The sequence below is a fragment of the Rhizobium sp. 05N49 genome (assembly GCF_056396805.1).
This window is the reverse complement of sequence record NZ_JBFTME010000031.1, coordinates 1-46002: the sequence shown is the minus strand read 5'-3', so window position 1 is coordinate 46002 and position 46002 is coordinate 1. Positions and strand designations below refer to the sequence as shown.

Annotated in this window: 40 protein-coding genes and 1 pseudogene; 16 read left to right on the top strand and 25 right to left on the bottom strand. The window is 60.7% G+C overall.

The window, feature by feature from the left end; genetic code table 11:
- Positions 1–220: 220 nt before the first annotated feature.
- Positions 221–595 (bottom strand): HIT family protein, encoded by a 375-nt coding sequence (locus tag AC1DF8_RS33765; protein ID WP_478157089.1) that lies wholly within the window; start codon positions 593–595, stop codon positions 221–223.
- Positions 596–888: 293 nt separating this feature from the next.
- Positions 889–1011, bottom strand: coding sequence for a hypothetical protein (locus AC1DF8_RS33760; RefSeq protein WP_478157087.1), 123 nt, complete (start codon positions 1009–1011; stop codon positions 889–891).
- Between AC1DF8_RS33760 and AC1DF8_RS33755 the strand changes: the two genes are divergently transcribed.
- The 4 genes and pseudogenes from AC1DF8_RS33755 (at position 1004) to AC1DF8_RS33740 (ending at position 4056) form a co-directional block, all read left to right on the top strand.
- A complete protein-coding gene (locus AC1DF8_RS33755; protein ID WP_478157085.1) occupies positions 1004–1252 on the top strand; it encodes a hypothetical protein in 249 nt (82 codons plus the stop codon). The two genes, AC1DF8_RS33760 and AC1DF8_RS33755, sit on opposite strands and share 8 nt — an antisense overlap.
- A gap of 7 nt (positions 1253–1259) precedes the next feature.
- Positions 1260–1483 (top strand): annotated as a pseudogene (locus AC1DF8_RS33750) (IS66 family transposase); the annotation flags it as partial.
- Between the two features lie 117 nt (positions 1484–1600).
- Entirely contained in the window at positions 1601–3436 is a 1836-nt protein-coding gene (locus AC1DF8_RS33745) for a PAS domain S-box protein (RefSeq protein WP_478157083.1), read from the top strand.
- 173 nt (positions 3437–3609) lie between these two features.
- The gene (locus tag AC1DF8_RS33740; protein ID WP_113116331.1) at positions 3610–4056 is read left to right on the top strand and encodes a DUF2721 domain-containing protein; all 447 of its coding nucleotides are present in this window, start codon (positions 3610–3612) and stop codon (positions 4054–4056) included.
- 434 nt (positions 4057–4490) lie between these two features.
- On the opposite strand, the gene AC1DF8_RS33735 is transcribed toward AC1DF8_RS33740, so the two are convergent.
- Together AC1DF8_RS33735 and AC1DF8_RS33730 are read right to left on the bottom strand one after the other, a co-directional pair.
- Entirely contained in the window at positions 4491–4964 is a 474-nt protein-coding gene (locus AC1DF8_RS33735) for an NUDIX domain-containing protein (RefSeq protein ID WP_478157081.1), read from the bottom strand.
- 94 nt (positions 4965–5058) lie between these two features.
- Positions 5059–5448, bottom strand: a complete 390-nt coding sequence (locus tag AC1DF8_RS33730; RefSeq protein WP_478157079.1) for a nuclear transport factor 2 family protein — start codon at positions 5446–5448, stop codon at positions 5059–5061.
- 612 nt (positions 5449–6060) lie between these two features.
- Between AC1DF8_RS33730 and AC1DF8_RS33725 the strand changes: the two genes are divergently transcribed.
- Positions 6061–7272, top strand: a complete 1212-nt coding sequence (locus tag AC1DF8_RS33725; protein ID WP_478157077.1) for a serine hydrolase domain-containing protein — start codon at positions 6061–6063, stop codon at positions 7270–7272.
- Positions 7273–7557: 285 nt separating this feature from the next.
- Here AC1DF8_RS33725 and AC1DF8_RS33720 read toward each other — a convergent pair whose 3' ends face one another.
- The 3 genes from AC1DF8_RS33720 to AC1DF8_RS33710 form a co-directional block, all read right to left on the bottom strand.
- A complete protein-coding gene (locus AC1DF8_RS33720; protein WP_478157075.1) occupies positions 7558–8052 on the bottom strand; it encodes a hypothetical protein in 495 nt (164 codons plus the stop codon).
- A gap of 153 nt (positions 8053–8205) precedes the next feature.
- On the bottom strand, positions 8206–8904 hold the full coding sequence (locus tag AC1DF8_RS33715) for an HAD family hydrolase (RefSeq protein WP_478157073.1): 699 nt from the start codon (positions 8902–8904) through the stop codon (positions 8206–8208).
- Positions 8905–9129: 225 nt separating this feature from the next.
- On the bottom strand, positions 9130–9828 hold the full coding sequence (locus AC1DF8_RS33710; RefSeq protein ID WP_478157071.1) for an SDR family NAD(P)-dependent oxidoreductase: 699 nt from the start codon (positions 9826–9828) through the stop codon (positions 9130–9132).
- Between the two features lie 140 nt (positions 9829–9968).
- Between AC1DF8_RS33710 and AC1DF8_RS33705 the strand changes: the two genes are divergently transcribed.
- Positions 9969–10865 (top strand): LysR family transcriptional regulator, encoded by an 897-nt coding sequence (locus AC1DF8_RS33705; protein WP_478157069.1) that lies wholly within the window; start codon positions 9969–9971, stop codon positions 10863–10865.
- Between the two features lie 321 nt (positions 10866–11186).
- Positions 11187–12296: a sulfite oxidase gene (locus tag AC1DF8_RS33700; protein WP_478157067.1), complete on the top strand. Its 1110-nt coding sequence runs from the start codon at positions 11187–11189 to the stop codon at positions 12294–12296.
- 332 nt (positions 12297–12628) lie between these two features.
- Here AC1DF8_RS33700 and AC1DF8_RS33695 read toward each other — a convergent pair whose 3' ends face one another.
- From AC1DF8_RS33695 to AC1DF8_RS33665, 7 genes are all read right to left on the bottom strand, one after another.
- Entirely contained in the window at positions 12629–14080 is a 1452-nt protein-coding gene (locus AC1DF8_RS33695) for an HlyD family type I secretion periplasmic adaptor subunit (RefSeq protein ID WP_478157065.1), read from the bottom strand.
- A complete protein-coding gene (locus tag AC1DF8_RS33690; RefSeq protein WP_018114924.1) occupies positions 14077–16221 on the bottom strand; it encodes a peptidase domain-containing ABC transporter in 2145 nt (714 codons plus the stop codon). The genes AC1DF8_RS33695 and AC1DF8_RS33690 overlap by 4 nt, the downstream gene beginning before the upstream one ends.
- A gap of 40 nt (positions 16222–16261) precedes the next feature.
- Positions 16262–16570 carry a hypothetical protein gene (locus AC1DF8_RS33685; protein ID WP_018114923.1) on the bottom strand — a complete coding sequence of 103 codons (309 nt, stop codon included), beginning with the start codon at positions 16568–16570 and terminating at the stop codon, positions 16262–16264.
- Between the two features lie 49 nt (positions 16571–16619).
- Positions 16620–17852 carry a CobW family GTP-binding protein gene (locus AC1DF8_RS33680; RefSeq protein WP_113117879.1) on the bottom strand — a complete coding sequence of 411 codons (1233 nt, stop codon included), beginning with the start codon at positions 17850–17852 and terminating at the stop codon, positions 16620–16622.
- A 120-nt stretch (positions 17853–17972) separates the two neighbouring features.
- Positions 17973–23282: a DUF4082 domain-containing protein gene (locus tag AC1DF8_RS33675; RefSeq protein ID WP_478157062.1), complete on the bottom strand. Its 5310-nt coding sequence runs from the start codon at positions 23280–23282 to the stop codon at positions 17973–17975.
- Positions 23283–23788: 506 nt separating this feature from the next.
- Positions 23789–24946, bottom strand: a complete 1158-nt coding sequence (locus AC1DF8_RS33670) for an acyltransferase family protein (RefSeq protein WP_478157060.1) — start codon at positions 24944–24946, stop codon at positions 23789–23791.
- A 204-nt stretch (positions 24947–25150) separates the two neighbouring features.
- The gene (locus AC1DF8_RS33665) at positions 25151–25681 is read right to left on the bottom strand and encodes a dihydrofolate reductase family protein (protein WP_478157058.1); all 531 of its coding nucleotides are present in this window, start codon (positions 25679–25681) and stop codon (positions 25151–25153) included.
- A 331-nt stretch (positions 25682–26012) separates the two neighbouring features.
- On the opposite strand from AC1DF8_RS33665, the gene AC1DF8_RS33660 reads away from it, so the two are divergent.
- Entirely contained in the window at positions 26013–27764 is a 1752-nt protein-coding gene (locus AC1DF8_RS33660) for a hypothetical protein (protein WP_478157057.1), read from the top strand.
- A gap of 53 nt (positions 27765–27817) precedes the next feature.
- On the opposite strand, the gene AC1DF8_RS33655 is transcribed toward AC1DF8_RS33660, so the two are convergent.
- From AC1DF8_RS33655 to AC1DF8_RS33640, 4 genes are all read right to left on the bottom strand, one after another.
- Positions 27818–28048, bottom strand: coding sequence for a hypothetical protein (locus tag AC1DF8_RS33655; protein WP_018114917.1), 231 nt, complete (start codon positions 28046–28048; stop codon positions 27818–27820).
- Positions 28049–28380: 332 nt separating this feature from the next.
- Complete coding sequence (locus tag AC1DF8_RS33650) at positions 28381–28899, bottom strand: hypothetical protein (protein WP_478157056.1); 519 nt, start codon at positions 28897–28899, stop codon at positions 28381–28383.
- Between the two features lie 82 nt (positions 28900–28981).
- Positions 28982–29617 carry a HEAT repeat domain-containing protein gene (locus AC1DF8_RS33645; protein WP_478157055.1) on the bottom strand — a complete coding sequence of 212 codons (636 nt, stop codon included), beginning with the start codon at positions 29615–29617 and terminating at the stop codon, positions 28982–28984.
- Positions 29618–29645: 28 nt separating this feature from the next.
- A complete protein-coding gene (locus tag AC1DF8_RS33640) occupies positions 29646–30239 on the bottom strand; it encodes a dienelactone hydrolase family protein (protein WP_113148486.1) in 594 nt (197 codons plus the stop codon).
- Positions 30240–30499: 260 nt separating this feature from the next.
- Here AC1DF8_RS33640 and AC1DF8_RS33635 point away from each other — a divergent pair, with 260 nt between their 5' ends.
- Entirely contained in the window at positions 30500–31093 is a 594-nt protein-coding gene (locus tag AC1DF8_RS33635; RefSeq protein ID WP_478157052.1) for a hypothetical protein, read from the top strand.
- A 26-nt stretch (positions 31094–31119) separates the two neighbouring features.
- On the opposite strand, the gene AC1DF8_RS33630 is transcribed toward AC1DF8_RS33635, so the two are convergent.
- The 3 genes from AC1DF8_RS33630 to AC1DF8_RS33620 all read right to left on the bottom strand — a co-directional run bounded on the left by AC1DF8_RS33630 (position 31120) and on the right by AC1DF8_RS33620 (position 36085).
- Positions 31120–34671, bottom strand: coding sequence for a type 2 periplasmic-binding domain-containing protein (locus AC1DF8_RS33630; protein WP_478157050.1), 3552 nt, complete (start codon positions 34669–34671; stop codon positions 31120–31122).
- Positions 34672–35414: 743 nt separating this feature from the next.
- On the bottom strand, positions 35415–35669 hold the full coding sequence (locus AC1DF8_RS33625) for a KTSC domain-containing protein (protein WP_018114907.1): 255 nt from the start codon (positions 35667–35669) through the stop codon (positions 35415–35417).
- Positions 35670–35827: 158 nt separating this feature from the next.
- Entirely contained in the window at positions 35828–36085 is a 258-nt protein-coding gene (locus AC1DF8_RS33620; RefSeq protein WP_018114906.1) for a KTSC domain-containing protein, read from the bottom strand.
- A gap of 318 nt (positions 36086–36403) precedes the next feature.
- On the opposite strand from AC1DF8_RS33620, the gene AC1DF8_RS33615 reads away from it, so the two are divergent.
- Positions 36404–36961: a terminase small subunit gene (locus tag AC1DF8_RS33615; protein WP_478157048.1), complete on the top strand. Its 558-nt coding sequence runs from the start codon at positions 36404–36406 to the stop codon at positions 36959–36961.
- On the top strand, positions 36958–38457 hold the full coding sequence (locus AC1DF8_RS33610) for a terminase (protein WP_478157046.1): 1500 nt from the start codon (positions 36958–36960) through the stop codon (positions 38455–38457). Before AC1DF8_RS33615 ends, AC1DF8_RS33610 begins: the two co-directional genes overlap by 4 nt.
- Positions 38458–38504: 47 nt before the next feature.
- Here the strand turns inward: AC1DF8_RS33610 and AC1DF8_RS33605 are convergent, their stop codons facing one another.
- Positions 38505–38918: a winged helix-turn-helix transcriptional regulator gene (locus AC1DF8_RS33605; RefSeq protein ID WP_113017281.1), complete on the bottom strand. Its 414-nt coding sequence runs from the start codon at positions 38916–38918 to the stop codon at positions 38505–38507.
- A gap of 89 nt (positions 38919–39007) precedes the next feature.
- Here AC1DF8_RS33605 and AC1DF8_RS33600 point away from each other — a divergent pair, with 89 nt between their 5' ends.
- Positions 39008–39883 (top strand): NmrA/HSCARG family protein, encoded by an 876-nt coding sequence (locus AC1DF8_RS33600; protein ID WP_478157044.1) that lies wholly within the window; start codon positions 39008–39010, stop codon positions 39881–39883.
- Positions 39884–39938: 55 nt separating this feature from the next.
- Here AC1DF8_RS33600 and AC1DF8_RS33595 read toward each other — a convergent pair whose 3' ends face one another.
- Positions 39939–40838: a LysR family transcriptional regulator gene (locus tag AC1DF8_RS33595; RefSeq protein ID WP_478157042.1), complete on the bottom strand. Its 900-nt coding sequence runs from the start codon at positions 40836–40838 to the stop codon at positions 39939–39941.
- Positions 40839–41010: 172 nt separating this feature from the next.
- On the opposite strand from AC1DF8_RS33595, the gene AC1DF8_RS33590 reads away from it, so the two are divergent.
- The 4 genes from AC1DF8_RS33590 (at position 41011) to AC1DF8_RS33575 (ending at position 43857) form a co-directional block, all read left to right on the top strand.
- Positions 41011–41664, top strand: coding sequence for a hydrolase (locus AC1DF8_RS33590; protein WP_478157040.1), 654 nt, complete (start codon positions 41011–41013; stop codon positions 41662–41664).
- A 335-nt stretch (positions 41665–41999) separates the two neighbouring features.
- Positions 42000–42437, top strand: a complete 438-nt coding sequence (locus AC1DF8_RS33585) for a DUF6678 family protein (protein WP_478157038.1) — start codon at positions 42000–42002, stop codon at positions 42435–42437.
- 277 nt (positions 42438–42714) lie between these two features.
- On the top strand, positions 42715–43431 hold the full coding sequence (locus AC1DF8_RS33580) for a helix-turn-helix transcriptional regulator (protein ID WP_478157036.1): 717 nt from the start codon (positions 42715–42717) through the stop codon (positions 43429–43431).
- Between the two features lie 54 nt (positions 43432–43485).
- Positions 43486–43857, top strand: coding sequence for a DUF1330 domain-containing protein (locus AC1DF8_RS33575; RefSeq protein ID WP_112971810.1), 372 nt, complete (start codon positions 43486–43488; stop codon positions 43855–43857).
- 936 nt (positions 43858–44793) lie between these two features.
- Here the strand turns inward: AC1DF8_RS33575 and AC1DF8_RS33570 are convergent.
- Together AC1DF8_RS33570 and AC1DF8_RS33565 are read right to left on the bottom strand one after the other, a co-directional pair.
- Positions 44794–45639, bottom strand: a complete 846-nt coding sequence (locus AC1DF8_RS33570; RefSeq protein WP_478157034.1) for a methyltransferase domain-containing protein — start codon at positions 45637–45639, stop codon at positions 44794–44796.
- A 152-nt stretch (positions 45640–45791) separates the two neighbouring features.
- Positions 45792–46002: hypothetical protein (locus AC1DF8_RS33565; RefSeq protein WP_478157032.1), on the bottom strand; the 211-nt coding region annotated here is incomplete at its 5' end.

Sequence of the window (46002 nt, the reverse complement as noted above, 5' to 3'; positions counted from 1 at the left end):
GTCCGCATGCCGGTCTCCTGCTCTTTCAATATGCCGATGATCTGCTCGTCTGTGAACCGTGAATGCTTCATTCCGTCCGTCTCCTTGATACGACGGACTCTACCAAAATCTGGAGGAAGTTCAGGGTCTCAGGTCAAAGCCTATCGAGCGCGCCGAACAAATCGGAAAACATTTCTCCGCTTGTGGCGCGAAGCGGACGAGGGCCATCCTCCAGATATGATCATGATGGCTTTAACGCTGCGTGCAGTCCTCTGCCGGCGCTTTCTTCATACCTGAAGCGCGCTATTACATGCATGTGAGCGTGGAAGACTTCTTGGCCTGCCGCCGAGCCGACATTCCAACCAATGGTATAGCCGTCAGGCGATGTAGAGGACAGATGTTCTTTTGCGTCATTCAGTATCCCACCAATCGATGACCACTCTTGCGTGGTCATTTCAAAGGGAGTTTCGACATGCCGCTCAGGCACGACTATCGCCTGTGCTGGTCTCGCGGGATCGATGCTGCCAAGGAGGTAGAAGCTTTCCGATATCGCCAAAGGCTTATCGATGAGGAGATTATTGGATCGGCAAAATCGGCAGTGTGGCGAAGAGGACATTTCGAAACGGTTCCCAGAGAAAATCGTGCATGTGCGCGTCGATTGTATAGCTTCTGCAACGGTTGCCTATCCGATGGGCGCTCCGCGCACCACAGAAACCAGCTGACAAATGTCCGCTTCTGGAATTCCCGCCTCCCCCAGCCAATCGAGGCTCTCTTCCCGCCCACTTTCCTCGTGTCGAGGAGATCGTCGATCCGGAACGCCTGATCTCAACGCTGCCTACTCAGACCCGAAGTCCCCTTCTGGCACCCTAAATCCCGGAAGCTGTCCGTCTCCTTTCGGCCCCGAAGCGGTCATTCCCGAACGCCAACGACACCGGCCAGGAAACTGCCACCTGCCATTACATAGCTGCCTTGCATCATCGGAAGTATCCGTTTGCCCAAGATGAGATCATAAGGCGCGTAGCTGATGTACATGAAAGTCTCCAAGATGGATTGGATCCCCGTAGTCTTCGTTATCTTCAAGGTTCTCGCGTTGGGAATGGCCATGTTCTTCGCCATCAAGTGGCATTACGACCGAGGAGAAAAGGGCGAGAGGCGAGCGGCACTGCGCACGGGCGGCACGATGGTCGCAATGTTTGCGCTGGCGCTGCTGGGCACGGGGCTCGTCGCCTTCGTCCTTGGCGGGATGCTTGGCCTGGACTTGAGCCTCCCCTGATCGCGTCAACAGTGTCGGGAGAACGACAAGACCGATAGCACTCGATCGGAAGAATGCTCTCTTCGCCGGGCACGATGCAAGAGCGGAGAACCGGGCGATCATCGCAGGCTCAACGCTGGCGATCCTTTCTCCTGCCTGTCCGCTACACTCACCGCTATCGTCAACGGCCACAGGCAGAGCCAGATCGACGTGCCGATGCCGTGGAATTATCCGCGGCGGACAAGCGGCTGAAACCTGCTTTCGCCCAGACCGGACGTCGGCTTTGAAATAGCCGATCTACCATCGAGTTGTGTGATAAGTTGTGGCCTATCGACTTCGTGAGCGATGTCCTGCGCGAGGAGCTTGGCTGTGGCTGATGCACGAGAACTGGAGCGCCTCCTCTCGGACGCCAGGGCCGAGATCGACGTCTTGCGGCAGAGCGAGGCGAAGTTTCGTGCGGCGTTTGAAACCATGATCGAAGCCTGCTGCGTCTTCGACATGATCTACGACAACTTCGGCAGGCCTATTGATTGGAGGATCATAGAGGCCAATGCCGGGTACGAACAGCAGAGCGGATTGAAGGATGTTGCAGGCAGGTTGGCCAGTGAATTCATGCCTGGAACGGAGCCATACTGGATTGAAATGTTTGKCAGGGTGGTTGAGACCGGAGTAGCCGAGCAGATTGAAAAGTGGCACCAGCCCACCGGACGATGGGTTCACAGCTCCACCGCACGCGTCGGCGGCTCTGGAAGCAGGCGCCTGGTCAGCGTCTTCTATGACATCACCGAACGCAAACGCGCCGAGATCGCCCTGCGTGAAAGCGAAAACAGGTTTCAGCAGTTTGCCAATGCGTCCTCATCCGGCCTTTGGATCAGAGACGCAGAAACCTTGAGAATGGAATTCGTCAGCCCCTCCATCGCGACGATCTATGGCACCGAACCGGACGCGCTCCTCGGCGACATCAAATACTGGGCCGCGATGGTCCTGCCCGAGGATCGGGAGACCGCAGGCCATCACATAGAGCAGGCCTGTCATGGTGACCCTGCTATTCACGAGTTCCGCATTCGGCGAGACGACGGTTCATTCCGCTGGATCAGGGACACGGATTTCCCCCTCTTTGACGAGAACGGCAATGTGCAGCGCGTTGGCGGCATCGCGGAAGATGTCACCGAAACAAAGATGGCCGTCGAGCACCAGGGCGTCCTGCTGCATGAACTGCAGCATAGGGTGCGCAACATCATGGCGGTGATCCGCTCCATGGCCGTCAGGTCTGCGGATGGCGCTGCGGATGTGGAAGACTACAAGACGTCCCTTGCTGGACGTCTTCTGGCCCTGGCTCGGGTCCAGACCCTCCTCACGCGCCAGGCCAATGCGGGCGGATGGATGCGTGACATCCTCGAAAGCGAAATCGGGGCACAAGCGCACTCCGAAAATCAGTATGAACTGACAGGCCCCGACATCATGCTATCCCCCAAGGCCGTGGAAGTTCTAACCCTGGCCTTCCATGAACTATCGACCAACGCCCTGAAATACGGCGCGCTCTCGGTCAGCAGGGGAAAGGTGACTGTCACCTGGACCCTTTTCGAAAAGCGGGAAAAAACCTGGATCGCAATCGACTGGGTCGAAGAAGGCGCGCCATCGCGTGCCCCGCCGACCCGCCGCGGCTTCGGCTCGGAGCTCATCGAGGCCAGGATTCCCTACGAACTCCGGGGCACTGGAAAGACCACGATCGAGCCCGAGGGCGCCAGATGTCATATCGAGTTTCCGCTTCGCGAAGCTGAGAGCATTCTGGAAACCGATGCGCCCGTACCGACGCGGCTATATGGAGGAACTGTCGATATGACCGGAGCACCTGATCTGAGCGGCAAGACGATCCTCGTCGTGGAAGACGACTATTATGTTGCGTCGGACACTGCCGCTGCTCTGCGCGGCGCGGGCGCGGTCGTTCTTGGACCCTCCCCCACAGCGGAGGACGCAGCACATCTGCTCGAACATGAGACCCCGACCTCGGTCGTTCTCGACCTGAATCTCGGCGGCGGGGGCCCGAAGTTCGAAATCGCGCATCGATTGCTGGAGCGCGGCATACCGTTCATCTTTCTCACGGGATACGATCCGGACGTGATCCCCGATGACCTCGCCAATATCAAGCGCCTGCAAAAACCGATTGCGCTGCGCGAAGTCGTGGAAGCGGTCAGCAGGCTCTGATGCCCCAAGGCGGATGACCGCAACCGGCGCAAGGCGGCCAACCCTGAATCTCGGCTGTCGGCCCAATGCCGACCTCAGGTGAGCCTTTCAGAGTTCGCTTTTTCGATTTGCCTTGGTGGAAGCACCCATCGTATGGATTTCCTGTTGCAGCATCGAATTGATACGGAATCCATATGGACACCCCGCCGATCATAGTCGACTACGCTCAGGTAATCCAAACCTCGCTTGCCCCGGTATTCCTGCTCGCTGGTACAGCGGCGTTTGTCGGAATCTACGTCACCCGTCTAGGGCGCGTGTCGGACAGGCTGAACGAGGCAACGGACACTCACCTCCCACGAGAGAACCGGTTGCATCAGCTCGTCTATCTGCGAAGCCGGACTTTGATCCTCGAGGCCGCGGTCATACTTGGCGTTGTCGCCGGCATTTGTACCTGTTGCGCAATCCTCAACCTTCTTTCGGGCGCGCTGGCAATCCGGCTCCGGCCAGAAAATCTCGTGTGGTTCTTTGGTGGCGCGATCGTTTCCCTGATGTCTTCGCTGGCAGCCTTTCTGTTCGAACTCATCGTGTCGGGCCACAGCATGCTGCGACAGATCAGGATGGATCGAGATCGGGGTAGCTGAGGCATTCCGCAAGGACGCGTGCTGAAGAAACGCTTGTTGATAGAGAGCTTCTGTATCGAAGATCAGCCCGTCCATGTCGAAGATCACGGCGGCGGGGATGTGAGGCAGCGTCATCGTTTGTCCATGCATGTATTTTCCTGCGTCGCAGTCATAAGCAAAAGCCGTGAAGGTTGGTTCATTCTTTTTCGATCTGGCGCTCGATCTTCGGCCGCGGCCAGGCGGCGCTCCAGCTCGTCATCGTGCTTGAGCTATCCATGATGAAACGGCTCCTCTGACTAACGGAGGATGTCTGCTTTCAGGAGAAAGCACAACTGCACGAAACGGCCGCAATGAGGTCGAGGGATGCCGACGCCTGATCTGCAACCGAATGACCGCTTCTGGCGCAAAGCGGCCGACTGTCGATGTCGGCTGTCGGCCCGAAGCGGTCATGAGGACTAGTCTGGCAGTTGAACAATATGGCGTTTAGTCATGTAGCTTCCGTCCGCCACAGCATCCCCCACGGCTACTGGCCTCACGTCTGCTTGTCCGAACTGAGACAACGGTATCCACACTTGCTTCAGGTGTGCTTCTCGGCTTTCGATGTCACGCCTATCCAGCTTTACGGAGTAATAGTGTTCCGCTTGCTGGATAAGGTTGCCCTTATATCGAAAGTAATTTTCGACGCAGAAAAGGTACTGCGCCTCAACCACGCTCGCATTTGTTTCCTCTTCGAATTCCGCTCGAAGACGTGTCTCAAAGGTGTCTCCGACCTCATACTCGCCGCCAATGAATGCGTAGCAAGAATGGGTGTCGTCTGCGGGTTGCTGGACGAGGACAGCATCGTCAGCAATAACGATACCAGCGATCCTAATCCTCGGAATATTGCGGGATGCAACCGCCTGAAGGAAGTGGTCTTGCTTGAACTCCATCGGGCCCTCTCCACGCGTTAAGACGTCAAAATACCGATATCACCTATGACCGCAAATGACGCTGAGCGGCAGACGGCTCTCGGGTCCAATCCGGTCATTCTTGCGGGATAGGCGTTCCCTGATGAAAAACCATCTGCCAACGGCCCGAACTCAGTTTCCAGATCGAGCTACGCAGCGTTTCGAAGCTTTTAGACGTTTCGTCTGCAACGCGAATACTTCGATAAGTCACCAAGACCACGTCGCTTGAGAGCGAGGTGACAGAGAAGTCGGCTACCTGCGGCACAATGGTTGTTCCCGACGAGCCTTCGCTCGCGAGTGCATCGACCGTGATCTGCTTGTTATAGACCCGCCCCGATTTCCCGAATTCAAAAAACTCATCGGCCAGAAGGTCCGAGACCTGTTGGGGCGACATCCTCGTATCGGGACGATGGAGGCTAGTTTCCAAGCGGTAGAAAAGATCAGCGTCGGGTTTTGTGAATGACATGAAAGCTCCGACCATGGGTGTCACAGCACGATGATACACAGATACATCGACGGTTCGATGTCCGCCAAGGGCGCAAAGCGGCCAACCCTAAATGTCGGCTGTCGGACCTAACCTAACGTTAGGGTCAATCCTCCCGGCGCCTCGTCATGACACCGACTTCGGTAAATGTAAAACGGACGTTGGCGCGATCAGCCGAGCCGCTTGTCGTTATGGTGATATGTCCCGTTCGTGAAGTCGACGGCATGAAAGTGTCGAATTCCACCCGTCGTGAATCATGTGAGACGTTCGAAATTGCGTATTGCTCGCCATCGAGATAGTCCTTCGCGCCCACCGATAGTTGGCCGTCTCGCATCTGTATTCGATATTCCGACCTCGCATCGTCTTCGTCGGAGCGCCAAACCCCGAGCAATGCGCCGGGCACGTCGCCACATTCAATTTGTCATTGCCTGCGGGAGGTCGAGAATTCCTCCCGATTGACCGCCCCTCGGTTGTCGTGTCTATTGGTCACCAGCATCCCGGCCCATAGCGTTTTGCCAGCTGGGCCAGTATTTTATTCCCGATCTGTCATGTTCATTTCAAGAATGGCTAACTTCCCGGAGGGGCGGCGCGATCATGGAACTGGCTAGATGTCGAGGACTCGCCGCAGCAATCGTCCTTTTTGCCACGGGCACGGCGTTTGCCGGCGAAACGCCCACGCAAACCCAGCGCGTACAGAAAGCGCTGGACGCCTGGCTCGCGGAACGCTCACCACTCGAGGGTGTCACCGGCATCGCCGCCTATGTCAGCCTTGGCGCATCAGGTCCGAACATCGAAGCCTTTGCAGGCAAGACCGGAAGAGCCGATGACGATCCGCCGGTAGACCAGAATACCCTCTTCGCCATGGGTAGCACGTCGAAGTCTTTCGCTGCCGCGGTGATCCTGAAACTGGAAGCCCAAGGGCTCCTCTCCATCGATGACACGGTCGGAAAGTGGTTGCCGCAATATCCCGCCTGGCGCAGCGTCAGCATCCGCCGCCTTCTCGATATGACCAGTGGTATCCCGAATTATTCTGAGACCGAATTCATTTCGCGCAGCTGGGTAGAGCAGCCGAAACGCGACTTGACCGCGGAAGAACTGATCGCCGCGGCATATCCCAACGGCAGCAACAACCTGCCGGTGACCGAAGGGTACCACTACTCCAACACCAACTACATTCTCGCCGGCCTGATCGCAGCCAAGGCGACGGGCAAACCCTATCAGGAGCTTGTCCGTGAACTGGTGATCCAGCAGCACGGCCTCCACTCCACCTTCTACTCTCCGGGGGCCTACCCACCGGACGTGATCGCCCGGCTGGCGCACGGCTATTTCGAAAACACCGCTTGCGCCGAATACCAGCCGCCCGACTGCAAGGAAAGTTGGAACAAGCCGATGATCGGTCGCGACGTGCGTGAAGACAGCACCTCCTGGGCTCAGGCCGCGGGCGGCGCTATCTCCAACGCGCGCGATGTTACCCGCTGGATGCGCGCCGTATTCGAAGGCCGTGTGGTGCCGCCGAAGCAACAGGCCGAATGGATGTCGATGGTTTCGACCAAGACAGGTGAACCGATCACGCAGGTCAGCGAGGAGCATCCTCAGGGCTTTGCCCTCGGCCTCGTGCAGGGCATGATACCGGGCGGCCCGGCCTGGTTCTATCAGGGCATGACCCTGGGCTATCGCACTCTGTATGTGTGGTACGAGAAGGATGGCATTCTGATCACCGTGCAGACCAACAGCCAGCCGAACGACGACGCAAACAAGCTTTCCGAGGCCGTCGAAGCAATTCATTCAGCGATCAAGACGCAATAGACAATTGGTCTCGATAAGGTTGGACGGCCGAATTGGCCCGAAGGCAATCGATGCTCGCTTGAGAACACAGATTCCGTCCCGGAGGCAATCGATCTTGCGACGCCGGGCGCGGCCACGCGCGCTCGCTGATCAGCCCCACGACATATGCGCACGCGCCTCGGCTGTTGTTCGTGCCGCCTTCGCGACCGCCCCGTTATGACCGCTTATGGCGCAAAGCGGCCAACCCTGAATGTCGGCTGTCGGCCAAAGCGGACGTTTCGCAGCAAAGGCGGTCAGTGACGGTGCCTAAAACGATCCGGCGGATCTCATGCGGGTGCAGAGTTCGACTGAGGGGAGTTTCACAATGGATGAAACGGTCTGCGCAAAACCGTACTTATCGTTCAGCTCGGCCAACTGTGCTTCGGTCGGCTTAGGTTCCAAGTAGACATCTGTGAATTTGGCTGAACCGTCTGGGCTGAAGGTGAGCACCATCGTCAGCGAGGATGAAGAAAGGGCTCGCACAACCAAAACGTCATTCGGGCGCGGAATGAGAGCGAGCTTGTCTAATATCTCTCGGACCGTTCCATTCTCATGGTAAAACAGTCCGCCATCTTCGAACCGCCAATGGGGTCCTCTGCAATTTTCGCCGTAGACATATAGATCCGCTGCCTCAAGTCGCTCCACATTCTCGCGGTCCAGGTCATCAGAGCATGATGTGAGAAGGCATGAAAGCAGGACCACCGATAGGAATGAGGAACGGCGACCGTTTTCGATGGTTTGCAACGGGAGTTCAGTCGGCAAGGTCAAGCATCCTCAACGTATGGTAGCTCACCATCGCATCGAGTTGTAAACGGTTGCTCCAGTTTGTTTGCTTAAGGGCAGATTAACGGCTGCTTCTGGCGCAAAGCGGCCAACCCTAAATGTCGGCTGTCGCCCAAAGCCGCCGCAATCCCTTCACGCCACAGTACGATCAGCCGAGGCCGCGAGGATGAGCTCGCAGACGGCGTTGAGGTCGCCGACAATACCGGTGCAGAGGGATTGGATTTCCGGCGTTGGGTGAAGGAGGTCGGGGACCATGAAGGTCATCATTCCGGCCGCCGAGGCAGAGCGAACGCCATTGTGGGAATCTTCCAGCGCGAGGCAAAGGGCGGGATTGACGCCCAGTCTCTTCGCGGCAGTCAGGAACGGATCGGGCATGGGTTTGCTTGCCGCATAGTCTCCGTATGCAATGACCGCATCGAAACGGCCTTCCAGACCATGAGCCGAAAGATGGCTCCGGACGGTAGAGTGGGACGACGACGTTGCGATACCTCGCGGCAGTTCGAGCTGATCGAGGACATCGAGGAGTTCGAGGACGCCGGGTTTCAGCCGGAGTTCGCTCGCCGCCAGCGCCGTGAAATGGGCCGTCACCGCTTCCCCATATTGATCAACCGGGAAATCCGGTCCCATCTGCTCCAGGATCAGAAGTCTGTTGCTGGCCCAGGGTACCCCTATCGTGCCCTGGATCAGCGTTATCGGCAGATTGAGCCCCTCGGCGCCTGACGCCGCGAGAAACGCTTGTTGATAGAGAGCTTCCGTATCGAAGATCAGCCCGTCCATGTCGAAGATCACGGCGGCGGGGATGTGAGGCAGCGTCATCGTTTGTCCATGCATGTATTTTCCTGCGTCGTAGTCATAAGCAAAAGCCGTGAAGGTTGGATCATTCTTTTTCGATCTGGCGGGAAATAATGCGTATAGCGCGGTACCCTGGGCACTTTGTCAAACGCCCAATCGGCGGTTCGCCTTCCGAACGACACGGTTGGGCCGCTGTCGGCCCTCAGTGGTCATCTCCAGATGGACGTGATTTCCAGCGGCCGGAACGGCCCCGTTTGGCCTCGCCTAGCGACCGGCGCTCTGGCCACCGTCGACATGCAGGATTTCACCGGTGACGAACTCGGCCGAATCCAGGAACACGACGGCGCTTGCGACCTCGCTTGCTTCACCCATGCGGCCCAGGGGGTGGAAAGTGCCCAGCATTTCGTGATGTTCTTCAGGATGCATCGGTGTCTTGGTAACACCCGGCGCGACGGCGTTCACACGGATGCCCTTCTTGGCATACTCGATCGCCAGCACGCGCGTGACAGCATTCAGGCCACCCTTGGTAAGCGCCGCCAGCGCCATGTGGCCGCCGCTGATACCGTTGTCGATGCTGCCGGTGATATTCAACACATGGCCGCTCGAATGCTTCTCCATTTCGGCGATGGCCAGCTTGGTGATGTGGAAGAAGCCAGCCATGTTCACATTCATGACGGCATTGTAGTCTTCGATGCTGTTTTCGGTGAATGGCTTGCCGATGAAGATCCCGGCGTTGTTCACCAGAGTGTCGACGCGGCCAAATCGTGCGACAGCCTCTGAAATGACGCGCTTGGCGGTTGCGGGATCACCGATATCTCCAGCGACAGTCACGATGTTTGGATCTTCCGACGGCTCGATCGTTCGCGAGGTTGCAACAATGCGGTAGTCGAGCTTCCGGAACGCCTTGACGATTTCAGCGCCAATGCCCTGCGAAGCGCCAGTGACGATAACAACTTTAGTCATGATCTTGTCTTTCCGTAAAATATCCTCGGTGCGGTTGCGCATGGCATGCGGTCGGACCGTGTTGAAGCCGACATATTGTTTGTTTCGCCGCCCGTGATAAGGAATCCCGATTCAAAAGCACCTTTCGGGAAACGCGAGAAATGGATACGATCGACGCGTTGCGCCTTTTCGTTGGCATTGCCGAGACGGGCAGCCTGTCCGCAGCGGCTCGTCACGCGTCAGTGGCTACCTCTACAGTCACGGTCGCGCTGCAGCAGCTCGAGGAACGGGCTGGCGTGAGCCTCGTCACCCGCTCCACAAGGCGCTTGTCCTTCACCCACGAGGGACGGCAATTCCTTGCGGACTCGCGACGCATCCTGGCCGACTGGGATGCAGCGATCGTAGGTGCGCGTGGCGGGCTATTGAGCGGACCGATCAAGATCACCGCCCCGCAGGAATTTAGCCAGCTCGGACTGGCGCTGATGGTCGATCGGTTCCTTCTCGAACATCCGGCTGTAAAGATCACACTGCATTTCGCGGACGACGTCGTCGAATTGGTCGGCAACGATATCGATGTCGCCCTGCGCTTCGGCCCTTTGAATGACTCGAGCCTGATGGCGCGTTTGCTGCTGCGAGGCAGCAGAGTCGTGTGCGCATCGCCGGCCTACTGGAATGAGCGAGGCGTTCCTCGCAAGCCGGATGATCTCACGGAGCACAACTGCCTTGTGCACGCACGCCCCGACGCTGCCTCCGCCGCCTGGCCTTTCCTGGTGGAAGGCAAGCCGATATCGGTCCGCGTTCAGGGAGATCGCGTTGCCAACGACAGCGGCGCCCTCCGCGATTGGGCACTCGCGGGACGCGGCGTAATCAGGAGGGGAGCCCTGGGTATCCGGAAGGAATTGAGTACCGGCCAGCTTGTAACCGCGCTTGATGTATTTTCAGTCGGGGACGCGAACCTGTATGCCGTCACGACAGGACAATTGCGCAACCAGCGCGTCATCGCATTCATCGATTTTCTCGAACAACAGCTTCTTGCTGCCTATCCGGCCGTACGCTGATGACTTGCGTGGATTGATTTCCGCGCGCTCACAGTTCGGCGGGGCGATACGCCTCCGAATACCGGCCGATTCCCGCTTTGACGGCGAACTTGTCACCAACGATCGAGAACCCGAATATATCCGCTTCTGGCGCAAGGCGGCCAAGACCGCCGCCGGCCCCTTTGCTGCCATTCGAAGTCGATCCGAGCAACGTGCGGCATGTGCTAGGATGCCGCACGAATCCGAAATACGACAGACGCGCTGCGAGGGGCAGTGTTATCGTAGCGGAATTCGCGCGACCGAGAGCCGACGTTGTGTTCTTCAAAGGGGAAGACGAGGAAGATGCCGACAGCACAGCAACCCAGTCTGATAGTTCGACAGAAATCACCTGAAAACATCGAGTTTCCGTTTGCGTCGCTCTCCGATTGGCTGATCCCGGCCGAACTGTTCTTCGTGCGGAACCATTTCCCGTCGCCGGACCTCGATGCGCGAGACTGGAGATTGCGCATTGACGGGGCGGTGGAGCGGCCGATCGAACTTGACCTCGAAAGCATCAAGGCGATGCGGAGCACGAGTTTGACCGCCGTCGTAGAATGCGCAGGCAACGGGCGCGTCTACTATGAGCCCCCGAGGGAGGGCTTGCAGTGGCAGAACGGAGCCGTCGGCAATGCCGCCTGGACAGGTGTTCTTCTGCGCGAGATCTTGGAGATGGCGGGCGTCAAGCAAACCGCATGTGAGGTTCTGCTCACAGGCGCCGACAGAGGCGTCGTCGACGCGAACAAGAAAACGGCTTCTCCCGGCCCCATCGCGTTTGCGCGCAGTCTGCCGCTTGAGAAGGCCATGGCCGACAGCACGATCCTTGCCTATTCGATGAACGAACGGCCGCTGACGCGCGATCACGGCTATCCGCTGCGCGCGGTCGTGGGCGGCTGGTTCGGCATGGCCTGGGTCAAGTGGATCACGCATATCACGGTTGTGGAGCGACCCTTCCTTGGCTACTGGCAGGCGCGAGACTATTTCCGTTGGGAGCGCGGCCTCGGGGAACCCACGCTGGTCCCGCTTGCGCAGATGGAGGTCAAATCGCAGATCGCGCGTCCCGTACAGGGGGCGCATCTCGTCGCCGGCCAACCGCACCGGATTTTCGGAGCCGCCTGGAGCGGAGAGGCTCCTATCCGGCAGGTGCAGGTCTGCACCGGAGATGGCAGGGGCTGGCGCGAGGCAAGGCTCCTCGAAACAGAACGTCCCTTTGCATGGCGCTTGTGGGAGTACATGTGGACCCCTGAAGACGTGGGGCAATATACACTGCGGTCTCGCGCGACCGATGCGGCGGGGTGCGTGCAGCCCGACGTCCAGCGTTCCGACTGCGAGAGCTACGTGGCCAATTGGATCATTCCGGTGAAGGTTACGGTCGTTCCCGAGCCGAAGACCTACGAAGAGGAATTCGTGATCTGATCGCCCGGCTTGGGGGAATGGCGGCTCTTGGCGCAACTGCGACCCGGTTGTCACTCGAGTTCGCTTTGGACGCCGACGCCCGCCTCAAATTCCCCTCATCCCTGTGCTCGTCACAGGGATGAGGGAGGGTGGGGCAACGCCTCGTCCCTCCTGCAACGTTGGAGATCCGGAAGGCGGTGCGGCAGATTTTGCCTTTTCCGCGGGGCCGAAGGACGGTCGATACCCGCCCCTTACCCCCAAAAACAGGTTTGGGGGCAGCGCCGTGAGCGGCGGCGCGCCCCCATCCCATGGCGTGTGCAGGAGGCCCCTCGCCTGCACCGCCGGCGGACCTCTCAGTTTGGTTCGCGGATCGCGTCATCCAGCCCGCGCAGGAGCGGGTAGAGGAAATAGGACATCACCGTCCGGTTCCCGACCTTGATTTCCGTCGAGACGGTCATGCCCGGCAGCAGCCGCACCGGCACGTCGGAGACGTTCAGCCTGGTATCGGCAAGCAGGATGCGCGCCTTGAAGAAGGGTGCGGCCGGCGGCTGGGCGGTGGTGGCGTTCGGGTCCTGCTGCTGGCCGGTCACGAACGTGTCCTGGCTGATCGTGCGCACTTCGCCCGAGGCCGTGCCGTATTTCTGGAAGGGATAGGCATCGAGCTTGATGCGGGCTTCCTTGCCGACGGCGATGCGGCCGATGTCGCGGGTGTTGATCGAGACTTCCGCTTCGAGCGGCACGTTGATCGGCACGAGTGTGACGACCGGCTCGGCCTCGCGCACGACGGAGCCGACCGAGCGTTGCGCCAGATCGAGCACCACGGCGTCTGCCGGCGCGGTCAGCGCCACCATGTTGCGGCGCAGCTCCATCTTCTTCTGTTCCTCGCCGGCCATGTCGCGCTGGCTGCGCAGGTCGACGAGCTGCTCCATTGCGGCGCGGCGGAAATCCTCGACGAAGGCCTGGCGGTCGGCGCGCAGTTTCGCATAGGCATGGGCCGCTTCGTCGGCCTTGCCGCGCACGGCGGTGATATCGGCCTCGACATCGAGGCGGGCGTCGCGCGAGCCGAGCATGGTGAGCAGCGAGCCGCTTTCCTTGTCATAGAGCTTCTTTCGCGTCGCCTCGATCTGCGCGAGGTTGTCGCGCCGGTCGTTCAGCACGGCCTCCTGATTGCGGTTTGCCGCAATCACTGACGATTGTCCGGCGATCTGCTGGTCGAAATTCTGCAGCTGCGCCATGTAGAAGGCCCGCCGCTGTCCGAAGAGCTGCACCTGCAGCTGCTCGTCCGGCGTATTGCCGGCGATGACAGAATAATCCTCGCTGGTCAGCTCCGCCTCCAGGCGCTTCACCTGGGCGTCGAGGGCGGAAAACTTCGCCTTCAGCTGCCCGACATCGGCCTGGCTGAAGGTGGCGTCGAGCGTTGCCAGCGTCTGGCCGGCATGCACCACCTCGCCGGCCTTCACGTCGATCGTGCGGATGATCGAGGTTTCGAGCGGCTGCACGACGATGGTCGGCTGCGTGGTGACGAGCTTGCCGGGTGCAATCACCACCTCGTCGATGGAGGAGACGGAAGCCCAGGTGATGGCTGCGGCAAGCAGTGCGGTGACGCAATAGAGCGTCATGCGGGCAACGCGCGGCGGCGCGCGTTCTTCCAGTTCGACGGCATCGGACTGGAACTCCGCAATGACAGGCGGCAGCGGCGGCCGGGCGACAAGCGCCCCGCCCTTGCCGGGCCGGCCCTGTTCCGGTGGTCCCTTCTCGGAAGGGACAGGCATGTTTTCGTCGGATTTTCTGACATGGGCGTTCATGCGACCTGCCTCATCTGCTGGGCCCAGAGATGGCGGTAGGTCATGCAGCGCGACACGAGCTGATCGTGCCGGCCGATATCGGCGACCTTGCCGCGATCGATGACGAGAATGGCGTCGGCATCGACAAGCGTCGAAAGCCGGTGCGAGACGATGATGACCGTGCGCCCGGCAGCGATGCGGCTGAGATTGTCACGGATGATCGCCTCGCTGTCCGGGTCGAGCGCGCTTGTCGCCTCATCGAAGATCAAGAGCTTCGGATCGGTGATCAGCGCCCGCGCGATTGCCAACCGCTGCTTCTGGCCACCGGAGAGGTTGGCGGCATTTTCCTCCAGCATCGTGTCGAAGCCGCGCGGCAGGCGCTCGATGAACTCTTCCGCACCGGCGATGCGGGCGACCTGCATGATCTCCTCGATACTGGCATCGGGCTTGGCGGCGGCGATATTGTCGCGCACCGAGCCGCGGAACAGGAAATTGTCCTGCAGCACGACGCCAATGCTGGTTCTCAGGTGTACGAGGTCGATCTCGCGGCTGTCGTAACCATCCATGCGCACCAGCCCCTCCTGGCTCTGGTAGAGCCCCTGGATGAGCCTGGTGATCGTGGTCTTGCCCGAACCGCTCTTGCCGACCACGCCGAAGACGCAGCCTGCCGGAATGGCGAAGGAGACATTGTCGAGCGCAGGTGCCGCATCCGGCGCATAGCGGAAGCTGACGCGGTCGAATTCGATGCGGCCATGCAGATGCGGCCTGACCCCGCGCCCGCGTCCCGCCTGCTCCGGCCTCTGGTTCATGATTTCGCCGAGCATGCGCACGGAAAGCGCCACTTCCTGATATTCATGCACCATGGTGACGATCTGCACGAGAGGCCCCGAAACGCGGCCGGCGAGCATGTTGAAGGCAACGAGCGCACCGATCGTCATCGTACCAGAGAAGACGTCGAGAGCGCCGAGACCGATGATTGCGACACTCATCAGCTTTTCGAGAAGCCCCGTCAGCGACTGGGCGATGGTGGAGATCTTCTCGACGCGGAAACGCACGGAGATCGACTGGGCCGAATAATCGTCCCACACCTTGCGCTGGCGCGGCTCYAGCGCCAGCGACTTGACGGTGCGCATCCCATGCACTGTTTCCACCAGCAATGCCTGCCGGTCGCCCTCGGCCTGATAGAGCGCCTTCAGGCGGCGCTGGAACGGGCCGACGAGCATCATCACCACGAGGCCGACAAGGGCTGCGAAACCGAGCACTACGAGTGTCAGCTTGACGCTGTAGAGAAGCAGGATCGGCACGAAGACGAAGAGCGACACACCGTCGAGAAGCGTCAGGAACAGGCGGCCGGTCAGGAATTCACGGATACGCCCCGTCTGCTGCATATGCTTGACGAGAACGCCGGCCGAAGCCTGCTCGAAAAGCGCGATCGGCAGGTTGAGCAGATGGCCGAAGGTGCGGGTGGCGACGCGGATGTCGATCCTGTTCGTGGCGTAGAGCAGCAGGTAGCGGCGCAGGAAGCTGAAGGTCGCGTCGAAGATCAGCGCGATCCCGATACCGACGGTCAGGACGGTCAGCGTCGCATAGCTCTGGTGCACCAGCACCTTGTCGATGACGAGCTGGAAGAACATCGGCGTCATCAGCCCGAGCCCGTAGAGCACGAAGGCTGCGAGCGCGACATCGCGGAAGAAGCTGCGCTGCTTGATGATTTCTGGCACGAACCAGCGGAAGCCGAAGGGCCGGTCCTCATCCGACATGCGATAGTTGCGCTTGAGCAGGATCACCGAACCGAGCCAGGCCTTGGCGAACTGCTCTTCGCTGAGCATCATCACCTCGGCGCGTGACGCCAGCGGGTCGAGAACCCGGATCCGCTCGTCCTCGCCCTCCCCGATAGCGCCGGCGATGACCACCCAGTTGCCGTTGGTCAGTTCCGCAAGCACGGGAAAAGCCTCGCCGAGCTGGAACAGGCCGCGCCAGGTGAGATCGAGATGCTTTGCCCTCAGGCCCGCATCCTTGGCCATGCGCAACAGCTGCCGCACGGCGACGGGATCGTTGCCGACGGCATAATCGTGCTGCAGCCGCTCGGGCGCAAGATCGACGCCGTGATGGCGCGCGACGAGCGCAAGACAATGCAGGTTGGTATGCAGAAATCCACTCATGGCCCACCCGAAACAAAAGAGACCGAGGCTCTACTCGCTGTCAGTTGAAGTTCGGCGAGGCGTTCGAAGCGCCGGCCTGCGTCGCCTGGATATCGGCCGCCGCAGCAGCGGACATGTCGCCGATGCGGCGAACCGCGCCCGCTTCGACGAGGCCGCCAAGCGCCTTCTGCATGAGATCGACCGCATTGGCGAAGGCGTCGACCGGCATGATGATGCGCTGGCGGAAGACCGGCTTCGGATTGTTGTTGGCATCGCGGTCGGTCGCCGACAGCGACATCAGGTCGATGCGCACGATCGTGCCGGTGATGGTGATTTCGCCGATGCCGTCTGCATAAAGTTCGTTGCTCATTGTTCTCTCTCCCTCTGGTTGACGTCAAAACTGTTGGCCGGAAGCGGCTTCACACCTTTCGGCCCGTTGCATGCATATCGTGCTGCCAGGCCGGAAACGGATCGCAAAGGCCGATGGCGCTCTCCGGGTCGAAACCCGTCTCCTCCCCGGTCAGGCAATCGTCGAGTGCCGCGCGGATCGCCGCCTCGTCGAAGCCGGAGCCGATGAAGACCAGCTCCTGGCGGCGGTCGCCCCAGACCTCGTCCCAATGCCTCTCGATCAGCTGGCGGAATTGCGGATGGCGCGGCCACTGCGCCTGCGGCACCGAGGCCCACCAGAAGCCTCTGGTCCCGATCCGGCATTGCGTGCCGGCAATCGACAAGAGGCCGATCTCGTCCGGCCGCGTCGCCAGCCAGAAATGCCCCTTCGCCCTGATGATGCCGGCAAGCGGCGCTTCGAGCACGCGGGCAAGCCGCGCCGGATCGAAGGGCCTGCGGCTGCGATAGACGAAGCTCGAAATGCCGTATTCCTCGGTCTCCGGCACATGGCTGCCCCAGCCGAAGAGCTCCTTGTGCCAGAGCGGATGGCGGGCAGCCTTGGCCTCGCTGAAAAGGCCGGTATCCATGATCGCGGAAAGCGGCAGCTGGCCGAAGACAGCCTCGATGACGCGCGCATCCGGATTGAGCGCCGCGATCACCCGGCGAACCTCTGCAAGCGAGGCGCAGGGCACGTCGCCTGCCTTGTTGATGACGACGACATCGGCAAATTCGATCTGCTCGACCAGGAGCTCGACGAGCTTGCGCTCGTCATCGCCGTCGCGCCGCTCGCCGCGATCGGCAAGGAACTCGGCGCTCTGGTAATCGGCGAGAAGATTGACCGCGTCGACGACGCAGACCATCGTGTCGAGCCGGGCCACGTCGCAAAGGGCCGCCCCGCTCTCGTCACGGAAGGAAAAGGTGGCTGCGACCGGCAGCGGCTCGGCAATGCCCGTGCCCTCGATCAGCAGGTAGTCGAAACGGCCGGCGCTCGCCAGCCGCCGCACCTCGCTCAGGAGATCGTCACGCAGAGTGCAACAGATGCACCCGTTGGTGAGCTCCACGAGCGTCTCGTCCGTGCGCGAAAGGTCTGCACCCCCTTCGCGCACGAGATCCGCATCGATGTTGACCTCGCTCATATCGTTGACGATGACAGCAACGCGACGACCCTCACGATTACTCAATACATGATTGAGGACAGTCGTCTTGCCGGCGCCGAGAAACCCGGCGAGGACGGTAACCGGCAATCTGTTGTCTGTACGCATCATCGATATTACTCGTTACACAGGCTTGGTCTGACATCCTCGCGACGTCTGGAGCGCGCACCGCGCTCCAATTGTATTCACGCAATTCCAGCAAAACCGCTGCGCGCTTTTGCTGGAATTGCTTTACGCCGCGAGTTGCGGTTTGAATCCCACATCCACATAGTAGTTCGTGCTGTTGTAGCTGTTCGTCGGGAACAGCCCGCCCGAACCATAGGCATAGACGCCGTTATTGCCCGATGGCGCCTTCAGGTCGCCGTTGGTCACGTCGCTGCCGAAGTAATTGCCGGTCGCCGAATAGTTGCCATTGGTCGAGTAGGAAACGACGTAGGTCGTGTCCGCCTGGATGGCGATCTGCTGCGTGAGCTGCGCGGTCTGCCAGCCGCTCGCCGTCTCGTTGTTGAAGGTGACGCTGCCGAGCAGAGTGCCGGACGCCGTCCACAGGTAGCCATTGTGCGAGCCCGTATTGTCCGCACCCTTGTAGAAGCGGATGGAGGTGATCCAGCCGGCGGTATCGGCCTGGAATTTCATGCCGAGATTGACCTGCTGGTTGTCGTTGACGGAGACGACCGCAGGCGTCGCATTGGCGGCAAAGAGGTTCTGTTCCGGTCCTGCGGCCGGGTTGTTGACATTGAGTGCGACCTGCGCCGAGGACGTGCCGCCCTTGCCGTCCGATATCGCGTAGTTGAAGCTTGCCGGCCCCGTGTAACCTGCCGTCGGCGTGAAGGTCACCGTCTGGGCCTGGGCATTCCAGCTGACCGAGCCGTTGACCGCACCGCTGACGCCGGTGATCGTGAGCGCATCGCCGTCGGCATCGCTGTCGTTTGCAAGCAGCGCCGAGGCCTGGATGGTGACGGGCGTGCCGGTGCTGGTGGTGAAGCCGCTGTCATTGGCGGCAACCGGCACCGTGTTCTGCGCACCCTGCTTGTAGAGCACGTCCACCCAGTAATTGGTGGCATTGTAGGACGAGGTCGGGAACAGGCTGCCGCTGCCATAGGCATAGACGCCGTTGCCGCCGCTGATCGAACTTGCCGGCGCCGTCAGTGCCCCGCTCGTATGATCCGTCGTGAAGTAGTTTGCGGTCGCCGAATAGAAGCCGTTGGAATGGTAGCTCGCCACATAGGTCGTGCCGGCCGTGACATTGATCGGCTGCGAGAAGGAAACCGTCTGCCAGCCGCTCGCCGTCTCGTTGATGAAGCTTGCCTGGGCGAGAAGCTGGCCGCTCGCCGTCCAGAGCGAGGCGACATGCGTGCCGGTATCCTGGGCGCTCTTGTAATAGGTGAGCCCTGTGATCTGGCCATTGGCCGAGGCGATGAACTTGACGCCGAGCTCGACCGAATTGGGATCGTTGGCGGCGGTTACACCCGACGTATCGGCGCCGGTAAACAGGCTCGTCGTCCCACTGTCGGGCTGCGAATTGACCGTGAGGTTGACAGTGGCGGAAGACGTGCCGCCATGCCCGTCCGAGATCGAATAGGTGAAGCTTGCGACGCCCGTATAGCCCGAGTTTGGCGTGAAGGTGACGCTGTTCGTCTGGCTGTTGAAGATGACCGTGCCGTTCACACCGCCGCTGGCGCCGGTGATCGAGAGCGGATCGCCATCGGCGTCGGTGTCGTTGGCAAGCAGGCTTGCCGCGGCGATCGACAGCGCGGTGTTGGAATAGGTCGTATAGCCATTGTCGTTGGCGGCGACCGGCGCCGAATTTGATGTCGACTGGTTGAAGACGACATCCACCCAGTAGTTCGAGGACTGGTAGCTCGATGTCGGGAATGTCGTGCCCGATCCGTAGGAATAGACGCCGTTGGCGCCCCCAAGGCCCGTCAGCGCGCCATTCGTATGGGCGGTGCTGAAATAGCCCGATGTCGCCACATAGCTGCCGGTCGTGTGGTAGGAGGCGACATAGGTCGTGCCTGCCGTGATCTGCAGCGGGTTGGAGAAGGTCGCGGTCTGCCAGCCGGAGGCCGATCCATCCCCAAAGGTCACCGTCGCAAGCAGCGTGCCGTTCGCCGACCAGATCGAGCCGGTATGCGGCCCGGTATCGCCGGATGCCTTGTAAAAGCGGATGCCCGTGATCGTGCCGCTTGCCGAGGCCGAGAACTTCATGCCGAGTTCCAGCGCCGAGTTTTCCTGGACGCTGCCGCCCGTCGGCCCCTCATTGGCGGTAAACAGGCTCTGGCCGGCCGGACCCGGATCGACCGTGAGGCTGACATTGGCCTGGTCCGTGCCGCCGCGCCCGTCCGACAGCGTATAGGTGAAGCTTGCCGGGCCGGCATAATTGGCAGCCGGCGTGAAGGTGATGGTGCCGGCCTGCTTGTTGAGGGAGACCGTGCCGTTGAGTGCATTGCCGACGGCGCTGATCGTCAGCGCATCGCCATTGGCATCGGTATCGTTTGCCAGAAGCGTGGCGATCGAGATCGTCAGCGTGCTGTTGCGCGAAATCGTCAGGCCGCTGTCGTCGCCGGCAACCGGCACGCTGTTCGGCCCTCCATCAAAGACCACGTCGACCCAGTAGTTGGACCCGCCGGGGCTGAGGCCCGGGAATGTGCCGGCATTGTCGCTATAGGCATAGACGCCGCCGCCATCGACAACCTTCAGCGAGCCGCTGGCATAGGTGCTGCCGCTGCCGAAATAATTGTCGGTGACGGAGTAGAAGCCGTTGCTGTGATAGGAGGCGACATAGGTCGTGCCCGCCGCGATCTGGACGGGCGAGGAGAACATCACCGTCTGCCAGCCGGAGAGCGATTCATTTGTCGATACGCCTGTTGCCAGCAGCGTCCCGTCGCTGGACCAGAGGCTGACGACATGATCGCCGATATTGTAGAAGCCCTTGTAGAAGCGGATGCCCTGCACGGAACCGGCGGTCGTCGCCTGGAAACGCAGGCCGAGCTCGACCGGATCGCGATCGATCGCGACTTCGGTCGCCGGCTTTTCCGAAAGCGTCCAAAGGCCCTGCGTGGTGGGCAGCTTGACCGTGACCTGCTTGCCGGCCGACGGCGCCTCCAGATTGACGCTGTCGTCGACGGCGCGCGACATGATTGTATAGGTGCCGCTTGCCTGGACGACCCAGTTGAAGCTCCAGCTCTCGCGGCCGGTCGCCTTGAACCAGTGCTGGCCGCCATCGGTGGAGACTTCCACGCCGGCAATGATGCCGCCGCCGAAATCCTGCGCCGTGCCTGTGATCGTCACGTGCTGGCCTTCGAGGAAGGAGGCACCGACGATCGGCGACGAGATCGTCGAGGTCGGCTTCAGCGTGTCGGTCGATTGGGTCGCGAGGATCAGGCTCGCATCGAGCGTGGTCGGCTGGATGCCCATGTCGGCAAACATGTTGACCATCGCCTGCTGCACGTTGCGGTCGGTCGAGGTCGCCGGACCCTGGTGATTGTCGCTGAGGCCCCAGGACCAGAAGACGGTGCCTGCCCCGAAGACCAGCGCGCCGCTTGCCGCCCGGTACATGGTGAGACTGTGGGTGGCGACGGCAGAACCGACCGTTGCGCCGTAATCGCGCAGATAGGTTTCCACCGAGATCGACGAGAGCGACAGGTTGATGAGGCCATCCGGCCGGAAGCCGTTCTCGACATCGGAATCCCACTCGTAGCCGAGCAGGTTCTGCACCAGATTGTAGGTATCGCCCTCGTTGATCTGGGAGACATCCGTATTGCGCCAGAAGCGCAGCTTCGAATAGTCGTAAGGGATCGAGATCGTATCCTGGCGGTAGCTGTCCACCTGGAACATCGTTCCCGTCAGCGAGTTTTCCGGTTCCTGCCCCGGATCGGCATAGCGCGGATCGCGCCAGGTGCCGGTGCCGACATTGCTCGGATCCGAACTCGTGCCCCAGGTCTCCTTGTAGCAGACCATGGTGCGGTAGGCCTGGCCGCTGCCGTCGATGCTGCTTTCCCAGCGAACCTTCCAGTAGCACTCGTTGCCGCTCCAGAAGGCGAGGTTCACACCCGCATCGCGGGCCGCCTCGACATTGGCGCGCTGTTCGGCAGACCAGTATTCGTCATGGCCGACGGAGAGATAGGCATCGTGGTTCAGCAGCAGCGCGCCGTTGCGCGTCGCATCGACGCCGGAGATATAGGAGACGTCGTAGCCGTTCTGCTCCAGCCACGAAATGGCCGAGGATTCGACGCCGAAAATGTAATCGTGGCTGCCGCCGATCGGGCTCGTGTTGGTGATGATCGGGCGGTTGTAGCTGACGGCCGAAGCGCGGCCGATTGCGGTCAGGCCGCAGCTGCAGTTCGGCGGCAGGTAGCCGATCATGTCGGCGGGATCGACGGGCACTTCGCCGTAGTAGAGGCTGGCGCCGCCCCAGGCATTATAGGCCTGCCATGTCGTATCCGAGGTCTGGAAGACGATATTGCTGGTCGAGGCGTCGTCGCGCACGACGAAGGGTATGATGCTCGCATCCTCGACACCGTCCTCGCGCACCAGCTTGGCGAAATAGACGCCCGAGACGAAATCGGAAGGGATCTGCCAGCTGGCCGACACCGACCAGTTGCCGCAATCGATGAGGCCGAGCGACATGTCGACGATCGGATGCGGCTGGATCTGCGCCGTGGTCAGCTGCTGCTCGATCGAGTCGACCTTGCGCGCGCCGGCCCCGCCGTAATAGCCCATGCGGTAGATATCGATGCGGTAATGGGTGGAATCCGTCGCGATCTTGAAATCGACCGTTCCGCCGATATTGGTGCTGATTTCGGTGGCAAAGCCCTGGATGGTGCCGTTGCCGTCACCCTCGATGCCCCATTCGCTGATGGGGTTGCCCTGCTTCATGTTCTCGAGCGCGATCTTGTTGAGCGTCGGAGCTGCGGCAGCCGCCGGCGCAGGGGCTGCGAGCGCCGCCGAGCCTACGGGGGTCTCGGCCGAAACGCTCTCGCTCGGCTGCACCGAGATGGAGGCTATCGAGGTCTGAAGCTGTATCGACCTCGCGCCGGAACCGGCGGCAGGATCGGTCGGAGACGTGGTCGGGCCTGACGTGCCGGCATCGCCGGTAACGCCCGTCAACACGGGCGCCAGCGGCAGCGTCGCGGCCTCCTGGTACGGGTCCGGGCCGAGCACGGTGCGCTCTGTTGTCGTGGTTGTCGTCTGCAGCGCCGGCAGGAGCGATGCCGTCTTGGTCGACGTGTCCTGCGCGCCGCCATCGCCTGAAGGCGCTGATATTGCCGTCGGCGGTATCGAGGCAGTCTGCATGCCACCCAAGGAGATCGACGCAGAAGGCTGCGTGATACTGCCTGTGAAGGAGGACGGGACGACGGCGCCGCCCGGATCGGTAAAGCTGCCCTGATTGGCAAAACTTAGGGAACCATCGGTACTCGTTGATGATACGACAGTCGCGGTTCCCAGCACTGCGCTCCAGGCTGACGGTACACGACAGATACTCAACGCTCCACCATATATGCTCAGGTACTCAAGACTACTAACCCGAATTCTCCGCATATGCGGCGTCCCCTTTCCCGTCCACCAGCCTCCTGGACCTGCCCCTCAACCGGCCCCACGAAGCAGTATTTCAAGACACCCATTCTGGCAGTTTTCGCGCCGGACCGTACGACAGCAATCAGGGGTATGCGGGTGGTGCCTCCCTACGTCCATATGATGATGCTTGCGCATGCTCGCGGGGCTTGGCGACGGGTCTGCCTCGCGCAGGACAGGTTCGGAAAAGCTGTTACGCGGGCAACGGGATGGCGGTGGGGACGGCGGTGATGCCAAGGAGACGGCGCCTACATTTTCCGAGGTGCCGTGCAGCCCCCTCATCCGGCCCTTCGGGCCACCTTCTCCCCGCCGGGGAGAAGGGACAGCGTCGTGGCTACCCGCTTCCTGTCAAAGCCTCAGTCGTTACATGAGATCCTGCCGCTTGCTCCCTCTTCTCCCCATCGGGGAGAAGGTGGCCCGAAGGGCCGGATGAGGGGGCCACGGCCACCAACGTCACAGCCCCGTAGCCGCCGCTACCGCCCCACCCCTTCCACGGCCGCCACCGGCGCCATCGCCGCCCGGCCCTCCCCGGTCGCCCTGCCCGTCAGCGCAAAGCGCCGCAACGACAGCACGGGCTTCTCGACGATGTGCCAGGAGACGGCAGCGACGCAGAGCACGACACCAATTGTCACCGCCGTCAGCATGACGACGCCGGGGATCGTGCCGACGAAGAAAGACGGCGCCAGGAAGATCGAAAGCTGGATGAACGGCACGTGGTAGAGATAGACGCCGTAGGAATAATCGCCGCGCCCGAGAATCTTCGGCAACGGCAGCCGCGACAGGCCCGCATAGATGGTGATGTAGGTGAGGACGGGGATGAGGATCAGGCGGTTTGCGACGCTTTCCGTGGCCCGCGTATCGAGCACGATCATCGCGATCAGCGCGACCGCGACGGAGATCGAGAAGAGCGCCCTGCTCATCGGTATCCGGCCCCTGAACTGGTAAGCGAGCACGCCACACAGGAAAGCCGTGATCAACTGGGCGCCGCGAATGACGAACAATGTATGGAGGCCGTATCCAACCCCTGGCCTGACCGGCACAAAATGCTCGATCGCAAGACCGGCGATGAGGAAAGCGGCAAGCAGCAGGAACGTTGCCGTCTGTCGTCGCACCACACCCGTTATCATCATGAATGCCATGATGATGTAACAAGTAATCTCCCAGGGAATGGTCCAGAGCGCGCCATTGACCTGCTGAATGGGATTGCTGGTGAAGACGCCGGGCAACTGCAACTGCACCATGCCGATGATGTTCATCAGATAGGCCAGGAAACCCGCATCGGTGAAGTATTCGCCAAGCGGCAGCGTGGTGACGGCCGGGCCGATAATGAAGGCGCAGATCAGGATATCGACCGCGAGAGCAGGAACGATACGCAGAGCGCGATTGAGCAGGAAATTCGCCAGATCGAGCCGCTGGGCGCTCGCCGTAATCAGAAAGCCGCTGAGCGCAAAGAACATCGGCACGAGGCTATATTCGAAAAACCACAGAACCGGGCCGTGCGCAGTTCCATAATAACCGTCTGCCGTGAGCACATGATAGAAGACGATGGTGAGCGCCAGCGCAAGACGCAGGAAATTGAAACCCGGCGCAATACCGTGATAGCTCGCCAGCACCTCGCCAAAGCTCTTCATCACCCCTCCGCAAAGCAGCCCCACACATCCCTCAGCCCGCCGAATGAAGCGCAACTACGCAGGTGGAAGGAATATTTGCGGATGCATCCTACATCCGAATTTTTCAACGAAGAGTTAGCGAACCCTGCGCGAAAACACAGCTTGTGCGGTATATTTTTGGGACAGACGGGTGCATCCATCTGGACGTATCAGCCGCCCCAACCCTCAGGCCGGAACATAGGTCAGCCTGATCACGTCCTCGTCCATTCGATCGCTCGCCACCAGGCGCAGCCGTGGCCGGGGCTCGGCGAAGAATGGTGTGCCGTGGCCGAGCACGACGGGATGGAAATAGAGCTGATATTCATCGATGAGACCAAGATCGGTCAGGCTTCGCGCCAGCTCCGATCCGCCAATGCCGATCTCCCCGGCAAGCCTGTCCTTCAGCCCGCCGATGACCGTTTCGAGCCCCTCGCCGACAAGCGTGGCATTGGGGCCGACCGACTTCAGCGAGCGCGACACGACCCATTTCTGTCGGCCCCGCCACGCCGCCGCGAATTCGCGTGCCGCCGCGTCCCACTCGGGGTGGTCCTCGTCCCAATAGCGCATGATCTCGTACATGCGGCGGCCGTAGACGATGGCGGCAGCACCCCGCACGCTTTCGATGAAGTGACGGAAGAGCACCGGACCGGGCGCAAACGCCTGATGATCGATGTACCCGTCCAGTGACACGTTCTCTCCGAAAACAAGCTTGGCCATGTCCTCTCCCTCCTCCGGAGCGCCGCGCGAACGCGGATCTGATTGCGCCGTGCAATCAGTTTCAGGATAGCTTAACCGGTTTTAATTCGCAATCAGTTTCCGGGATCTCGATGGGCCGGCGACTGCTGGTCGACGCCTCATCGGCAGGAAGATCTGTTCGCGCAGCTGACCGATAGCTGTGAGAGCGGGAATCGGGCAGTCATTTGCCTTGCGTTGCTTCGGTCGTAAATATTAATTCCAGATATAGAAATTACACCCGAGGTATAATAACGTATAAATCACAGCCATAAAGAACACATGATATATTGGTTCGGTTTCGACAAGAAATTCAATGGAATACATTCGATCTTTCATTGCGGACTGGTTTGGAACCTGGCAACATTTCTTCGCCTTGTGGGGATGGTTGCCTGCGATTTTGATTGCCGGCCTGATTTCGGGCCTGCTCGACGCCAAACAAGGCGCCAGGCTCGGACAGTTTGTCGGCATACCCCTTATCATGTGGGCGATCGTCGCCCTGACGCATGTAATTTACGCACTGATATTGCAGTATATCTGGCCGCCCATGGAGGCCCGCCTCGGACCGCTCGTTCAAACGCAGTATGGAGCGCTCTACGAGATCCTAGGGCCGGCAACCGGATTTTTTCTCCTGTCCTGCCCATTCGTCGTGCTCGTCTTGCTGCCGGGCGGCGACAGCAGGCTTCTCCGGGTCCTCAGAGTTGTCTTCGGAACATGGGCTGTGGTTGCGGGCTGCATCGGATTTTATCTCGCCGCCAACGGACTGCGTAACAATCTGGCGACGGCCTTCATCTATGGCGGCGCCATGCTGGGCCTGACGAGCTTCGACATATCGAAGCTGAACACGATGGCGACGCGCTATTCCTCCGAAACCCTGCTGCGCGGCTTCAAGATCCGCCGCATCGAGCGCGCCTGGGTCAAGGACCGGACTGTCGTCGTCCGTTTCGGTCTTTTCCTCGCCATCATCGCCCTCTTCTGGTTTGGGGTCGTTTTGAGCGAGGCGGTGCTCACCACCTTCTATTCCGCCGCGATCAGCGGTCTTCTGACGATCATCGGCTTTGCAGCCCTGGTCTTCACCTTCATCTACGAAGCCATCCCGACCATGCGGCTGAGGCGCGAGGTGGCGGCGGACACGCGCTCCGTGCAGCAGGCGGCAACCATCGCCGTCGTTGCATCGATCTTCGGCCTGATCCTGACGAAAGGCGAGCTGGCCCTGGGCGCTCCGAACCCTGACATGATGGGCTCGATCCGCGCCGGGCTTTTCGTCTGCGCCTTCGGCGGCCTCGTCCTGGCGACAGAGACCGTCATGATGCTGTTCAGGCTTGTGGCGACGGTGCTCGCCGACCTTGGTAATGCCAATGCCCCTGCCACCGTCATCTTCGATGAATCCCGCACCCCTGACGTCAACAGCGCGACATCGGAAACAGCGACCGGACTGTCCGAGTTGCGCAATTGCCTTGAGGACCGTGGCTGCAACGTCATTCCGCTGGCGGATGCGCCCTGGGAGAGCCTGGCCGGCACCCGTCGCCTCATCCTGGTGATCCCGAGAGTGAACCAGATGCTGGGCAATGCTCTTTTCCAGGGCTATGCGCGGGTCATCGAAGACGGCAATATCCTGCTGATGCTGACCGACCCGCAGGACTGGGAACACAAGCGCGCCTTTGCGCAGCATTTCGGCTTTTCAGAACCTCAGCTCGTCCAGGGCGAGAGCTGGCTGCCGGTGCGGTGCGCCGAGGCGGATGGCTCTGCAGGACGGTCCATCGGCGCCGTTCCGACCCCGCTGATCTTCCCGCAGGATGCTGGCGAGATTTCCCTCTTTGAACTGGCGTCGGGGGAGCCGGATGCCAACGGCCTGATCACGACCCAGTCCGTCGCCGTGGCGCGGCGGCTCGGAAATGGCTGGGTGGTCATCGCGTCCTCCGTGCCGGCCTTCCAGAATGCCCAGCTGCAGCAGAGCCGTGACTTCCGCCTCGTGCATGCGCTGTTCGACCAGTTGATGCAACTCCTGCCCGAGACCCGGCCTTCGACCCTTGCGCCCCGGCGCCTGACGCCGAGGCTGGTGCATTGATGTCAGCGACCCGGCGACCGAAGAAATTGCTGCACGTTCCTGCGCGACATGCCCTAGGTATCGGCAAGCCTGAGTTCGATCAGCTCACGCGCCAGCTCGTAGGTTCCGTCCTCGTCGTCGCCCGAGGCCTCGTCGATCATGTCGGCGGCGGCGCGGTAGACTTCGCGCTCTTCCTCGGGAGAAAGCAGGCCCTTGTTGCCAAGCACGGAAATGAGTGAATTCAGGACGGCGGCGGCCGATAGTGTCATTGCCTCGGACGTGAGACGCGTGGACTCTGCAGACATTTTACCCTCGATCGATAGAAGAACGCCTAAACAATACGTTGGGCCTTCAACAAGTTCCAAGTCGAGGTTACAGATCCGGCCCACCGCGGTATTGGGTTGATCTTATCGCGACAATAATGTCTGCACCACCCCCGAGGATTGCAAGAATTGGGCTAATCCGTCTAGGTAGATTTTATCTTGTGGATGTCATCATTTCGGCGATCCTGCCGGGGAGTTTTACCGCCATGCAACTTGGTTGACCCACACTGGCACAGCAACTGATAGTAGATTTAGAATTCGCTTACGCTGTTCTTGTTCGGGGGGCGTTCGCTCTCCCTCTCCGGTGACATGCCTCACACTCCATCCGGACCGGGCAGCCCATCATCCAGCCCCTTGGCAAACGCCTCGAAGCGCTTGTCATACGCTCCGAACGCCCCCTCCCCATCGAAAATACCCCAATATTTCCGGAACGACGGCTTCTCGATCTGCCGCCTGAGAAATGTCTCCCAGCCCGGCCAGAAATGCTCTGCTATCTCCGGCGTCTTGTGCCGTTCCAGATAGGCGCGCTCGAAGATCGAGATCATCATTTCGTAGAAAATGTCCCGCCGGTTGAGGTCATCAGGCGAGAGGTCGGCGGGCTCTTCCTGCCAGGGGAAGATGCCGAGATGGGGGTATTCGACAGAGAGTTCGAGCAGCCGGTGATAGGCATCGCTGATCGTCAGGTAGGAGCTGTTGAACTCCTGCTCCTTCGCCCTCACATGCTCACGCCGCGCCTTGATGAGCTCGACGACGCCGGCGACGATCGCGACGAAGGTGCCGACGGCCGTCAGCAGCGAGATGAGATCGGCATAGTCGAGCAGCGCATTGTGCATGGGCGCAGGCTACAGCTTCAAGTCGGCAGGTCAATCGGGACGGGCCGAAGGCCGTGAAGGCCGGGGATTGTAGGCAGCCTCGTCATTCGAACTTGCCGCCCGCAATCCACTCATAGGTCCTGGCAAGAATGGATCTTTTGTCTGCGGCCGGCGCAATGGTTGCGCTGAGCATCAGCTGCTCTTGCCCATGTCTGGCAATGACGGGATCTGCATCCTTGCTGAGCGCGAAAATCGCCGCCCGCGCTTCGGGCGTGTCGATCGCCCCGAGCGCATAGGCGGCCTTTCGTGCGAGGACGCGGTTCTCATCCCACTCCAGATAGCTGGGCACCCATCGGGTGGCCCAGTCCAGATCTTCGACTGCGCGAGGCGCTTTCAATGCCGCAAGCGCAAGAACGATGTCCTCGTGCCTGTGGTGCCAGTCTTGCCGCAGCAGCGTGAGAAGTACATCCACGCTTTCGTCGTTAAAACCGTAGACATGACCGACCAGCAGGGCGGGTTCCACATATTCGGGAACTCCTGAGACAAGCGCCTCGACCATCAACGTATTTGCGAGAATTCGCCCATCGCTTGCCTCGCGAAACTCCCTCAGAAATGCCTCCTTCTTGCTCCGCTGCTCTGCGGGCTCGTCGGGCAGAAGTCGAAAAAACTCCCAAATCTGCTCGCACTCTTCATCCGTCATAACTAACTCGTTGTTCAAAATGAGAATTTGAAATTGCAAAGCGCCCCAAGCCGGGAGATTTTCGGGCCTATCGGCCCGTATCAACGCGGTTCAGGAACGCCCGCACCCTGATCGTCAGCAGCCGGGTCGCATCCGCGTCATAGGAGGGCAGCGAGCTGTCGGCGAAATAGTGCTGGTCGCCGGGATAGAGGAAAAGCTCGGCGTCATCGGCCTCCTCCACGATCTCGCGGGCGGCATCGATATCGCCCTCGCCGACGAAGACCGGGTCGTTATCCATGCCGTGGATCTGCACCGGAACGCTGGCCGGCCAGGGTCCGAAGGCCCACTCCCCGCTGATCGGCAGGCAGGAGTAGAAAAGCAGGGCTCCGCGGGCGCCCGGCCGCGTCTGCGCGAGCTTCTGCGCCGGCAGCACCCCGAACGAGAACCCGGCATAGACGATCCCCGGAGGCAGCTCGTCGGCAAGGCGGACGCCGCGCTCCCGCATGGCGTCGAACCCGGTTGCACCGATATGGGCAAGACCCTCGGCAATACTCGGAAAGGTGCGTCCTTCGAAGAGATCGGGCGTATGCACCTTGTGACCGGCAGCCCTGATGTCATCGGCAAAGGCGCGCACGCCGGCGGTCAGCCCCTGTGCGTGGTGGAACAGCAAGACCTCGGCCATTGAGAAACTCCGGGTGGGATGATCTGGCGCACGTTCGGCCACTCTACAGGCTCATCACCGCGCCGGGAAGTGCGGACGCTTTATCGAAGGACCGTCAGGGCGCCCAATGACGAGGTCTTGTACAGGCTTATTCGCCCGGCAGCCTTTCAGGTTGCAACTGAATTGCCTCAGCTCCTGATTGCAAATCCATCATTCAGGCTTTTAATGGCCTGCAGATAAAGCGGCGGCGAAATGCCGCCTCCAGACTATGGGGAGATCTCATGCATAGCCGCTGGCGACCGTTCCTTCTTGCGATCACCCTCCTCCTTCCCGGCGTAGGCCTCGCCGAGGAGCCGCTGCCATCAGATGCGTTTCTGGACAAGTTTTCGTCGACACGCCACACGATTTACCAGTGTTCGACCACCACCAGGATCGTTGGTAAGAAGCTGATCGTTTGCTGGAGGGCCGCGCTCCTCATCAAGATGGCGGGAAAATATGCCGTTCCGCCGCTGACGATTGATGATGCCACCGCCTCGAGGATCATCGAGGAGACCGCAGGGAAAAAAGGGCCGGCCCGCTTTGCACCGTCCGCGCGCGAAAAGAGCCTGAACGGGATAGCCGGCACGGTCGCGAGCATTCTCGGCGAGCATGATCATCCCGACTTCGATATGATCAATTGCCTCGCGGAACTGGAATTCGAGGGGATCGAGGACAGCCTCAGCTGCAACTATGCCTATGCCAGGGTAAGGCTGATCATGGCAAACGTTGCCGATGCCGAACCCGGCGAATACAAGCTCGACAGGGCCGAATTCCCCTATGTCCTGCAGCAGGGATTGGAACGCGCCTATTCGGGGTCGAAAACCCCGCAACCTTAGCCGGCTGCCGCCGCGCCGACACCCATTCACTCGATGATCCCCGAGGTGCGCAGCACCGAAGACAGGATCGATCGTGCCCGCTCGCCCGCAGCCGCCAGCCAGGCGTTCAACGCGGCAGGCGCGGGCTTCTGTTCGGTCTCGTCTGCACAGGACCTGATGTCGCCGGCCGGGCGGGACACCGCTGAAGTTGGGCCTGTTCCGTCGCTCTGCGCCTTGTCGGGCGTGCCGCAGGGAACGAGATAGCCCTGCTCCGGATCGACCGCATTCAGCAGGTAGAGATAGGCGAGCGCAGAAGACATGCTGCGTTTGGGGAAATAGGAGGCGAAGCGCGCCGTTGCCGTCGAGCGGTGGGAAAAGATCTGGTAGACGCGCCTCTGCACGAATTGCACCAGCTCGGGATCGTCTCTGCTGACAAGCAGCGCATAGGGTTCGTAGGTCAGATATTCGGCGCCAATCAACTGCTCGACCGCGCAGGGCGTATTGCGGGCGTTCCAGCTGTCGAGCTTGCCGAGGATCAGCTCCCGATCGCCCATGAAGACCGGCCTCAGGCCCGGATTCGGGCTGCAGAACCACTGGATGAGATCCCCGTAATCCTTCATCGGGCAGAAATGATAATCACGCCAGGATCTCTTCTTCTTGTCAGCATCGCTGAGTTCCTTCTTCTCAAGAGGGTTGCAACGCGGATCGGTGACGGCAGCGGATATCAATTTGAGCGGATCGGGCTTCAGCGCGTCGTCGCACAGGACGATCGATTGCGCGGTCTGATCGCCCGACGTATTCGGGCTCGACCCGCAAATCTTGCCCACGGTGCTGATGAGATTGTTCGCCATCTGCTGCGACGGCAGCGGTAGAAAGGATGTCGTATCAGGCAGGATCGAAAGGGGCGCGAGGTCCTTCGCGCTTTGGAGCGCCTTTTCAAGCGATGTCTTGAAATCAGGTGGCAGCTCTATTTCGGGCGATACGCTGGCATCATCCGGCATCGCCTTTTCAGACGATGCCGGGGCGGAAGCACGCGAACCGGGATTGTCGGGCAGCAGCATCGCAATCCTGCGCCTGACCGCCGCCGCCGCATCGAGGAAACGGCAGCGCTCGTAGAGTGCCTTTCGCTGGGGCGGTGCCAGCCCCTTGAAGAAGTCGACCTGGCAGCTCTTGAAGGCAACGTCTGCGGCCGTCGTTGCCGAGACGTAACCGATCACGACATCGCCGGCATAGGTCGTCGCTTCCCGCGAATACCGGACGAGAAAGGAGACGCCGGAGGCAAAGACGATCGGCGAGTAGATGCTGTTCCAGTCCCGTTTGGACCGGCCATCGGCATCGTCGCCTGAATCGCCATTGGCGCTGATCGCCAATCCCGAAAAGCGCATGGTCACTGTATCGCAGAGAACCTCGACGGGCTTCTTGTCGCCGACCGTGTCCCCGTTCACCAGCTTGAAGCGTTCGGCCGTCGTGACCGACACTTCCTCGATCGTATATTCGCCGACCGAAAATATCTCGTGGCAGAGGTCCGCCAGATAGCCGATATGATGCGCCTTGCCGTGCCCATCACCGACGAGATAGGAGAACGGCTCGACATTGTCGCGGAAGCCGACGCGCACGTCGCGAGCGAAAACGGGCGTGCTCAGCACGAAGGTGGCGGCCATGAGGACCGCGCAGACAAACTCCGCCTGCTTTCGGTTGATCCGTCGCCGCGTTCGGCTGAAGCCGGGCTGGCCGAGGTTCCAGCTGGCGAGGAATACCAGGACCGTCAGGATGAGCCGGCTCAGCGTATCAGACCGCCGGCTGCATGCTGCGGTCGCAATTGTCTCCGCCCTGAAACAGTCGCCCGGCCAGCCGGGATCCCAGAACCAGCTATGGGCGATGGAGAGCACCAGCACCGAAGCGGCGCAGAGCACCGCATGGCCACGGACCGGCCTTCCATGCGCCCGCGCATCGGCCGCCGCCAGGCATATCGGCACCATGGGGAGAAGGGTGACGGCAAGGGTCGGATAATAGAGGATGAAGGGGGCCGATCCGCCGAAGAGCAGCGAATTGAAATGGTTCGCATTCTGGGCGATGGCAAAGGCCCGCAGCATCGCAACCCCGGTCAGTCCGAGGACCGAGACGGCGAGCGCCAGCGCAAGGCAACCCATCATCTGCGACAGGCGCGAGGAATTTCTATAGTCCCAATCCTGCTGGGCACCGACCCAGTCCTTGGTGTCCCACCGGTATTGACGCAGCGAAAAGGCCGCCAGAAGCGGCAGCCAGGTCAGCGAGGCGATCTTCAGGGTTTCGACCAGTGCCGTCAGCAGGACCCCGGCGAGGTTCGTCGTCTCCACATATTGACTGACGAGTTCCTGCGCGCCCTGCCAGGCGCTGGCGGCAAACAGGATGAAGACGGGGATGAGCGAGAGCAGCAGCCCCGCCTCCGGCCCGCTGCCGACGGCATCCGGCCGGTCGGTTTCGAGCAGCAGATCGGCAAGCGCATCGATCGGGTGTGCCAGGCCGGGCTTCGGCGCCCTGGCCGGCCCGCGAAAATCCGGGTCGCGCTCGAGGAAGATCGCCAGCAGCGTCACCAGTTCGAAACGGACCGCCGTCGCGTCCTTCATGACCTGCGAGATATAGTCGTCGAACCGGCTTTCGCTCGCGTCCAGATCGGGATTGTCAGGATTGGCGGCAGTGGCCGGATTGGTGGCCTTAAGATCGCCGGTTTCCTGCAGCCGGCGCTGAAAGCTGTTCAGCAGGGTATCGGCCTTATCGACGAACTTGGCTTCAGTGTCCCGCACGCGGGCTGAAACCTCGGCGCCCGGCCAGCTGCCGCGCGTCGTCTTCGCCCAGACGATCAGGAGCTCCAGCTGCGACAGTAGCGCGAGCAGCTCCCGGGTTCGCGACGTCCGCTTTCCGAGCAGCCACCTGACGCGTGGATAGCCATCGATCTGGGCCTGCCAGTTCTTGCGAAAGTGCCCCAGCATTTCGGCAAGCGAGCCCCTGCCCCTGTTGCGCAAATGCTCCCGGCGCTCGCCGCTGTGCCCCGGCGGTTCCTCCAGCGTGGCGATGAGGCTGCGGGTGGTCTGTTCGATGCGCACGGGAATGCCGGCCGCCCGGTAGGCGCGGTTGCGCAGCCACTCCTCGGCGATCCGCACCGGCGGCAGCAGATCCGCAAGCCCTGCGAAGGCGAAGGCAAGGGTCAGCGGCCATTGCGGACTGTCGAATTTCAACTCGGCAATATCGACGGAAATGCCGGCAACGGGGATCATCTGCGTTGCCTGGAAGATCAGCTTGCCGAAAAAGGTCAGCGACACATAGAGGATCAGCATCGCGCCGGCATAGATGAAATAGACCCTGTGGAGCGAATTCTGGCCACCGAGGTCCGTCGGGTCGAAATCGCGCAGCGCTTCCGAAGTGGCAGTGATATTCCGCCCCCTCGCCTTGAACCGCGGCCAGGAAAAGAAGGCCACGAAAAAACAGCCGAAAGCGAAAGCGTAGAGGAAAGAGGGCTCGAACCGAACGCCCATCATGGGCAGTTGCGGCATGTCGCTGATGGTCAGGCCCTGGTAGTTCCAGAGCGACCACGGGATATCCGCCGGCCAGGGATTATCCATCCGCCTCTCCAGAGATAGTGGCGCTCAAAGGTTCTCACGCGGAACCGGTCAGTGCCGGTGTATCCGGATTTTTCTGGCTAGCAGTTGCCGACATTCGGGTCGCACGGGCCCGCCACGGCAGCGGGCGGAACGACAGCGACGGTCGATATGCAGAGGCCGATAGCGATGAGTAGTACGAAGATACGCATGTTACCCTCCCTAACTCACTTTATAGTAGCATAATTGAAGAAACAGGGAAAGAGTTTCTGCCGAAAGCGGCAGTCTGGCCCAAGGAAAGACGCTACGAATTAAGGATTTATCGTTTTGTTAGCCAATATTTTGACTTGAGTGGACTACTATCTATCATTGAGTTAGCAAGTTCGAAACTATAACGGGCCTGTATTTCCCGGCTTGGCTGGAGACCGAACTTGGCGTCTCGCACAGCCCGGAAAGCGCCGCCTCCCGGCTCAGATCCCCCGGATATTCGCCACTAACTCATTGATCCTGAATAAGAATTTCTGAAAATGCAGCAAAAACGGCCAAAATTCCGGCTAAGTCATTGATCCTGAATAAGTGATCCACTTACTCCCAAACTTACGCGTAAAGAAATTCAAATCAGGAGAAAGCCTCCGGCGACGGAAAAAAATATAAAAGTTTTTCCGCTTTCCTGCGTCACTTATTCAGGATCAAGGACTTAGCTGTTTTTTAGCCATGCAGGCAGCATGAGACCGCCATCGGATCTCGCTGCGGCGATCCCGCCTGCCTCAATGATGATGGTCGCGGGAGCGCAGCCAATGGAAGGAAAAGTGCCGGTGGGCGTCGTCGCGGCGGAAGGCGTCGCGGATGTGCTGCGTGTAATACCAGCCGGGCGATGGCGCGGTGACCAGGTTTATGACGACGCCCTGGGGCACGTCGAAATATCGGCGGTGGCCTTTCAGCCGGTGCTCGATCTCGAGGATCCGCGTGACGGGATCATAGGTGATCTCGCTGATCAGATGCGATGCGAGTTTGACCGTCACCGCAACCGGGGGCTCATCGGAGGACCGGGCGGGATCATACGACTGCGTTCCTTGCTCGCCGGTTGCGGCAGCAGGGTTTGCTGTATGCTCGTCCCGTTCCCCCTCTCCGTTATGGTCCCCCTGCCCGTTATGGCCCCGTTGCCCGTTGTGGACTGGGCTCATCCCCGCCCCGCGCTTCCGGATTCCAGCGGGCGGTTCGAAGGCTCGATCTGGGATTCATAGAAATCCAGTTTGTCCTCGGCGATGCGCAGGCCGACGATATGTCCTTCGATGACATCGAGATGGGTATGCATGCTGCCGTCAGAAAATTCGACGACCAGCTTGGAAGGTTCTTCGCTATAGCCAATCCTGCTGATTTCCCTGTCCCGGTGCATCCTGTCAGATATACCGATAGCATTCTTAAGTTTTTCAAGCATAAGCGAACTCCTCTATTCTAATAAATCCTTGATTAATTCATTGCATGCGGCAACGATTATCGTTTAATTCAGTTAAATAGGGTGGTTAACGTCCGTATTTACGCGTAAAGGCTGCATTCCCTACTGATATTCTTGCGCCGCCATCACCTCGGGCGATTTTCCTCCCGCTAGGTCAGGCATGGAAAGCGGCTGAGGCCCCAAACGCGCAGTTCCCCGAAAAGGTTCCCGCCGGCCGTTCACAATTTTTCTTTTTCCTCCGCCCATTCATTGCGCCAACCGTTGCTCTGTTATCTCCCCGGCAAAGCGGGATGTGATGGCATGAGTGAACTGACGGCGCGGCAGCAGCGCTTTGTGGAGGAATATCTCGTCGATACTGTCGGCGCGCAGGCGGCGATAAGGGCGGGCTATTCGCCGCGCGGCGCGAAGGAGACTGCCTGCAGGCTGCTGAAGATACCTCATATTGCCGCAGCCATCGGCGAGGCGAAGGCCGAGCGCTCAGAGCGTACGCGCATCGATGCGGACTGGCTGCTGACGCGGCTTGCCGCCGAGGCCGAAGCCGATCTCGGCGATCTCTATGACGACAATGGCGATCTTCTGCCGATCCGGGAATGGCCCGAGATCTGGCGGCAGGGGCTGGTGACGGATCTCGAAATCTCCGCGCTCTACGAGGGCACGGGCAAGGAGCGCCGCGAAATCGGCCATGTGAAGAAGGTGAAGTTTGCCGAGCGGCTGCGCCGTCTGGAGCTGATCGGCAAGCATATCCGCATCAATGCCTTCAAGGAGATCATCGAGCACAAGGGCCTCTCCGCCCTCGCCGAGCGGCTGGAGCGGGCGCAAAGGCGCACTGAGACGCAAAACGATGGCGAGGCGGAATGACGCGCCGAAAGCCCCTGCCCGCCGCATCAGGCGAAATCAGCGATCCCAATGACGCGATCATCGAGCTTGCCGCCGCCTGCCGCTTCAGCCCGAAGCGCTGGAGCCGGCTCGCCTGGGACTGGGGCATGGGCGAGCTCAAGGGCTATGACGGCCCGCGCCCCTGGCAGGACGAGATCAATGAACTGATCGGCGCCCATCTTTCCGACCCTGCCACCCGCTACCAGCCGCTGCAGATATCCGTCGCCTCCGGCCACGGCATCGGCAAATCGGCGGAAATGGGCATGCTCTCCAACTGGGCCATGTCCTGCTTTGCCGATTGCAAGATCGTCACGACAGCCAATACCGAGGGCCAGCTGCGCACCAAGACGGCGCCCGAAATCGGCAAATGGTTCCGGCTTTCGATCACCGCCCACTGGTTCGATGTGCAGGCCATGTCCATCAAGTCGCGCGATCCCGAGCGCAGCGAAAGCTGGCGGCAGGATTTCGTCTCCTGGAGCGAGCACAATACCGAAGCCTTCGCCGGTCTGCACAATAAGGGCCGCATCATCCTCCTGCTCTTCGACGAGGCCTCGAAGATCCACGACAAGGTCTGGGAAGTGGCCGAGGGCGCGCTGACGGACGAGGATACGGTCATCATCTGGATCGTCTTCGGCAACCCGACCAGAAACAGCGGCCGCTTCCGCGAATGTTTCCGCCGCTTCCGCCACCGCTGGGTGGGAAGGCAGATCGACAGCCGCACGGTGCCCGGCACCAACAAAGAGTTCCTGCAACGTCTCGTGGACGATCACGGCGAGGATAGCGATATCGTCAAGGTGCGCGTGCGCGGCCAGTTTCCGAGCCAGTCCGCCATGCAGTTCATCTCCGCCGACGATGCCGACCGGGCCAGATCAACGCACCTGCGCCCCGAGCAATATGCCTTCGCACCCGTCATTTTGGGCGTCGACCCCGCCTGGACGGGCGACGACCCGACGGTGATCATGCTGCGCCAGGGCCTTTATTCGAAGCGGCTGGCGACCATTGCCCGCAACGACAACGATATCGAGGTCGCCAATCTCATCGCCCGGCTGGAGGATGAATACGAGGCCGACGCCGTCTTCGTGGATGCCGGCTACGGCACCGGCATCGCCAGCGCCGGTACCGTCATGGGCCGCTCGTGGCAGCTCGTCTGGTTCGGCTCGACGAAGGTGCTGGACCCCGGCTATTACAATATGCGCGCCTATATCTGGGGCCAGATGAAACGCTGGCTGAAGGCCGGCGGCGCGATCGATCCCGGCAATGAGGTTCTCTACCAGGATCTCGTGGGACCGGAGACCGTGGCGCGGCTGGACGGCAAGATCCAGCTCGAAAGCAAGGAAGACATGAAGGATCGCGGTCTGCCATCGCCCAATGAAGGCGATGCGCTGGCGCTGACATTCACGCAGCCGGTCGCAAAGAAGCTGCGTCACCGGTCGGAGACCGGGGTGAAGGCTGTGGTGGATTATGATGTCTATGGGTAGCGCGGCGTGGCRCAGTTGTTGCGTATTTGCGCGACATGCTCAAGAAATTACTTCAGGGCTTCGTCATAGGAGCGACGATGCTCTTCGACGACGGGCAGATTATCCCGGACCCACAGGTTGAAGCTCTCAAGAGCGTGCAGCACGCCGGCGCCCATATCGGTTAGTTCATATTCGACGCGCGGCGGTACTTCGGGAAAGTAATGACGCATCACCATGCCATCGCGCTCCAGGTTGCGCAGCGTCAGCGTCAGCATTCTCTGGGTGATCCCGTCGATCTCTTTTCTGAGCGCTGAAAAGCGCAGCCGTTGCTCATCGGCGAGAGACAGCCGCCACAGAACATGCACAGTCCACTTGTCGCCCAGCCTCGTGCAAATCCCGTTTGACGGGATCGGCCTGAATTGTGGTTTGTCCTCTGGTCCCTGAAGGGAACCGGGTCCGATACCATTGTCCAAGCGTATCATCCTTGTGCCTGACGCTGAAAAATGTGCCGTCTTCCGGCGATTTTCTACTCGTATATATGGACGGTCGTTGTTCAACGCGAGGGTTCCCAATGACCAATGACAAACATCCAATTCTCGTTTTCGGCGCCACCGGTCGTCAGGGCGGATCGGTCGCCAAAGCCTTGCTGAAAGCGAAGCGACCTGTCCGCGCACTTGTATTGAATACCGGGTCGCCGGCCGCGGTAGCCCTGCAGGAGGCCGGCGTCGAAATCGTGCCCGGATCGTTCGAGGACGAGGAGACTGTCCGGGCAGCGATGAAAGACGCATATGGCGTTTTCAGCGTGCTGCCGGCCAACCTGTCGGCGGAAGAGGAAGAACGTCTGGGGATTTCGATCGCCGACCTGGCCGTCGAAAGCGGCGTCGCGCATCTCGTTTATTCCTCGGGCGCCAGCGTCGGCGACAAGCCGACGGGTGTGGCGCGTTTTGACGCCAAGTCTCGCATAGAGGCGCATATCCGCAAACTGCCTGTCACGGCCACCATCGTCAGGCCGATGATCTTCATGGAAATGCTGGTGCGGCCCGGATTCGGCCTGGACAAGGGGCAGTTGCTCTCTCTCATCAGGCCGGAGCATTCGATCCAGCTGACCGCTGTGGACGATATCGGCAAATTCGTTGCGGCCATGTTCGCCGATAAGGCCCGGTTCGGCAGCGTCACCTTGAAAATCGCAAGCGACAGGCTGACCGGCTACGAACTCGAGGCCGCCCTGAGCGAAATCGCCGGCCGCACGATCGCCTATGCGCGTTTTCCCGACGATGTTCTTGCAGCCAATGCCGACCTCGCGCACATGGCCAGGAGCCTGGAAGATGGTCCACTGGCAGAACGTGTGGATCTGGATCTCATGCGCGAGATCAATCCGGAAATCCTCACTTTCCGCAGCTGGCTCGCCGGGATCGGCCGAAAGGCGTTCGACGAAGCCCTGGGGTAGAATGCGGCAGACACCCCTTTTGATGTCCGCAACGGGCCGACGGCAGCGTTGAACGTCACGCGACACCGACCGCCCGCATAGGCGCCGGAGCCTCTTCGAAACATTCGATCAGCATATCCGTCAGCACCCGCACTTTCCGCGTCGCATGCTGCCCCGACGGGCGGATGACGTAGATGCCGGCGGGCGGTGGCGGGTAGCGTGTCATGACCGCAACCAGCGCGCCGGAAGCCAGATGGTCGTGGGTCACGCCATCGGGGATCCAGGCGATGCCGACGCCGGCCAGGGCGGCGGCGGCGAGAGCGAGCGCGTTATCCGCCTTGAAGCGCCCGCGCGGATGAACCGTGATGACCTCCTCTCCATCCATGAACTGCCAGGCTTCCGTTCCCTGCATCAGGGCCTCATGGCCGGCGAGTTCCTCCGGCGTCTCCGGCGAGCCGTGCCTTCTGATATAATCCGGGCTCGCGACCAGCTTTCCGTAGAGCGGACCGATGCGTCTTGCGACCAGGTTCGAGTCCGGCAGGTAGCCGACCCGGATCGCGCAATCAAAACCCTCGGCGATGAGGTCGACGAAGCGGTCGCTGTAGGAGGCATGGATGTGGAGCTGCGGGTGGCGTTGCGCCATCTGCGCCAGCACGTGGGCGAAGTGGCTGGGGCCGAAGGAAACCGGCACGGCAATGCGCAGCCGGCCGCGTAGCTCGCCGGAAGGCAGGATCGTTTCCATGGCAGCGTCGATCTCGGAACCGACCCTGGCGGCATGGTCGCGAAAGGTGATCCCCGCTTCGGTGAGCGCCGCACCGCGGGTCGTTCGCGCCAGAAGCTGGACGCCGAGTTCGGCTTCAAGCCGGATGAGCCGGCGGCTGACCATGGACTTGGAAATGCCGAGCCGCCGCGCGGCGGGCGAAACGCCGCCGGCATCGGCTACTTCCACGAATGTCCTGAGATCTTCGATATCCACGGTTGGCGTTCCTCATCTTGCGACACAGCTTGGCAGAACCGGAGGCTACCGTATCGAAATCCGGAATGACAGTGTCCGTCTCGCAGGCGGCGCCGCTGTCAGCGCATGTCTGTCTCAATGTCGAGAAACATCCAGACCGAACTCATACAAGACGGCAGCAGAGGATCCCTTCATGACCTTTCGTAATGGCCTTGCTTCGCTTCTCCGCCCGGAAGATTCCGTACTCGTCCTGATCGACCACCAGCCCTACCAGCTCGCGAACCTGAACAGCCATGATCCGCAGATGGTGGTCAACAATTCGACGGCTCTGGCAAAGGCCGCCAGGGCTTTCGGCGTGCCGACCATCCTGACCAGCGTCGTCGCCGCGCGCGGCGGCCTCATCTTCCCGCAGATCACCGATGTGTTCCCGGGCCAGGAGGTGATCGACCGGACCTTCATCAACACCTGGGAGGACAGGAAGGTGGGGGATGCGGTCAAGGCAACGGGCCGCAAGCAGCTGATCATCGCGGGCCTCTGGACCGAGATCTGCGTCGCCATGCCCGTCATCCAGGCTCTCGGCGAAGGCTGGGATGTCACTGTCATCACCGACGCCTCGGGCGGCACGTCGATCGAGGCTCACGAGGTGGCCATCCAGCGCATGATCGCGGCGGGCGCCAACATGATGACCTGGGTGGCGCTGGCCGCCGAATGGCAGCGCGACTGGGCGCGCACCGAACACGCCGACGAGCTGACCGACATCTTCAAGCAGCATGCCGCCGGCAGCGGCATTGCCTATCTCTGGGAGCAGCAGCTGCTCAACACGCCGGTGCCCGGCAAGGCAGGCTGATCTGAGCCGGGGATGACGGGAACCCTGACCGAAGCGGCGAACAAGGCTTCGCCGCGTGCCGGGCTCGTCATCCCACCCGCTGCATGGCCCGCTCGGGCCGGAGCTGTCATTGAACCGCCCAAGGCCTCGGTTGCCAGAGTTCCCGACAACAGGAAGCCGAATTTGCAATGCCATCGACCGGCAGGCATGCGGAGCGGGCAGCTTTGCGTCGATACCGTTGAAAAACTCGTTGCAACTCTGCATTGGGACGCGCCTTCACGGTGTTCATGTCTTTCGTTAGCTGTGCTACGGAATGAGTAGGAGCGATTTGATCGGACGCCCCTCGGAGATGCAGCATGTGGAAGAACCAACCTGTCGATATGATGGCGCGTCGTTTGGAGTCGAAGAAGTTTGCGTCGGAGACCTATGCGGCCTCGTTGATGTCGAACAGCAAATGGCGGACGCTGTTCGAGGCTATCGAAGAGTCTGCGGTTAAAGTTGAGGGGATGGCGGTCAAGTTCATTGATGACGATAAGGAGTGGTCGCCCGTATATCCCGGATTGTATCCTCCTCGTGCCTATATCGATCTCTGGCCCCTTAACGTCTATCCTTTAGTGGAGATCGAGTGGGTCGAGTTTCGACGAATTGTCGAGTGGAAGCGGCCGAATAATGTTCCTGCGAAACTGGTGCCACAAGATATAGATGCGATCCTGACCGTTATTGAAAGCACAGGTAAGCGCTTTCCCCTTGAGGTCTCCGGAGAGGCAATTCGGGTCATCGGGCACGTGAAGTGAAGAAGCTCGGTGCCTGATATTGCTCCTACCTAGGGCGCTTGATTCAATCACCGCACCGATTGGGCAGCTCCGGTACGCCTCTTCCAGGCTGGCCAAACTCAGGCCACCACATGCCTCATTGCCGCCTGGGAATGTTGAAGTCCCGTCTCTTGTAAATTCTCAAGGTCGACTATCTTCGGGTCGGCTGCTTCCGGTCGCAAGAAGGTCCCGGTTTGCTGGAGACCTGGCGTCGGATGCGTGAATGAGAGCATGGGACTGGCCTCGGAAGAAACTGGATATGTCGAGAACGAACCGTCTGTTTGAGCTTATAAGCGTGCTGCGAGCACGCAGGAGGCCGGTCACGGCCCTCGATCTTGCGCGTGAGCTGGGCATTTCGCTGCGAAGCATATACCGGGACATTGAAACGCTGCGGTCGCTGGGCGCTCCCGTCAAGGGACAGGCGGGTATTGGCTACTCTTTGGGACCGGGCTTCTTTCTGCCGGAATTCGCTTTTTCGCCGGATGAGTTGGACGCGTTGATCCTTGGCCTCGCCTGGGTGCAGCAGCGCGCCGATCCTGCGCTGGCRCAGGGCAGCGAAAGCGCTCTGGCAAAAATAATTTCCGCCCAAAAGAACGGCCCGGCGACGAAGGATGGGCCGCCTGCCCTCGCGGCGGCCTCGGTTTCCCAGCGTGTGGACCCTCCGCAGGCCGCCTCATTGCGCGATGCCATCCATCGGCAGCGCAAAGTGGCGATCAGCTATGAAGACGCTCACGGCTCGCTCTCGGATCGCATCATCTGGCCRATCGCCATCGTCTATTTCGACGACGTGCGCGTCCTGGCGGCCTGGTGCGAACAGAGATCGGCCTTCCGCCACTTCCGCGTCGATCGTCTGCAGGTGAAGGCGATTTCGGACGAGCGCTACCCCGGTCGACGCCAGTCGATCATGAAACAGTGGCAGCAACAGGATCGCGACTGGCGCTCGTTCCTGCCAGTTTCTGGCACTGCGACAGGCTAACAATTGACCGGCGCACCCACACCCACTCCCGGTGCCGTGTCAAAGGAAAGTTAGATGGTTTCATTCTCACCCGCCGTGTTCGACGCCTTCCTGGCCGAAGACGACGATTCAGCCGTCGTCATGCTGAACCTCATCCGGTTCGAGCCCGATGGCGGCAAGCAAAGATATCTGGAATACCTGCGGATGGCGAAGCCGATCCTGGCTCGCTTCGGCGCGAAAATCCTGTTTGGCGGAAATGGCCTGCCTGTGCTGACGACCGGGCAGGAAAAGGGTTGGGATGCTGTCGTGCTGGTCCAGTATCCGCGCCGGTCCGCATTCAAGGACATGGTTGCGGATCCGGAATACCAGATTGCCTTCAAGGTCGGAGTATCGGCGATCTCCGATATCGTCCTGCAGCCTCTGAAACCTGACGACGGTATGGTGTGATGGCGGGGAACGACAGTCACACAGCCGCCCCCCGGCCGCCTGCACGGCGGCAGTATTGACCCGGCAACGACCGCTTCGCAACGGAGCGGTCGTTGGCGGCCACAAGGGCGGCATCATGGAGCGAGTGCCACAAGATTCCCGTGACCTTTGATGTCTTGGCTTCGGAGCTTGGACGATCTGGTAGCGGTCGAGGTTGGCGGGTCGAAACCGACAACTAGCGGCGACCGACGCGGTTAACTGGACCACCCTTATTTACAGCAGTTCCCTGCGTCACCGTACCACGCGCTGCACGAGCAACCGGGCGCGGCCTCAGCACCACCCCGGGTCTTACGACGCAGCCCGCCGGATAACTGATATATTGACAGTAGACGACGGCATTTGCGGTATCGATGGGCGGCGYCGTAAATCCAATCGTCAGAAAGGCAAGTGACGCAGCAGCAATTCGTTTCATATTCGCCTCCTATGTCTTCGATACTTCCCGAGAAGCACTGCGGTTGCTCCCACTCCCACCTGTGGCCTGATCAATGCCATTGAACAGGCCACGGTGCGGACAAACGCTTTGATAATGCGGAACGTCAGGACCGGTCATGGCCGGCCTCCCACAAGCGGCAACATCATAACATTCGAACCAATTCTTGGCCCGTAACATCACGTAGAATCGGTTCCGTGCTGCTATGCCTGCGGCGGCTGATCGGCGTCGCCGACGGCTTTGGATGTCTCCTTTGGGCCGGAAGCGGTCGTTGGCTCCAAAAAGGACGGCATGCATCATGGAGCGAGTGCCACAAGACCTCTGATGTCTTGCCTCCGGAGCTTTGCGATCGCGATCGCTTGGGAGCGGAAGCATAAGTTGGCGGGACCGCACTGCGCATGCTGCGCCCCTCGCCACTCAGGTATCATCGCAATAGATCGCGGGGCAGATCGTGACGACGGAGGTGCTTAAGACCTCGGCACAATACCCAGGCTGAGTACCCACATTTCGCGATAGCAGAAATCGGGGTCACCAATCAGGCGTTCCGGCTCTTCACCGATCGCGTTCCATTGGCGATGATCCGCTTCTGTCAAGTCGCGCGTTCTGGCCAGTCCGGACAGGAATTCCAGATTGTTGCGAATGTATTCGCGCTCCGCGGACGTGAGCGGCTGACGGCGTTCCGCGAGCGTCGTGATTGCAGAGACCTTCTCAAGGCCCGCCGCTCGAAACCACGCCGATACGCGCGTTCCCCTCATTGCGCCGGACATCTGCACGTCATCAGACAGCGCGTCGAGCAGACGCCACATCAGTTTGGGATCCTGCGGCTGATACTGCCAAACCGAGATATCGACCTCCTTCACCGCCACAAGTCCGCCCGGCTTTACGACGCGGCAGAATTCGGCGATTGCTTGTGTCAGCTCCACATCGCTCAGATACTGGACGACGTTCGCGCTCCAGACCGCATCGAATGTGCCCGTCTCATAGGGCAGCGCGAGGATGTTGCCCATTCGCGCTCTTATTGGACAGGCAAACCGCTCGCTTGCAATCAAGCCTTCGATTGCCTCGAGATTTTCCCGCGCCAGATCACAAGCCTCGATATGCCCTTCGGGGCCCAGCAACTCCGCCATTAGAGGCAGGAAGACCCCGTTGCCTGCACCCGCGTCGAGCACTGACCAGCCGGACCGGATGCCGGCGGCGCGAAGGGTGGCATCATATTCGCCCTTCAGCGCCAGGTAGTGAAGATTGAGATGTCCTCCGGCGCTGAGCTTATGGCCGGACGACGTGATGTGTTCGGAATCTGAAGCGTTGCTCATCTGCCTGTCCGGTCCGAGTTCACAACAACTGCTTTAGGGAAATGTAACTTCTGGTTCCGCCTGGTCTGCCATATGCTGCGGCGCCGATTGAAGTCCGGTTCGCCTTTTATCTCAATATTAGCAATCAATAAAATATAGATCGTCCGGGACTGTCAACCATCGCGCGTTCCGGCGAACGAAGAGCGCCTTGCCTGAGCCTCTATCGTAAGCGCGAATTTCTGTGCGCCTTCTGAAGCGCAGTGCTCTGATGCATGAAGTGTCCACCAAAAATAGGTGGACACCAAATCATGGACGATACTCCTAAACTGCAGGTGCGGCTTGTTGGCCGCGACGGCCGCCGTCGATATGACCCCGATATGACCC

What these genes read in the sequence shown, in the direction of transcription:
- AC1DF8_RS33765 (WP_478157089.1), bottom strand. Translation starts at nt 595, where the DNA reads ATGTCCTCTTCGCCACACTGCCGATTTTGCCGATCCAATAATCTCCTC.
- AC1DF8_RS33755 (WP_478157085.1), top strand. Translation starts at nt 1,004, where the DNA reads ATGTACATGAAAGTCTCCAAGATGGATTGGATCCCCGTAGTCTTCGTT.
- AC1DF8_RS33760 (WP_478157087.1), bottom strand. Translation starts at nt 1,011, where the DNA reads ATGTACATCAGCTACGCGCCTTATGATCTCATCTTGGGCAAACGGATA.
- AC1DF8_RS33740 (WP_113116331.1), top strand. Translation starts at nt 3,610, where the DNA reads ATGGACACCCCGCCGATCATAGTCGACTACGCTCAGGTAATCCAAACC.
- AC1DF8_RS33735 (WP_478157081.1), bottom strand. Translation starts at nt 4,964, where the DNA reads ATGGAGTTCAAGCAAGACCACTTCCTTCAGGCGGTTGCATCCCGCAAT.
- AC1DF8_RS33730 (WP_478157079.1), bottom strand. Translation starts at nt 5,448, where the DNA reads ATGTCATTCACAAAACCCGACGCTGATCTTTTCTACCGCTTGGAAACT.
- AC1DF8_RS33725 (WP_478157077.1), top strand. Translation starts at nt 6,061, where the DNA reads ATGGAACTGGCTAGATGTCGAGGACTCGCCGCAGCAATCGTCCTTTTT.
- AC1DF8_RS33715 (WP_478157073.1), bottom strand. Translation starts at nt 8,904, where the DNA reads ATGCATGGACAAACGATGACGCTGCCTCACATCCCCGCCGCCGTGATC.
- AC1DF8_RS33710 (WP_478157071.1), bottom strand. Translation starts at nt 9,828, where the DNA reads ATGACTAAAGTTGTTATCGTCACTGGCGCTTCGCAGGGCATTGGCGCT.
- AC1DF8_RS33705 (WP_478157069.1), top strand. Translation starts at nt 9,969, where the DNA reads ATGGATACGATCGACGCGTTGCGCCTTTTCGTTGGCATTGCCGAGACG.
- AC1DF8_RS33700 (WP_478157067.1), top strand. Translation starts at nt 11,187, where the DNA reads ATGCCGACAGCACAGCAACCCAGTCTGATAGTTCGACAGAAATCACCT.
- AC1DF8_RS33695 (WP_478157065.1), bottom strand. Translation starts at nt 14,080, where the DNA reads ATGAACGCCCATGTCAGAAAATCCGACGAAAACATGCCTGTCCCTTCC.
- AC1DF8_RS33685 (WP_018114923.1), bottom strand. Translation starts at nt 16,570, where the DNA reads ATGAGCAACGAACTTTATGCAGACGGCATCGGCGAAATCACCATCACC.
- AC1DF8_RS33680 (WP_113117879.1), bottom strand. Translation starts at nt 17,852, where the DNA reads ATGATGCGTACAGACAACAGATTGCCGGTTACCGTCCTCGCCGGGTTT.
- AC1DF8_RS33675 (WP_478157062.1), bottom strand. Translation starts at nt 23,282, where the DNA reads ATGCGGAGAATTCGGGTTAGTAGTCTTGAGTACCTGAGCATATATGGT.
- AC1DF8_RS33670 (WP_478157060.1), bottom strand. Translation starts at nt 24,946, where the DNA reads ATGAAGAGCTTTGGCGAGGTGCTGGCGAGCTATCACGGTATTGCGCCG.
- AC1DF8_RS33665 (WP_478157058.1), bottom strand. Translation starts at nt 25,681, where the DNA reads ATGGCCAAGCTTGTTTTCGGAGAGAACGTGTCACTGGACGGGTACATC.
- AC1DF8_RS33660 (WP_478157057.1), top strand. Translation starts at nt 26,013, where the DNA reads ATGGAATACATTCGATCTTTCATTGCGGACTGGTTTGGAACCTGGCAA.
- AC1DF8_RS33655 (WP_018114917.1), bottom strand. Translation starts at nt 28,048, where the DNA reads ATGTCTGCAGAGTCCACGCGTCTCACGTCCGAGGCAATGACACTATCG.
- AC1DF8_RS33650 (WP_478157056.1), bottom strand. Translation starts at nt 28,899, where the DNA reads ATGCACAATGCGCTGCTCGACTATGCCGATCTCATCTCGCTGCTGACG.
- AC1DF8_RS33640 (WP_113148486.1), bottom strand. Translation starts at nt 30,239, where the DNA reads ATGGCCGAGGTCTTGCTGTTCCACCACGCACAGGGGCTGACCGCCGGC.
- AC1DF8_RS33635 (WP_478157052.1), top strand. Translation starts at nt 30,500, where the DNA reads ATGCATAGCCGCTGGCGACCGTTCCTTCTTGCGATCACCCTCCTCCTT.
- AC1DF8_RS33630 (WP_478157050.1), bottom strand. Translation starts at nt 34,671, where the DNA reads ATGGATAATCCCTGGCCGGCGGATATCCCGTGGTCGCTCTGGAACTAC.
- AC1DF8_RS33620 (WP_018114906.1), bottom strand. Translation starts at nt 36,085, where the DNA reads ATGCTTGAAAAACTTAAGAATGCTATCGGTATATCTGACAGGATGCAC.
- AC1DF8_RS33615 (WP_478157048.1), top strand. Translation starts at nt 36,404, where the DNA reads ATGAGTGAACTGACGGCGCGGCAGCAGCGCTTTGTGGAGGAATATCTC.
- AC1DF8_RS33610 (WP_478157046.1), top strand. Translation starts at nt 36,958, where the DNA reads ATGACGCGCCGAAAGCCCCTGCCCGCCGCATCAGGCGAAATCAGCGAT.
- AC1DF8_RS33605 (WP_113017281.1), bottom strand. Translation starts at nt 38,918, where the DNA reads ATGATACGCTTGGACAATGGTATCGGACCCGGTTCCCTTCAGGGACCA.
- AC1DF8_RS33600 (WP_478157044.1), top strand. Translation starts at nt 39,008, where the DNA reads ATGACCAATGACAAACATCCAATTCTCGTTTTCGGCGCCACCGGTCGT.
- AC1DF8_RS33590 (WP_478157040.1), top strand. Translation starts at nt 41,011, where the DNA reads ATGACCTTTCGTAATGGCCTTGCTTCGCTTCTCCGCCCGGAAGATTCC.
- AC1DF8_RS33585 (WP_478157038.1), top strand. Translation starts at nt 42,000, where the DNA reads ATGTGGAAGAACCAACCTGTCGATATGATGGCGCGTCGTTTGGAGTCG.
- AC1DF8_RS33575 (WP_112971810.1), top strand. Translation starts at nt 43,486, where the DNA reads ATGGTTTCATTCTCACCCGCCGTGTTCGACGCCTTCCTGGCCGAAGAC.
- AC1DF8_RS33570 (WP_478157034.1), bottom strand. Translation starts at nt 45,639, where the DNA reads ATGAGCAACGCTTCAGATTCCGAACACATCACGTCGTCCGGCCATAAG.